Origin of the sequence: Mesorhizobium sp. M0676 (genome assembly GCF_040320535.1) — a bacterium.
Lineage (GTDB): Bacteria > Pseudomonadota > Alphaproteobacteria > Rhizobiales > Rhizobiaceae > Mesorhizobium.
Genome location: NZ_JAMYPU010000030.1, coordinates 1 through 55,838 on the forward strand (window position 1 = coordinate 1; position 55,838 = coordinate 55,838).

Below are 55,838 nucleotides of genomic sequence, written 5' to 3' on the forward strand. Positions count from 1 at the left end.
CCAATCGGAAGTCCCGCACGAAGTCGTCGGGCACACGCTTCTGGCCACCCGCACCGTACATTGCCCCCTCACCGAGGCCTCGGAACTCTGCGGATTGAAATAGCCAATTCAGGAACTCGGCAACCAAGCGTTCCTGGCGTGGGCGAGCAACGATCAACTCAGTGGTGCCAAAGCCAACCCCACCGAGAAGGCGCTGCATCAGGGCTCCCTTGCCGTTCTCGAAGCATGGCGTGATCTTCGCGACAACGACATCGCCGTCCCGAAAGTAGCTATAGCCAGACTGGACGTCGCCAAGTCGACGTGTGGCCTCAAGTCGGACTGAGCCGTCTTCTCCAATCGCTTCCATTGGAAGGAATGAAACTTCTTCGTCTTCGGAGAGACCGCCAAGCTCTGCCTTGCTCGGGTTGAGCCGAAGCACGAAACGAAGCCGCATGTCCTCCCACACAGCAGAGAAGTAGGTGCTATGGTGCGTCATTTTCCGACACCCAACCCCGCGACCTCTGTGATGATCCGCACCGCCTGCCACAAGTCCGTAAGCTTGAAGCAGATCAGATCGGTGTCCTTGAACGCTGGCTCACCAAAGAGATTGTGGTTTGGTTTGCTCATGGCGAACGTCGAATGGTCGTAAGGCTCGCTGATGATGTCGCTCAGGCGGCTGGCCCGGACGCTGTCGGCGCGAACCCACAGGTTCTGGTGCTTGATCCGAGCAGGCTCAAATCCGAGCGGCGCACCGTTGGACGCGACATAGCGCTCGGCATGTGTCGCATGGCCATTGGACGAAACGGAAATGGCCGGATGGCTCGTCAGCAACGCCCTGATCGCCTCTCTCAGTTTCTCGCCGGTCATGCGGACAACTCCCCGATCATCGTCAGGATGCGGTCGGTCACCTGCTTGAGGTCCGCATCGATATCGGCCAGCGGGCGCGGCGGCTCGAAGACGTAGAAGTGCCGGTTGAAGGGGATCTCATAACCGACCTTGGTCTTCTCATGGTCGATCCATGCATCCTCCGCATGAGGCAGGACCTCGCGCCGGAAAAAGTCGTCAACGTCGTCGCAGAGCGGCACGTTCTCGGTGTCCCTAAGGGCACTGTCGGCCTGCGGCTTACCCCTGTTCTTGCCGCGCTCGCCAAGGACGATGCGGCCCTTCTGGTCACGCAGGGGGCGCTCAACGGTTATCGTGCGATAACCGAAGGCCTCGTTCGGGAAGATCAGCGACAGCGGTGCGAGCCTGACCTTGCCACCCTCGGGAGCCGCCGGGGGCTGCTCGCCCTCCAGCACCACCTGCCGCGCCACCTCCTTGCCATCTGCGTCCAGCACGGTCCCGACCTGGGCCGCGTCGAAGCCGCCGAACAGTCTGGTGACCGTGGCTATGTCGTCGTCGCCCATCTCCTTGCGCTTGGAGCCGAGGCTCTTGCGCATCTTGCGCCAGAAGCTCGAAGCATCGACGAGTTGCACCTTGCCCTTGCGGTGGGCTGGCTTGCGGTTGGACAGAACCCAGACATAGGTGGAAATGCCGGTGTTGTAGAACATGTCGGTGGGCAGGGCGACGATGGCCTCGACCAGATCGTTCTCCAGCACATAGCGCCTGATCTCGCTTTCGCCGCTCCCAGCCCCGCCGGTGAACAAGGGCGAGCCGTTCAGCACGATGCCGAACCGGCTTCCGCCATCGACCGCAGGCCGCATTTTAGAGAGGAGGTGCATGAGGAACAGCAGGGACCCGTCGGAGACCCTCGGCAGGCCCGGGCCGAAACGGCCATTAAAGCCTTGCTGCTCCGCCTCGCGGCGAACCTCCTTCTCGACCTTCTTCCATTCGACACCGAAGGGTGGATTGGACAGCATGTAGTCGAACTTCTCGTGCGTGTGGCCATCGTCGGACAGGGTATTGCCGAAGACGATGTTGGCGACATCCTGCCCCTTGATGAGCATGTCGGCCTTGCAGATTGCGTAGGCCTCCGGGTTCAACTCCTGCCCGTACATGACCAGAGAGGCCTTGTCGTTGTGCTCGACGAGATGCTCACCGGCGACCGAGAGCATCCCGCCAGTGCCAGCAGTCGGATCGTAGATCGTGCGCACCACCCCGGGCTTCGACAGGATGTCGTCGTCTTCGACGAATAGCAGGTTGACCATCAGCCGGATAACCTCGCGCGGCGTGAAATGCTCACCGGCGGTCTCGTTGGAGAGTTCGGAGAACTTGCGGATCAGCTCCTCGAAGATCAGGCCCATCTGGTGGTTGTCGACCTTGCCGGGATGGAGGTCGATGCGGGCAAATTTCTCAGTGACCTGGTATAGGAGCCCGGCCTTGGCCAGCCGGTCGACCTGGATGGCGAACTCGAAGCGCTCGAAGATGTCGCGCACGTCCTGCGAAAAGGCCTGAACGTAAGCGAACAGGTTCTGGGCGATATTGTCCTGATCGCCCATCAGCTTGCGCATGTCGAGCTTCGAGGTGTTGTAGAAGGTCTGCCCAGCCTTGCGCAGCAGGAAGGGCTCCGGGTTCATGCCGAGTGCGGTCTTCGCGGCATGTTCAGCCAGCACGGCTTCCTTGGTCGGCTCCAGCACACAATCCAGACGACGCAGCACGGTGAAGGGCAGGATGACCTTGCCGTAGTCGGCCTGCTTGTAATCGCCCCGCAGAAGGTCCGCGACGGACCAGATGAATGCCGAAAGTGCCTGCTGGTTCAACTGTGGTGCCCCCAAATCAGTTCGCCGAGACTAAAGCCGACAGGTGACGAAATGGCAATGCGGCAGGCGTGTTCGCTCACCATCGTGTACTATGGTCCAGCGAAGGTCGCCACATGGGAGGGGCGTTTGATAAAGTTCAGCTTGAGCAGTTCTCGGAAAAAGGACGAGAACCGAGGGATGACCCATGAGGGCACACTGCGGCTTTCCGAGATGGAATGATATGACGGCAGGCTCTCGTTGTCGGCTACTGGATCAAACAACGATACCCAAGCGCTTGATAAACATGACGGGCAAACGGACTTTCACCTTTCTTTGGAGCTCGATGAGGAGACGATTTCCAATATCCTGATTGCGGTCGCCAAGCGGGAGCAGAATGGCTCTGTGAGATTGATGAAGCGATCGCAATAGACGTGAGTGCGTCCAGGCGTCACTGTCATACCATTCAACAAAAAAGGTGGGAGCAAGGACGGCGGGCGTGTTGGCCATCGAGTGACCAACTTCAGGTTATCGTCAGGTAGGCAATCGGAGAGAGGGCTTGCCCGTGCCGATGGAGCAGCCTGACGGTCCTGAAGCCATGGCTCAGGTGAGACAAAAAAGATGATAATCGATGATGACTATCAATCTTGTCTCCCGCCAAGCGAAGCTGGCAGCACGGTCGGTTATCCCATGAACGGCAAAGCCGTCTCATCCATGGGTCTGCCGACATAGCCGCCAGTTGTCTTCTCGATGGAGTCTGGAAGGAGCCCAAGTTACCTCCCGTCTATAGTATAGCGACGACCGTTTTCTTTGACTTAGACCTTGCTAATAGACCTTGCATGGTATGAGACCGTCTGCTTGGACATGGCAGTCAGTCGAACGACCTCGGCCTGCGTCCTCCCCTCGGCCAGCAATGCCCTCACGATATCCTGAGCCTTGGGCTTCCTAACGGAACCCGTTGGCGTCTTCTGCAGCCGGGCGAGAAGCGCCAATCCCTCTGGGGTCACCAAGGTCCTGACCCACCTCTCGTGGTTCTGTCCATAGTGAATGGATATGAGGAGGCCGTCGGCCGTCGCTGCCCTGGTGGCCACTGCGTCATGTCGATACTCCGGTTTGGTAGCGGTCGGGTCGGTCAACATGGGGACCATCCGCCAGGCAAGGCGCCGTTCGGTTAGCCCCGCACGTTCCAGCGTGGGAATGAGCTTGCGGACGGTCGTATCGCTGCCGTGACGTCCCCGAAGGCGGCCGAGCGCGTTCGAGAGTGACAGACAGCCGGTGACGATCTCGCCAGTGATGGGGTTGAGAATTTCTCCGCGAGCAAGGAAGGGCCGACTGATCTCGGCTTTGCAGCGGACGCTCTCGGCGATCACCTCTGTGGCGGTGAATGCCCGACCGCCGCGGGCAGCGGCTGCCGATTTGTGTTGCTCGATCCAATCCTTGAGTCCGGGCGTGGGAAGACTGTGCATGGTCATGCTGGGGAATGCCTTTCGTCGGTATGTGGTAGTGGCTGCGGCGCGTCCCAGCGGGGCCACGAGGGCTCTCGGGAGAGGCACGGATGTTGGGCTGGTATAGGAGAGGCAGTATCACGCCGTGGCGCTACAGGGGGCCGAGGAGAGTCAAGGAAACGCTATGATTTCCTGCCGTCTCGAAAGGTCGAGGGTTCGCCGACAGAGTGGCAGCGGGCGAACCGCTCGGGCATCAGGTTTCGCTGCCCGGCGCCCTTGGCGTCAACTCGAGAATTTTGACGCGCGAACGTTCGGGCAGGAGCTTCGCCTATCTCAATATGACGACCTAATCGCAGGAGCGGGGGGCGTGCAACCACTCCGAAGGAAAGGTAGCCGCACTTAGCTGCTGGAAAGCAGCGAACCCCAAGAGATTCATTGTCGCGGAGGAAGCGTCAAGGTGCTTACTTCCCCCGATATGGGTGGGTAATTAATGGATGGGACCCTGAGGACAGGTGGGGTGCTTCGTTCCCCCAATATGAGGCCCTAATTACCGATGAGCTTTCTTCCCTCTATATGGGGACCTAATCTCAGGGGATGGGTGTATGCTGTATGGGTCCCTAATCATCCGGGCTCGCCGGTGCTGTCGAAAACTATGGTTTGGCTGTAGCCATTCCGCATGGTGACAAGGGCTCGCCTGAGCGTCTTGCTGTCGCTCTCAAGCTCTATGCGTTCAATCAAGTCACCAAGGAGCCCTTGCGCAGACTTCCGGTCCTCTCGGGCCAGCCGCTCCATCTCCTCTTGATCCGCCACGAAGTCGTCTACAGCAGCCTCGGTCTCACGAAGCCTCGCGCTGTTCTCGCGTAGCTTTTCGAGTTCCCGGCGCTTCAATGCGATCTCACGCGAGATGCCATCGGCCTGTGTAGTCAACAGCCGGATGACGTCAGCCGAGGAGGCGTCGGCAACACCAGCTAGGACGTTGGCCCGCTTGGCTTCGAGGGTAGCCAAGATGTCCTCTGTAGCCTTCACGGGGCCGTCGAGGGCCTCGGGTTCCTGCGGTATAGGAACGGCCAAGAAGCCGACGCGGCTGACCATCTCTCGCTCGAAATCGTCGTACCGCCAGGTTGGTGCCCGGCAGTCCGTCCGCTTGGACATCTTGCCTGTGCATGTCAGGTATCCGAAGGACCGACCACCACGTTTGACAGAGGTCACAGCCATTGAGGAGCCGCACCCTGCGCAGTAGACCATGCGGCTGAACAGGTTCGCTGTGTTGCCCACCTGTCGGCTGTGCTGTCGCGCCTTGGTCCGCTGGCGTGAGGCCAGCCATTCGCTCTCGGTGATCAGGGCGGGGAAGTAGCCCGGCACCTCCTCGCCTCGAAGCACAAGCGTCCCATAAGCCGCAGGGTTGCGCAGCGTCTCGCCAACGACCGCCTGAGACCACGTGCCGCCCGAGGGACTTGAGATGCCCTTGGCGTTCAACGTCCGTGTAATGGCCAGTTGCCCGAGACCCTGCTTGGTCAAATCGAACAGGAGCCGGGCGTCATCGGCACGGTCGTTCAACTGTTGGGTCTCATGGTCGATCCAGAAAGGAACCTTGGCTAGCTTGATGCGTCCCGCTCGCGCCTTCTCAGCCTTGCGCTTCCATGCCTCTTGGACGCGGTAAGACAGCTTGGCGCTGTACTCGTGGGCGGCTTGCATCGCCATGAGTGACATCATGAGACCAGCGAAGTTGTCGTCGTATCCCTCGCTGGTGTGGACGCGCTGGTCCGTCAAGGTCACCAGCGTTAGACCGGTGTCCAAGAGATCGAGGAAGTAGCGGATTGCTCTGGTGGGCTTAACGCGGGTGATGCGGTCTATGTTCTCAACAATGAGGACCACATCATTCGGTATCTTCCCAGACCGGACATCGGCAACGAAGGCACCAAGAGATGCCTCTAGGTTTGCGCCTTTGAAGGCCGAGACGCCATCGTCCACCAACTGGCGCTCGCGATCTAACGTTAGGCCGTGCTGGGTGCAGAACTTCTCGGCATTGCTGACCTGCCGGGCGAGGCTATCGCCCTGCGACTGCTTTCCCGAGGACCAGCGAGCGTAAGAGATCGCTTGGCGTCCTTTGAGATTGTGGGGGTGCAGCATGGTGGGCGTCTCCGTTGTGCCTTGGAGACGCCGAGGTACCAGTCTGTAGAGTTACTGTCTAGTCCAGGTCTGGCTCTTGCAGATCAGCCCGCCGAGCACGCAGCCGCTCATTTTGAGCGAGGTGCCCGACAGTGTTGCCTTGCCCGAATAGGTCTTGTCGTTTGCCGGATCGGTGATGTTGCCGGCATATTTGTTGGCCCCGGCCGCCTTGAGCGAACCGATGGTCTTCCCGGCATATTTGCCGGTCTTCAGGGTTATGGAGAATGAACCGCTGCCGCCGATAGCTGCTGTGTCGCCGGCTTGTGTCTTCCAATTGCCTTCGATCGGATCGGCCCAAGCCGCACCAGCCATCATCACGGCGGCCGCCAGGGCCAAGCTCACTTTGCGAAACATATCTGTCCTCCCTGGTTTAGATGGGGCAGCCGCCTCTCTGCCCCTTACGCAAACGTAAGCTAATCCAGCTCCCGGCAAAACAAAAGCGTGCCGCGACGGAAGGTTTCGCAATTTTCATGCAGGGTCGGGAGAGTGCAGCCCGTGGAAATGAAACGATCGAGGCGTTGGCTTTGGTTCGCGTGGTTAGCAGAGTGTTGATCGGCGCCTTGCAAATTTTCGTCAAATCGGTCGAGAAACGGCGGGATTGCTGACTTTGTATCCTTAACGAATTTCCGCGTTTACCTCTTGTTTTAGCTTTGTTTTCTCCAAATTAAGCACGCCATTTAACGACGGATTCAAGGCTCGGCCTCATTCTCGGAAGCATCGAAAGAGCGGCTCCCCAGGGAACACCGGGGGACAGAAGAGGCCCGCTCTCGGGAGCCAGACAGGGGACTAAAATGGCACGTTTTGAAATGCTTGAAGCCGGCTTCGGCGCCATGGGGGCAACTGCCCAGGCCGACATTCTTTTCGAACTGGGCATGATGTATGCGACCGGCCGCGATTGCGAGACCGATGTCGTTGCCGCCCACAAATGGTTCAACATCGCCGCCATCAAGGGCTCGGTCCGCGCCGCGGAACTGCGCTCGGAACTGTCGGCCGCAATGTCCAAGGTCGAGATCGCCAAGGCGCTGCGCGAAGCCCGCGAATGGATGACGATGCACTGAGATCGCGAGCAGATTATCGCAGGCAGATTATCGAAAACAGGGAAGCCCCGGGATCAAGACCGCAAAGACGGTCGGAACCGGTGAAACGACAAGGCCGCGACAAGACGGCCGACCATGAAAGAACAAGAACGCGGCAGGCGGGCACGGTCCAGTCGTGCACAATGGGGACGGCGGGCAGGTTTTCGTGGCGCGGGGGCGCATGGGGACTGCTACGAGCAAAAAGCCACGACCGGCCGGAACAGGCTGGCGTGGCTTTTTGCGTTGATGAGGCCCAATCGAGCGGCGCCGATGCGCCTAGACAGGCCCAATGAAGGATGAAATTGTCCCGCCTTCGGAAAGAAGCGCGGCCAGAGCGGCTGCGCGAGTGTGGGAGGAGTTCTATCACCATGAAAAAAATGGGTATTTTGAGCGCGGCCGTATTTGGCCTGATGATGAGCGCGCCGGTTGCCTTTGCCGATGACATCACCATTTCGGTGGTCGGCCCGATGACCGGACAGCTCGCCACGATCGGCGACCAGTTCAAGCAGGGCGCAACGGCAGCCGCCGACGCGATCAACGCCGCCGGCGGTGTCAACGGCTCGATGATCAAGCTCGACATCGAGGACGACCAGTGCGATCCCAAGCAGGCGGTTTCGGTGGCCAACCGGATCGTTGCCAACAGCGTCAAGTTTATTGACGGCCATGCTTGTTCAGGTTCGAGCATCCCGGCTTCCGCCGTCTACGCCGAGGCCGGCGCGCTGATGATGAGCCCGGCCTCTTCAAATCCCGAGCTGACCGATGCCGCCGCCAAGGCCGGCTGGCCGACGATCATGCGTCTCTATACGCGTGACGACGCGCAGGGCGCCTTCATTGGCCCGTGGATCGCCAAGAAATATGCCGGCAAGAATGTCGTTATCCTGCATGACAAGAGCGCCTACGGTCAGGGCGTTGCCGATGCCGTGAAGGCGACGATGAATGCCGGTGGCCTCAAGGAGATCGACTATGAAGGCATCAATGCCGGCGAGAAGGATTATTCGGCTCTCGTCACCAAGCTGAAGGACCTCAAGGCCGACGTTGTCTATTTCGGCGGCTATCACCCGGAAGCCGGGCTTATCCTGCGTCAGTCGGCCGAGCAGAGCGTCAAGTTCCAGCTGATCATGCCGGACTCGATCGCCTCGCCGGAATTCTGGCAGGTCGCCGGCCCCGCCGGTGAAGGCACCCTGTTCGTCTTCCCGTCGGACCCGCAGGCCAAGCCGGAAGCCAAGGAGGCCATCGCCAAGATCAAGGCGGGCGGCTTCGTGCCGGAAGGCTTTACGCTGTTCTCCTACGCCGTCGTTCAGGCGTTTGCAGAGGGCGTCAAGCGCGCCGGAACGGACGATCCGGTCAAGGTAGCCGAAGCGCTGAAGAACGGCACGCCGTTCAGCACCGTGGTCGGCGACGTGACCTTCGACGAGAAGGGCGATCTGAAGAACGCCAGCTACGACATCAACCAGTGGCACGACGGCAAATACGCACCGATCGCGCAGTAAGCGGCCGCGTACTCATGGCAATGGCCGGGCTTGTCCCGGCCATTTTTCATTCAAGCCTCCAGCCGGCTATGCAGCCTCTTCAACGAAGCGCACCAGCACCGTTCCGTCGGTGACCTGCGCGCCCTCGGTGGCGATCTCGGCGATCACGCCGTCATGGCTGGCCGCGATCGTGTGCTCCATCTTCATCGCTTCCAGGATCAGTAGCGGCTGGCCCTTGATCACCCTTTCGCCCTTTGCCGCGCGCACCAGCTTGACCACGCCCGGCATCGGCGCGCGCAGGCTGCCGGAAGCGGCGGCAGTCTCGTCGGTGCGCGCCAGCGGATCCGGGACGAGGAAACTGTAGCCGACCGCGCCTTCGAACACGGTGACGTGGCCTGGCCAGCGGGCAAGGCGAGGGGCGGCGCGAAGATCATGCGAATTGACGCGGTCATAGGGCGCGTCCAGCGCCACCTCGAAGCGCCCGTCCGGCCGCACTGAAACACGCGCCAGTATATCGTCCTCGCCATGGCGCAGGCGCGTGCGGCGCGCAACGCTGTGGAAATGCGCATAGCCGGCAAGCGACGACCACGGATCGTTCGACGGCGGCAAGGCACCGGCCCCGGCCGCTGCAAGGGCTGCCGCGGCAACGATCCCGCAGCTCGGCGGGGCGACCGCGGTCAGCGCTTCCTGATGCCTGCCGATCAGGCCGGTATCGACATCACCGGCCGAAAAATCGGCGTCCGCGGCAAGTGCCGCGAGAAAGGCGGTGTTGACGGTCGAGCCGGCAATCTCGGTCTGCGACAACGCAGTGCCGAGCGCATCGAGCGCCGCCTGCCTGTCCTTGGCGTGGACGACCAGCTTGGCAATCATCGGATCGTAGAAGGGCGAGATCGCATCGCCGGCCCGCACGCCGGTCTCGATGCGCATGCTGGCGCCTTCGGGCGCGTTGTCGGGAAACGCCAGGTGATGCAGCGTGCCGGTCGCCGGCAGAAACCCTTTCGCCGCGTCCTCGGCATAGATGCGCGCCTCGAAGGCGTGGCCGGAAAGCGTGATTTCGCTCTGCGTGTTCGGCAGCTTTTCGCCGGCGGCTACCCGCAACTGCCACTCGACCAGGTCGGTGCCGGTGACCATTTCGGTGACGGGATGCTCGACCTGCAGGCGGGTGTTCATTTCCATGAACCAGAAGCGGTCGGCCTTCAGCCCTTGCGAGGCATCGACGATGAATTCGATGGTGCCGGCGCCGGAATAGCTGATCGCCTTGGCGGCCTTGACCGCCGCTTCCGTCATCGCCTCGCGCAGCGCCAGCGTCATGCCGGGCGCCGGCGCTTCCTCGATCACCTTTTGGTGGCGGCGCTGCGCCGAGCAGTCGCGCTCGTAGAGATGCACGGCATTGCCAAAATTGTCGCCGAATACCTGGACCTCGATGTGGCGCGGCTTGTCGACATATTTTTCGACCAGCACGCGGTCGTCGCCGAACGCGGCCTTGGCCTCGCGCCGTGCGCCCGACAGCGCCTCGGAGAAATCGTCGGGATGTTCGACCCGGCGCATGCCCTTGCCGCCACCGCCGGCGCGCGCCTTGATCAGAACGGGATAGCCGATCTCACGCGCCTTGGACGCCAGCAGCACGATCTCCTGCGCCTCGCCATGATAGCCCGGCACCACCGGCACGCCGGCCTTTTCCATCAGCCGCTTGGCCGCGTCCTTCAGCCCCATGGCGCGGATCGAGGCGGCCGACGGGCCGATGAAGGTGAGCCCTGCCGCCACCACCTGGTCGACGAAATCGGGGTTTTCCGAGAGGAAGCCATAGCCGGGGTGAATTGCTTCGGCGCCGGTCGCCAGCGCCGCCGCAACAATCCTGTCGCCGCGCAGATAGCTTTCACCGACGGGCGAAGCGCCGATATGCACCGCCTCGTCGGCCATTTCGACATGCAGAGCCTTGGCGTCCGCGTCGGAATAGACGGCAACGGTGCGCACCCCCATCTTCCTGGCCGTGCGTATCACCCGGCAGGCGATCTCGCCGCGATTGGCGATCAGGATCTTGGCGAACATGGAGCCTCCCGGGTTTGTCTCGGGCGGCGCCGGTCTGGCAGGAATGAGCCTATTTCGAAGCCGCGATTTTGCAGCCGCCGCTCGCGGTCTGAACCTTCCACTTTTTCAGGCCAACCTGACAGCTTCGCAACGCCAACTCTTCCGCGGCCTTCTGAGATGGCGCGTTCAGCCGCGCACCGCAGATGATGTAAAGATCGTCGACGCGCGAGTAGAATGTGGTCGCGTAGGCCGAGTGGCCACTCGCCGCGACATAGGCGTTGTACGACTTCGTGCAGGGCTCCTTTGGATTCAGTGACAACGGAGGCCAGAATCGGGTGTCCCCCTTGCTGCCCGCCAGCGATCCAGCCGCCCCGATACCGGGTGCCGTAAATACGAGCAGGCCGGCAAGCATCGATACAGTAATTCGTTTGATGCGTGTCGATTTCATCTTGCGCCGCCCATTTGAAAAATGCCCAAGCCGATGCTTGTCGGCCTACTTCGATGCCGCAACTTCGCAGCCAGCCCCTGTAATGACCTTGTAATGGCTGCGGGCGGACTCGCAGGATTTCATCGCCCGTTCTTCGGCAGCCTTCTGTGACGGTGCATTCAAGCCCGAGCCGCAGATGATGTACAACGAACGGATCCGGGCATAGGGCGTGGTCGCATAGGCCGAATGGCCGCCGGCGGCCACATAGGCGTTGTAAGCCATGGTGCACTGGTCTTTCGGGCTTTTCGGCAAATACGGATAGAAATGGATGTCGCCTTTGCTTCCCGCCAGCGATGCCGCGGCGCCAACGCCGGGTACCGAAAATATAAGCAAGACTGCAAGTACCGACGCAGTCGTTTTTCCCGAATATTTCGGCCTCATCTTTACCCCATCCCCGTTGCCCAATGTGGGATGAACAATAGCGTCTATTCTCCAGTGCCGCCAGCCTGCTCACCGAAAATTGCTTTTGCGTAGGTGGAGGAACCATCTTATCCATGCAGACTAGCATCCTCCAAGGGCAGCAACGGCTTGTCGGTATAGTTGAGCTATTGGCTCGTCGAAGCAGCAGAAAATAACTGTTTCGGGCGTTGAGTTCTGTCCGACGAAGGTACCTGCGATGCCAACGGCGATCTGCGTCGCCTCATTTTTCGGATAGCGGTACATGCCGGTGGAGATCGCCGGAAATGCCACGGTCCGGCAATCCCTGGCGGCGGCGATTTCGAGCGATCGGATATAGCAGGAGGCGAGCAGTCCGGCTTCGCCTTTGCCGCCGCCTTGCCAGACAGGTCCGACCGTGTGGATGATGTAACGTGCCGGCAGCCTGTAGCCCTTGGTAAGCTTTGCTTCGCCGACCTTGCAGCCGTTCAGCATCCGGCATTCGAATTCGAGCTCCGGGCCGGCCGCCCGGTGAATGGCGCCGTCGACGCCGCCGCCGCCCAGCAGCGAGGAATTGGCGGCGTTGACGATGGCATCGACCGCAAGCCTGGTGATGTCGCCGGTGTGGACATGTATCCGTTCGCCGAACTTGCTCATCTCACATCCTGAACACGCCGAACTTCGTTTCCTCGATTCCGGCGTTGAGCGCGGCCGACAGGCTGAGCGCCAGCACCTCGCGCGTTTTCGCCGGGTCGATGATGCCGTCGTCCCACAGCCGCGCCGAGGAGTAGAGCGGGTGGCCCTCATGCTCGTATTTCATCAGGATCGGCTTCTTGAATTTCGCTTCCTCGTCCGCGCTCCACTCACCGCCCTTGCGCTCGATGCCCTCGCGCTTGACCACCGCCAGCACGGTCGCCGCCTGTTCGCCGCCCATCACCGAAATGCGCGCGTTCGGCCACATCCACAGGAACCGCGGCGAGTAGGCGCGTCCGCACATGCCGTAATTGCCGGCGCCGAACGAGCCGCCGATGATCATGGTCACCTTCGGCACGCGAGCGGTGGCGACCGCCATCACCAGCTTGGCGCCGTCCTTGGCGATGCCGCCGGCCTCGTATTTCCGCCCGACCATGAAGCCGGTGATGTTCTGCAGGAAGATCAGCGGGATCTTGCGCTGGCAGCACAGTTCGATGAAATGCGCGCCCTTGACAGCACTTTCGGAAAACAGCACGCCATTATTGGCGATGATGCCGACCGGCATGCCCTGAAGATGGGCAAAGCCGGTGACCAGCGTGGTGCCGTAATTCTGCTTGAACTCGTCGAACTCGGAGCCGTCGACGACGCGCGCGATCACCTCGCGCACATCATAGGGCTGGCGCAAATCCGTCGGCACGATGCCATAGAGTTCACGCGGATCGTGAAGCGGCGGCGCGGGTTCCTGTAAGCTCAGGCTTACGGTCTTGCGCCGGTTGAGGTTCTTGACGATGCGCCGGCAAATCGCGAGCGCATGTTCGTCGTCCAGCGCATAGTGGTCGGCGACACCGGACAGCCTGGTGTGCACGTCGGCGCCGCCAAGCTCCTCGGCGCTGACATCTTCGCCCGTAGCCGCCTTCACCAGAGGCGGGCCGCCGAGAAAAATGGTCGCCTGGTTGCGCACCATGATCGTCTCGTCCGACATTGCCGGCACATAGGCGCCGCCCGCAGTACATGAGCCCATGACGCAGGCGATCTGCGGAATGCCGGCCGCCGACATGTTGGCCTGGTTGTAGAAGATGCGGCCGAAATGCTCGCGGTCGGGAAACACCTCGTCCTGGTTGGGCAGGTTGGCGCCGCCGCTGTCGACCAGATAGACGCAAGGCAGATTGTTTTGCAGCGCGATCTCCTGCGCGCGCAAATGCTTCTTCACCGTGAGCGGATAATAGGTGCCGCCCTTCACCGTGGCGTCGTTGACCACGACCATCACCTCGGTCCCTTCGACACGGCCGACGCCGGCGATGATGCCGGCCGAGGAAATCTCCTCGCCATACATGGACCATGCCGCGAACTGGCCGATCTCGAGGAAAGGCGAGCCGGTGTCGAGCAATTGCGCCAGCCGCTCGCGCGGCAACAGCTTGCCGCGCGAAACATGACGCTCGCGCGCCTCCTCCGAGCCACCGCGCTCGACGGTTGCCGCCTTGTCCGCAATGTCGGCAACCAGCGCCCGCATGCGCTCGGCATTGGCGAGGTAGGTTTCGGAGGAGGGCGAGATCTGGGTTTGGAGTACGGCCACATCGGTTCCTATTGCTCTGCCACGACTTGCAGCTTGCCGTCACGGCGCTCGAAAATGTACTCGGAGAGAAGATCAGGTTCGGTCTTGAAAACCTTGTCGACAAATGAGCGAGCAAACTGAACCGCATTGGGAAGCCGCTTGTCTACAACGACGATGGCATCGCGTTTTGGAATGGCTATGAAAACGCCGTTGGGGAATTGCGGTCCAAGCGTGGCCCAGAATTTTTCGGTCAGGAGGAGAGCGGGTGAGATGGCCTCATCCCCTTCGACGGTGAAGATCGATATCCCGTCGAGGATACGCTCCTGCTTGACCTTCGTAATCTGCTTGTTGATGTTTTCCAGAGCAAGCTGGCGAAGCTGTGCGAGTGAGCGGTCTCCAACATCGTCAAGCCGGACGCTGGCGAGCGAGTCCTCATTGTCGATTTGGTAAAGGATCACGACGTCACCCGCCAAGGTTTCAAACGCCGGTCCTTTGTCGGGCTCTGTGCCATCGCCTTTGAAAGCGTCGAGATGTTCGCGCGGTCGAATGTTGGCAATCAGTAGATCGGCCTGGAAGCCGCTTTCGCTATCGCTGAGCACGAGCGTGGTTAGAAAACGTTCGATTTCGGTTTCCGCCTCTCCCGCCGGCAGGTCGCGAATGCGGCCTAGCAGGTTCGTAACGTCCACCTGAAGATGAATATCCTTGCCGGTAGAACCGACCCTGGTTACGTCAAGACGCGCCGGATCGGCGGGGTTGGGAATTGCTTGCTTGACTCGGCTGTCAGCCTTCAGGCGGGAAATGACTTCAACCCGCAGTGCTGCAACGTCTCGAAATTGCGGCATATCTGAAGAGGCGGCATTCGCGAATCCAGACAATGGGATCAATGCGACGATAGTCCGTGCTAATACTCCAAGGTATTTTGGCAAACCAGGCATTGAAATCGCTCACACCCCTTCCGCCATGATCTCGCGCCCGATCAGCCAGCGTCGAATCTCGCTGGTGCCGGCGCCGATTTCGTAGAGCTTGGCGTCGCGCAACAGCCGGCCGGTCGGATACTCGTTGGTATAGCCGTTGCCGCCAAGCAGCTGGATGGCGTCGAGCGCCATCAGCGTCGCCTTCTCGGCGGCAAACAGCACGCAGCCGGCGGCATCCTTGCGTGTCGTCTGGCCGCGATCGCAGGCAGCCGCGACGGCATAAACGTAAGCGCGCGCGGCGTTCATCGTCGAATACATGTCGGCGAGCTTGCCCTGCACCAGTTGGAACTCGCCGATCGGCTGGCCGAACTGCTTGCGCTCATGCACATAGGGGACGGCAACGTCGAGGCTCGCCGCCATCAGCCCGAGCGGGCCGCCGGCGAGCACGGTGCGCTCGTAGTCGAGGCCCGACATCAGGACCTCGACGCCGCGGCCCTCCTCATGCAGCACATTGTCATAGGGCACCTCGACATTGTCGAACACCAGTTCGCCGGTGTTGGAGCCGCGCATGCCGAGCTTGTCGAGCTTTGGCGATGCCGAGAAGCCGGCCATGGTCTTTTCGACGATGAAGGCGGTGATGCCGTGCGATTTCCGCTCCGGATCGGTCTTGGCGTAGACCACCAGCGTTTCAGCGTCGGGGCCGTTGGTGATCCACATTTTCGAGCCGTTGAGCACATAGCGGTCGTTGCGCTTTTCGGCGCGCAGCTTGAGCGAGACGACGTCGGAGCCGGCGCCCGATTCCGACATGGCCAGCGCACCTGCCCTTTCGCCCGAGCACAATGCCGGCAGGAATTTCTCCTTCTGCGCAGGTGTCGCCCAGCGGTTGATCTGGTTGACGCAGAGGTTCGAATGGGCGCCGTAGGAAAGGCCGACCGAGCCCGAGGCGCGCGAAATCTCTTCCACCGCAATGACATGGGCGAGGTAGCCCATGCCGCTACCGCCGAAATCGGGATCGGCGGTGATTCCAAGCAGGCCGAGCGCGCCGAGTTCTTTCCACAGATGCGCGGGGAACTGGTTGCTGCGGTCGATCTCGGCGGCGATCGGCGCTATTTTCTCCTGGGCAAAGCGGCGCACCAGATCGCGCAGCGCCTCGATGTCCTCGTCATGCCCGAAGCTGAGTGTGTTCGTGTACATGCCGTTCCCTCCTGCCGCATGACCCCGAAATCAACTTTGATTTTCGGAAAGGATCATGCGCGAAATCAAAATGCTACAGCGTCATTTGCGCGTCCGAAGGGACGCGCGGCGCTGTAAGTCTTGCCGTCTATGTTCGCGCCAACCAGGCGCATTGTCATTGAAAGATATGTCGCCGTGACTTCAGCCATCGACAGCCGCTCGCCCGGCCGGAACCAGACGATGACGCCGGTCATCATCTGGATCAGCGCCATGGCAGTGAGCCCGGTGTCATCGACACTGAAGGCGCCGGCCTCCGCGCCGTCGCGCAGGATGGCGCGCAACTCCTTCTCATAGGCGGTGCGCATGCGAAGGATCTGCGTCAGCCGGTCATGTGACAGGCTGCGCAATTCCATGTTCGAGACATGGGTGGAGTGGCGGCGCTCGATGTGGAAAGCGATGTGGTTTTCGACATAGGCGGCAAGCCGCGTTGCCGGATCGGCAGCGTCGGGGCGTGCGGCGTCCCACGCTTCGATCAGCCCTTCCATATGTTCGCGCATCAGCGTGAACAGCAGGTCTTCCTTGGTCGGAAAATAGCGGTAGAGCGCGGCCGCCTGGACGCCGACCTCGGCGGCAAGCTGCCGCATCGACGTCGCCTCATAGCCGAAGCGGGCGATCAGGCTGACCGCTGCCTCGCGGACGGCCGCTTCAGTTTTTTCGCCGTCGGATCCCGTTGTGCGTGCCATGATAGTCTCCCGGTATTTAGTAATAAAACGAACGTTCAATTAATTCAAGCGGCAATAAAGTGGTTCCGTCTAGACAATGATCCGAAAGTCGATGGGCGCGTCGAGGAGTTCGAATTCTTCGATCTCGACCCTCGAAACCGAAGCTCCCCTTGGCCCTTGCCGGAGCCGTTCGATCATTGTGGAAACCGCAGCATCGGCACCGGCAATCGAGGCCGTCACCGTGCCGTCTCGTTCATTGCGTACCCAACCTACGAGGCCAAGCCTTATCGCTTCGCGTCGCGCCCACATCCGGTAGCCGACGCCTTGCACCTTACCATGCATGCGCGCCTGCACCGCCTTTTGCCGGTCGTTATCTCCCATGCTCAAGAACTGGCGCGGGATCGGACGAAAGCAACAGCCTTGAACGGTTGGATTGTTGTTGGATCGACGGAAGCCGGGGGCCCGGCTGGTTCTGTCTTGGCCTTTGGCGGCATTGGCAGGCCGTGTCGCGACGGCAATCGGCCGGGCTAATTTCCCCGCGCAGCGGCGAGCGCGCCGGGCAGTTCCTCGGCAAAGATGTCGAGCTCATGATCGAGGCCGACGCTGACCCTTATGCAACGGTCGAGCCCTGGCGCCATCGGTTTGCGAATGAACACGTCGCGCGACAAAAGATTTTGCAGCACTTTCAGCGCGAAGGCGCCGTCCTTGCCGCAATCGATGGTGACGAAATTGGTCGCCGATGGCAGCGGCTTCAGCCCGTTCGTCTCGGCAATCCCGGCTATACGTGTGCGTCCGGCAGCGACTCGCGCCACCACGCTGTGCAGCCAGTCTTGGTCGGCCAGCGCCTCGACGCCGGCGATCTGCGCCATGCGGCTGACGCCGTAATGGTTGCGGATCTTCTCGAAATCGCGGATCACCTCAGCCTCGGCCACCGCATAGCCGCAGCGAATGCCGGCCAGCCCGTATGCCTTGGAGAAGGTGCGCATGCGGATGACGTTGGGCCGCGCGACATCGATCGGCGGCAGCGCCGAGGCCGGCCCCAATTCGCCATAGGCCTCGTCGAGCACCAGCATGGTGGTTTCCGGCAACGCTTCGACGAAGCGGGTGATATCTCCTGCTTCCCACCAGCTGCCCATCGGATTGTCCGGATTGGAGAGATAGACCAGCGGCGCCTTCTCCTTGATGACTGCCTTGAGCAGGCCGTCCAGGCTTTCCTTGTCGTTCTCGTAAGGCACCGTGACCAGCCGGCCGCCGACGCCGGCAATGTGGAAGTTGAAGGTCGGATAGGCGCCGAGCGAGGTGACCACTGCGTCGCCCGGCGCGACATACATGCGCGCCACCAGGCTGAGCAGCCCGTCTATGCCTTCGCCGACCACGACGTTTTCGGCGCCGACCCCGAGATGGCGGGCGGTGGCCTGCTTCAGATCGTAATTGTCGGGATCGCAATACATCCACTGGTCACGCGCGACGCTCTCCATGCGGGCGATAACGCGCGGTGAAGGCCCGAAACTGCTCTCATTGGCGCCGATGCGGGCGCGAAACGCGCGGCCGCGCTCGCGCTCCTGCGCCTCCGGGCCGACAAACGGCACCGTCGAGGGGAGTGCGCCGACAAGCGGCGTGAGGGCAGGGCGCTGGCGCATGGCAAAGGCTCACGACGAGAAGAGGGGCCTTCTTGCTAGCGTGCCCGATAGGACGGCGCAAGTTCTGGCGCGGCTGGAAATAGCGGCCATGACGCCCGGGATGAAATCGGCGCGGGTGGCCACGCTCTACGACCTGACTGCCGGTAGGCGGCAACCTTTTGAAGGCCAGCACTGCAGCCAATGACTATGGCGACGGATGCTTCAAACTGCAGCCAATGACTATGGCGACGGATGCTTCAAAAAGAAAAACCCGGCGGTTGCCCGCCGGGTTCGATTTTGAGCCAGTCAGAGCCTGTTAGAACGAGCGCTGGAAGCGCAGCAGGCCGCCAATGCTGCTCTTCTTGTCGGCGTTGGTGAAGTTGGAGAAGTTGGCGTCGTCGAACTTGCCTGCGTTGAGGTAGTCGACTTCGGCCGTGACCGTGAAGCCGGGAACAACGTCGTAGGCGATGTTGGCGGCGACGCCGAGATTCTTCCATTCGTCATACGAGACCTGGGCGTTGAACGAGGTCTTCTCGTTGATGGTGTAGGTGCCGCCACCCCAGAATGCCCAGTTGCCGCCCCACTGCTTGTAGAAGCCGCGGCCGCCGGCGTCGATCGCATAGCTCGAGTCCGTCAAATTGTCGTCGGTGCCGTAGCCGCCCATGATGAACAGCGACAGGTTCTGCATCGGGGTGATGTCCAACCGAACCTTGCCGGCGACTTCTTCATAGTTGCTGTCATAAGCGACGACGCCGGTGATGGCGCCCCAGCCCTGCGTGTACTTCACGCCGCCGACGACATGCGGAACGTAGCTGTCGATGGTGTCGAAGCCCGAGCCTTCTTCGAGAGAGACGACGGCCGAGAAGCCGTTGCCCGCATCGAAGTAGTACTGGACGACGTTGGTGTCGAAGTCGCCGTAGGGAACGAGCGTATCCTGAAGGACGTTGCCGGCGTAGCCGATGAACGTGTCGAAGGCCGATTCGTCTTTACCGACGCGCAGACCACCGAGCTGGATCCAGGCGAAGTTCAGCGAAACGTTCTTGTTGCCGGCAGGGTTGGAGTTGAACTCGTCTGCTTCGGTCGTCGGATCGTCTGCCGAGGGGTAGCCGTTGCGGTTGCCGAAGTTGAAGCGGGTCTCGGTGTAGGTCTTCAAGGTGCCGAGTTCGGTTTCCTGGCCGGTCCAGGTCTTCAGCGTGAAACGGGCGTTCTTGTAGAAGGTATCCTGCTCGTCGCCATCCTTATGGTCGAAGGACCTCGCACCGTCGAACGAGCCGACGTCGCCGGCACCGATGTCGTAACGGACATAGCCGCCAATGCGCAGGCAGGTTTCGGTGCCGGGAATGTAGAAGTAGCCGGCGCCGTAGACGTCGCAGATCTTGACGTATTCAGCCGGTTCCGGCTCGGCGACGACGACGGCGTCGGCGGCGCGCGCACCGGAAACTGCGATCAAGGCCGCAGCGGAGCCGAGGAGAAGGCTCTTAATGTTCATTTTCTGACCTCCAGTCAGAATCGAACAAGATAGTGAAGCCGGCGACAGGCGTTTTCGCTGTAATCAGTTGTTATTGTTGAGGTTTATTGAAAAATGGACTTTGCTGCGGGTGATGCGGCCATCACCACAGGCGCTTGTTTGCGAAAGCATGCCCTGAACCGGATTTGAGATAGCGCTCGAATGAAGCTGCCTTGGCCTGGTTCGAAAAGGCCATATAGGTGACGATCCGCCACGGCAGAAACTTGGATGTATGGCTGGATTTCCCCGCATTGTGCTCGACAAGCCGTCGTTTCAGGTCCGTCGTTATGCTGATATAGCGTTCGCCTTCGGCAGCCGCACTCTCCAGGAGATACACATACCACATGAGCTGCTCTCCTTTGCCGGGGCTTCGGAGGGCATCCTCTCCGCCATCCTGCTTCGCGCTGAGGGTTGGGTTTGTCCTGCGAAGCTCGAAGAGCGAAGCAGGACTGCCAATCGAATTTTGCAAGGGATGCTTTGGGCTTACGCTGTGCGGCACGTAGCACGCCACACGGTCCGGCCCTCCTACGCCAAGGCTTCGGAGGGCATCCTCTCCGCCATCCTGCTTCGCGCTGAGGGTTGGGTTTGTCCTGCGAAGCTCGAAGAGCGAAGCAGGACTGCCAATCGAATTTTGCAAGGGATGCTTTGGGCTTACGCTGTGCGGCACGTAGCACGCCACACGGTCCGGCCCTCCTACGCCAAGGCTTCGGAGGGCATCCTCTCCGCCATCCTGCTTCGCGCTGAGGGTTGGGTTTGTCCTGCGAAGCTCGAAGAGCGAAGCAGGATGGCGGAGAGGATGGGATTCGAACCCACGAGAAGCTTTTGACCTCTACTCCCTTAGCAGGGGAGCGCCTTCGACCACTCGGCCACCTCTCCGTTGCGCCGCTGGATAAAGAAAAGCGCGGGCACAATCAACAAGCCGGCGCCATTATCTCTGAAAATTCCGGATTTGGCCGCAGCGCCGCCTTTTGCATGCGGCGAATCTGCGGCCGCTCCCTGGCCGGCGAGTCGGCAGCAGCGCCGCAATTCCGGCCGGCGATCGCCGGATTCGGCCGCAATGCGGCGCGCTGGACAAGGCTTCCGGGCCCTTCGATAGTTAATGAGAGCTTTCTGACTGAGGCCAAATCGTGTCATTTGTGCAACAACGCCGGGGGATAGCACCCGCACAGCCCTTTTGCCGGTACGATCATGGTTGAACGCCGCCGCCTCATGGGTAATGTCAATTTCGAAGGAGCGGCGCGGTGCGCATCTTTTTCGGTAGTGGGGATGGGGCAGGGAACGCTGTCCTTCAGCAAAGAATACCCAGACCCGTTTTTTAACTTTTGACTGGAGGTCAGAAAATGAACATTAAGAGCCTTCTTCTCGGCTCCGCTGCGGCCCTGATCGCAGTTTCCGGTGCGCGCGCCGCCGACGCCGTCGTCGTCGCCGAGCCGGAACCGGCTGAATACGTCAAGATTTGCGACGTTTACGGCTCGGGCTACTTCTACATCCCCGGCACCGAAACCTGCCTGCGCATCGGCGGCTATATCCGCTACGATATCGGCGCCGGCGACGTCGGCTCGTTCGACGGTGCGACGTCTGCCGACGTTGAGGACGGTGGCAGCAACGACACCTGGTTCAAGCACGCCCGTTTCTCGCTGAAGACCTGGACCGGCCAGGAAACCGAGCTCGGCACCTTGAAGACCTACACCGAGACCCGCTTCAACTTCCAGAACAACAACCGTGATTCGGGCTTCGATCCGGACGGAGCCGGCCCCCTCTTTGGCTCGCCCAATGCTGCTGGCAACGGCGACACCGTTTCGCTGAACTTCGCCTGGATCCAGCTCGGTGGCCTGCGCGTCGGTAAGGACGAATCGGCCTTCAACACGTTCATCGGCTACGCCGGCAACGTCATTCAGGATACGCTGGTTCCCTACGGCGATTTCGACACCAACGTCATCCAGTACTATTTCGATGCGGGCAACGGCTTCTCGGCCGTGATCTCGCTCGAAGAAGGCGCGGGCGGCGGTACTCCCGGTTCCTACGGCGTGGGCACGATCGACAGCTACGTTCCGCATGTCGTCGGCGGCTTGAAGTACACGCAGGGCTGGGGCGCCATCACCGGCGTCATCGCTTACGACAGCAACTATGAAGAAGTCTCCGGCAAGGTTCGTTTGGACATCACCCCGATGCAGAACCTGTCGCTCTTCATCATGGGCGGCTACGGCACCGACGACAACCTGACGGATACGGGCTACGCGTTCCCGGCCGGCGGCCGCGGCTTCTACAAGCCGTGGGATGGCAACTGGGCAGTCTGGGGTGGTGGCACCTACACCATCAACGAGAAGACCTCGTTCAACGCTCAGGTTTCGTATGACGAAGGTGAAAACCTCGGCATCGCAGCCAACATCGCCTACGACGTCGTTCCCGGGTTCACGATCACTGCCGAAGTTGACTACGTCAATGCAGGCAAGATCGATGAGGTCGATACCCTTGGCACGAACCACAACTGGACCGGTATTACTGATGGCGACGACGCCATCGGCGGCATGCTCCGCTTCCAGCGCTCGTTCTAAGGTCTGGCTTTAGGCAAGTGAATACCAGCCCGGGCGCATAAACGCCCGGGCTGTTTTTGTTTCGTGACTGGGTCAAGACAAGCAGAAGGAACAGGGGGAATCGGCAGCTGAACAGTCCGTAGGGTGAGTTCGTGGGATCCGCTGATGGTGGATGAATTCACAACTGCGTGATTAAATCTCTTGAAAGGACGCTTCCAAGCGGGTAGGTCTGACTCTATCCACTCGGGGGTGTGGCAATTTATGACCATCGAAGCGATACAAGAGGGCGACCCCTCCGAACATTTCTCAATGTTCTCTTCTCAAAATGCGAAGATAAACTACAGCTACAACAAGATCAGAGAAGTAAAGTCGCACCGGGTCGGAGAGCTTTTTTCAGCGTACCGAGACATACTCTGGGATGATGGGCGACATAAGTACAATGTCAGCTCCTTCATCGGCGAAATAGACGAGATTCTCCTCGGAGAACGGTTCAGCGCCTTCGACCAGAGCACCCTTGACAACCTTATCGGCACCTTGCGCCAGCGCGGCAACAGCAACGCAACCATCAATCGAAAGATGGCTGCCCTCAGCAAACTGCTGCGCAAGGCTTACAAGATGGGGGATATCCACAGCCTACCCGAGTTCCGCCGCCAGAAGGAGCGGGCGGGACGGATTCGTTTCCTCGAAAGGGACGAAGAAGCAAGGCTGTTCGCCGCCATCAGGACCCGCAGCGAGGATGCCTACCGTCTCTCGGTCTTTCTCGTCGACAGCGGTTGCCGCCTTGGCGAAGCGCTCGGACTGATCTGGAACGACATCCAGGAACACCGCGTCTCGTTCTGGATCACCAAATCCGGCCGCAGCCGCACCATCCCGATGACCGAGCGGGTCAAAGAGGTGATCAAACTGCCCCCGTCAGAGGGCCGCCGGCCCAAGGGTCCGTTCACCAAACTCAGCCAGGCACAATTTCGCGCCATCTGGAACGATGCCAAGGCCGAAGTCGGTCTCGGCGCCGACGACCAGGTGGTTCCGCACATCTTGCGTCACACCTGTGCCTCGCGTCTGGTCCAGGGCGGCATCGACATCCGCCGCGTGCAGATGTGGCTCGGCCACCAGACGCTTTCGATGACCATGCGCTATGCGCATCTGGCCACCAACGATCTCGACGGCTGCGTTGTCGTGCTGGAAACGCCCCGCGGCGAGGGGTTATCCGGCGATGGAAAAAGCTCGGCCTTCGCATCGCCGCTGACCACGGCCTCAGTGCCAGCGCCTGCTCAAAAAAGTAAAGCGGCAGCGGCGAAGGCACCCAAGGCGCCCCGGAAAAGCTCGAAAGCCAAATAGTTACCCAAGGCTTTCATATACTGCCTCGGCAACCCCAGGATCATCTTTGATCTTGGGGTTTACTTTTTCTGGGCCGCATTTGGTACTCCATCCAGGAAAGCCGCGATAGCGCCCGGCAGATTGCCTGTCTCCAGGAAGGGCGCATGGCCCTGGCCCTCGACGGTGATCGCTTCCATGCCGGAATGACGCTTTTGCATCTCGTCGAGTGTGTCGGCCGACAGGAGTTTCGAGTTGGCGCCGCGAATGGCAAGCAAAGGTATGGCCGCCAGCGCCTCGAACTGCGGCCACAGATCCGGCAACGGCTTGCTGAGGTCGAGGCCCGCCACCGTCTCGACCAGCTGCGTGTCGAAATCCGGCAGCAGGAGGCTTTCGTCCGTCTCGCGGTAGAGGGCCGACACCATCCGCTCCCAATCCGCTGCGGTCAGAGCGGGAAAATCCGCGCCGTGAGCGACGCGTTGGGCATCGATCGCCTCAGCGCGGCTCTTCGGTTTCGGTGCCGGGTCGAGATAGGTTTGGATATGGGCGAGCCCCGCGGCCTCGATCACCGGTCCGATGTCGTTCAGCACGATGGCTTTCAACGCGGCCGGCCGCAGCGCGCCGAGCACGTGGATGATCAGCCCGCCGCGCGAGGTGCCGATAAAGGCCGCTTCCTCGACGTTCAGAGCGGCCAGTCCGGCGAGGACATCGCCGGCTTCGATGCCGATAGTGTAGTGGCAGATATCAGGATCGTAAGCGGACTGGCCGCGGCCACGGTAGTCGAAGGCGATGACCTTGCGCGGATTGTCGGTTCGCTGCGACAGATAAAGCGCCAGCTCATGGAAATCGCGCGCGTTGCGGGTCAGGCCGGGCAGGCAAACGACCTGCCAGTTTGCCGAATTGGTCTCGCCATAGACGCGGGCGTGAAGCTTGAGCCCGTCCGGCGCGGTGTAGAAAAAGTCGGAGAAGCCGTCGGTGCTCGACATATTAAAAGGACTCCCTGTCCGGATTGTCTCCGTCTGCTACAGGCGAGGGTGGGAGCGGTCAAATCGAGGGTTGTCGGCAAGCTGACACTCTTGGAAATGCCAGACATCTCCCCCACGAGGGGGGAGATTGGCGGTTCAGGCGCTACGCCCTTCCTTCGACGTTGGAGATCGGCGAAATCGGCAATGACAGCTGATCTCCCCACTCGTGGGGGAGATGGCCGGCAAGGGGGGCGCGAAGGATCGCCAACGTCTGCCCGTGGCGACAGCTCTGCGGCCTCAGCCTCTTCCGTTCACCAAATCCCCAACGATATCGTACTTCCCCGAAATGCGCATCTTGTAGACCTCGTAATTCTCCATCACGCGCTGCACGTAACTTCTTGTTTCGGTGTAGGGAATTCGCTCGATCCAGTCGACGACGGCGTCGATGCCCTTGCCGCGCGGGTCGCCGTACTTGGCTACCCATTGGCTGGCGCGGTTAGGGCCGGCATTGTAGCCGGCGAAGGTCAGCACATAGGAGCCGCCGAAGCGGTCGAGCTGCTCGCCAAGGAAGGCAGCCCCCAGCGTCGCATTGTAACCGGCATCGCTGGTCAGCCGATCCTGGGAAAAGCTCAGTCCTGCCTTCTTCGCCAATTGCTTGGCGGTGCCCGGCATCAGCTGCAGCAGGCCGCGCGCGCCGGCGCTGGAGACGGCGCCGACATTGAATTCGCTTTCCTGGCGGGCGATCGCATAGGCCAGCGCCTTGCCCGAGCCGGATATGTCGGCGGTGTCGGGAATGACGCCCAGCGGATGCGACAGCGCGCCGACATCGATGCCGCGCGCGCCGGCGATCTTGCCGATCTTCAGCGCCATGAAATGATTGCCTTGCTTTTCCGCCAGCACCGCAAGCAGCGCCAGCTCGCCGGGGCTGGTCAACTGCCCGGCGAGGTCGCGGTAAAGCGTCTCGGCATAGCGGTCGTAGCCCGCCTCCTGCAGCCGCTTGATGGCGCTGACGGCTTCGCGACCGTCAAAGCTTTGGCGGTCGGCAGTGCTTGGCTCGGGATAGACGATGTTCAGCGTGCGCAAGCCAACCCGTTCCGCCGCCAACTGGCCGTAGAAAGTGGTGCCATAGGCCGCCGCCTTGGTGAAATAATCCTTCGCATTGCCGGGACCGCCGGCTTCCGCCGCGCGGCCAAGCCAGTAATAGGCGCGTGACAGCGACATCGGTCCCTGCGCGAGATCGGCGATGCGGGCAAAATGGGTCGAGGCCATCGCAGGATCGTTGAGGCCGCGCAGCGCATACCAGCCGGCGTGGAATTCCGCCTCGGCGGCGCTCGCGGGACTTTCGGCGGCGTGCGCGGCAACGATCTTGTAAGCGGTCTTCCAGTCGCCCTGATCGACCAGCGCGCGCGACAGCACGCGGCGCTCGACCCACCAGGCATCGGGATCGACCAGCGCGTCGCGGTTCGTTGGCGCTTTCATTACCACCGCGGCGGCGTCCGCAAACTTCCGCTGCTTGCGCAGATATTCGGCTTGCGCGAAGAAATAGCCGGCCGATTGCTGTGCGGCAGGCACTGCTTTCAACAGCTTGGCCGCGTTCTTGTCGCCACGCGAGGCGGCGGCCCAGGCATCGGCCAGCGGTTGCGCGCCGGCAAGGGCTGCGACCCGCAGTGCCGAATTCTCCCGGTCGGCATAAAACATCCGTTCCATGCGGAAACGATGGTCGGCAGCCGGAATGATGGCGCCAAACTCCTTGCTGACGGCCGCCTCGTCCCTGGCTTCCAGCTTCTCGGTGCGCCAGAATGGCGACAGCACGGAAAGCGCAGCCTTGGTGTTGCCAAGAGCTACATAAGAACGGGCAAGGATGACCACGCCTTGAAAGGTCAGCGGCTGGCTGCCGTCAAAGGCTTTCACCACGGTCTGCGGCGAGGGGTTTTCGCGATAAAGCGCGCGCTCGCTGTTCTTGCGCAGAGCGATGGTGCCCGGCCAATTCGGCAACATCTTTGCGGTATCGGCAATCTCGCTGCTCGGCACACGGTCGCCGCCATAGAGCGCGATCGCCCAGGCCAGGATATGGCGGTCCAGCGAACTGGCCGGCAATGTTTCGCGCACCGCTCGTGCCGCGGCGATATCGCCGGTCGCCAACGCGTCGAGACCGCTTTTCAGCACGACGATACTGGGGGAGGGCGCATCGGTCTGCGCTCTGTCTTGCATGTCGGGCATCGGGATCGATGAGGTCGTCTGCTCGTCGACGCTCTCGTTTGCCGCCGTCCCCACTATCAGCAGGGCAACGGCGCCAAGCAATATGAAGCGGAGTGGCCGACCGGCCGGCATGATCCTGATCTTTCCCTGTTGCGGCACTTTAGATGGCAAGCCCAGGTGCCCGAGAGCCTAGACTTAGGTCGTGAAGAGCCCGTAAACAAAGGGTTATCCAGGCCGTTCGAATTGCGCTTGCTGGCACCATCGGCATGCTTGCCGCGCAACAGTGTCGAGACTATGGTGCGCGGCTTCGCTTTCGGCTAGAAGGCGCCCGATGCAGTCGCCCAAAAGCGGGAACCGGTTTTGGGACGACGACATGCATAAACAAACAAGTCCCAAGGAGTTGGACGACATGCTGAGAGGCTCGCTTACTGCGCTCGTGACGCCGTTCGAAAAGAGCGGACGTTTCGACGAGAAAGCCTTTCGCGCTTTCGTCGAATGGCAACTTGGCGAGGGCACGACGGGCCTCGTCCCGGTCGGCACCACCGGCGAGTCGCCGACGCTGTCGCATGACGAGCATCGCCATGTCGTCAAGGTCTGCATCGAGGTGGCCAAGGGCCGCGCTCCGGTCGTCGCCGGCGCCGGCTCCAACAACACCGCGGAAGCGGTCGGTCTGGTGCAATATGCCGAGCAGGCGGGCGCCGATGCCGCTCTGGTCGTCACGCCTTATTACAACAAGCCAACACAGCGCGGCTTGTACGAGCATTTCGCCGCTGTCGCCAGGGCGACCAAGCTGCCGATCATCATCTACAACATCCCGCCGCGCTCGGTGATCGACATGATGCCGGAGACGATGGGCAGGCTGGCGCACGACTTCCAGAACATCGTCGGCGTCAAGGATGCCACCGGCAAGGTCGAGCGCGTGTCCGAACAGCGCGCCACCTGCGGCAAGGATTTCATCCAGCTTTCAGGTGAGGATGCCTCTGCCCTCGGCTTCAACGCTCATGGCGGTGTCGGCTGCATCTCGGTGACGTCGAATGTCGCGCCGCGGCTGTGCGCCGAATTCCAGGAAGCCACACTGTCCGGTGACAGCGCCAAGGCGCTAGAATTGCAGGACCGTCTGCTGCCGCTGCACAAGGCGATCTTCCTCGAGCCCGGCCTGTGCGGCGTCAAATACGCGCTGTCGAAAATTGGCAAGGTCGAGAACGTGGTGCGCTCGCCGCTGGTGACCATCGAGGCGTCGACCGCCGAGAAGATCGACGCGGCGATGAAACACGCCGGCTTGATAAATTAAGGATGAGGCGCCACCTCTCCGCATCATGAACCAGGTCAGAAAAGCCGATCCCAACAACAAGACCGTTGCGGAAAACCGCAAGGCGCGGTTTTCCTATGAGGTGCTCGACACGGTCGAGGCCGGCCTTGTGCTGACCGGCACCGAGGTCAAGTCGTTGCGCCAGGGTCAGGCCAACATCCAGGACAGCTACGCCTCGGTCGAGGGCGGCGAGATCTGGCTGATCAACTCCTATCTGCCGGAATATCTGCAGGCCAACCGCTTCAACCACGAGCCCAGGCGGCGCCGCAAGCTGCTGCTCAACAAGCGCGAGATGGCAAAACTGGCGCAGAGCATCGACCGCGAAGGCATGACGCTGGTGCCGCTGAAAATCTACTTCAACGACCAGGGCCGTGCCAAGCTGCTGCTCGCCGTCGGCCGCGGCAAGAAACTGCACGACAAGCGCGAGAGCGAAAAGCAGCGCGACTGGTCGCGCGAAAAGGGCCGGCTCATGAAGGAACGGGGCTAAGAACCTCGAGCCACAGCCCCAGAAAAGCCACATCGGCTTTCAAGTTTCCAGCGACATACGATGGGGAAAGGCTTGAAGAACCGGATCATTCTCTGGGGTGCGGCCAGTCTGGTCTTCGCCGGCATCGTCGCCGCAGGTGGCATCTTCTATTTCCGGACGTTCTCGCCGGATCGTGACAGCTATCCGGTCAGGGGTATCGACGTTTCCCATCATCAGGGTGAGATCGACTGGCGGCGCGTTGCCGCCGACGATGTCGCCTTCGCGGTCATCAAGGCGACCGAGGGCGGCGACCATGTCGACGATGCCTTCGCCAAAAACCTGCGCGAGGCGCGCGCGGCCGGGCTTGCGGTCGGCGCCTATCACTTCTTCACCTTCTGCCGGCCGGGCGCCGACCAGGCGAAAAATTTCATCGCGGTGGTGCCGCACGACCAGCCGCTGCTGCCACCGGTCGTCGACATCGAATTCGGCGGCAACTGCCCGCAACGCCCGTCGCCGGAGCAGCTGAGCGCGGAACTCCAGGCCTTCCTCGGACCGGTTGAAGCTGCGTTCGGCAAGCCGGCGATCATCTACCTGACCGACGAGGCCGAGGACGCCTATGCCGGGAAAATCGACGTTCGCCCGCTCTGGCGTCGCTCGTTGCTCCTGGAGCCAGGTCGCAACGACTGGATCTACTGGCAGTACCACAATATGGGCCGCGTCGACGGGATCGAGGGCGATGTCGATCTCAACGTCCTGCAGGGTGGGCAGCAAACGCTGGCCGAGCTATTTGCTGCACCCGCATCGCTCTCTTCGCAAAAGCCTCCATCGCCTTGAACGAATCAGCTGGCCTTGAGTTTGGCATCCGCAGTCTTACGCAGGCTTGGGAACAGGCCTGGAAAGAGCCGAAAAAGCCATCCCCGCGGCCATGATCAGTACGGCGGCGAACTGGGCGCCGGTCGGCGTCTCGCCGAGCACCGTCATCGCGATCAGCACGGTTGCGATCGGCACGCATGGCATGAACAGCGATGCCGCCTGCGACCCCAGCTGCCGGACGATATAGGTGTACAGGAACATGGCGGCCGCACCCGCCAAAAACCCTTGAATGACGATCTGGCTGGCAATCTCGGCCACTGATGCCGCGCGGAGGCCGCTTGGGGCAAAGAAATAGAGCAACGGCAGCGGCACGCATGACAGCAGCACCACGGTTACGGTCGCCGCAATCGGATCGACGCGCCAGCGCCGCACGAGAACGGCATAGGCGGCAAACATCGCGCCGGATCCGACGAACAGAAGATCGCCGAAGAGGACATCCTTCATACCGCCACCGGTGTGCGCTGGCGCAATGAACAGGATCAGCCCGGCGATGATGGCGGCGACGCCGATGGTTTGCTGGCGCGAGGCCTTGTCCGTCGTGGCGAGGTGCGACAGCACGAACGAGAAGAACACGATCGAGGCTGGGCAAAGTGCCGCGCCATGCGCGGCGGGTGCGTAGGTGAGGCCCCAGTTGATGATGATAGGGTAGGGCAGTCCGGCCAGTGCCGCCAGCGTCAAGGCACGCCGCCAGCCCAACGCTTTGCTGGCTGACAGGCCGCCGAGCCAGACAACCGGCAGCATGACCAGTCCGGCACCGACAAAGCGCAAGGTCGCGACATCCGTCGCCGTAAGATGCTCCCGCAGGCTGAAGCGGGCTGCGACGAACTGCACGGCGTAAATGCCGATCATGGCGAGGCCCGCAAGAATTGCCGGCTTTGTGTTTCGGTCCTCTGTCACGCGCATTCTTGTCCCGCTCGATTCTGCCAGCGGAGGATTCTTCCTCCAGACGGCTCTCGTTGAAAGCGCAGCCTATTGTTGAGAATGGTGCGACAAAATAGGCTGCTTTCGCGAGCTGGGCGTGAATCTCACACAATAGAGGAGCCATGAACGTGAATCATGAATCCGACCAACTTGATGCCATCGACCGCAGCCTGCTGCGGTTGTTGCAGGAGGATGGGCGTCGCACCACACTCGATCTCGCCGCCCGTGTCGGCCTGTCGCCGACCGGCACCAGCCAGCGCGTGAAGCGCCTTTTCCGTGAGGGTTTCATCACCGCGGTCCGGGCCGTGCTCAATCCGCAAAAGATCGGCCGTGGCACGCTTGTCTTCATCGAAGTCAGGCTCGACCAGGCGGCGCCGCATGTGTTCGACCGTTTCGCCGAAGCGGTAGCAAAGGCCCCCGAAGTGCTGGAGTGCCATATGGTCGTGGGCGGCTTCGACTATCTGGTGAAAGCGCGCATTTCGGAAATGGCCGCCTATCAGGATTTTTTGAAGCGCGTGATCCTGCCGCTGCCCGGTGTCAGGGAAACGCACACCTATGCGTCTATATCGGACGTGAAGCCGGACGCGCTGCTGCCGGTGTGAGACGGGCCGGACCAACGCAAGCCGTTGCCACGCCTCCGCTTCAAGCGGCCTGGGAAACCTCCGGCGCCAGCGTCACATTCGCATCGCCCCAGACCTTCAGCGCGGTGATCACGGGCTCCAGGCTTCGGCCACGAGGCGTCGGGCTGTACTCGACCTTCGGCGGCATCTGCGCATAGACCTTGCGGGCGATGAGCCCAGTCTGGCTCGCTCGGCTATGCGCAGGCGGCAGCACTCCCGACGACGGCGATCACCGCCTTTGAGGCGCTGTTCGACCGCCTCGATGTGAAGAAGCTAGTCATCGGCGCCGCGAACACCATCCTGATCGTCGGCGGCGCCGGCGGCGTCGGGTCGATCGCGGTCCAGCTCGCGCGCCAGCTGACCGATCTGACGGTGATCGCCACCGCATCGCGGCCCGAAACCCGCGACTGGGTCGCAAGAGCGTTTCGGTCCACTGGGAGCCGATGTTCACCCGCTCGCTGTATGAAACGCCCGATATGGCCGCGCAGGGCGAACATCTCAACGAACTGGCGCGCCTTGTCGACGCCGGCACCATCCCCACCAGGCTGGGCGAGACGTTCGGCCCAATCAATGCCGCCAATCTGAAGCGCGCCCATGCGCTGATCGAGACCGGCAAGGCCAAGGGCAAGATCGTGCTCGAGGGATTTTGAGAGGCAGCGTCTAGTTCCGCAGGAACGACGCGATCTCGCTGAATACCTTGACGAACATCGCTTCGGTCAGCACCCCAGTGTTGGTGTTGTAGCGCGAGCAATGATAGCTGGAAAACAGCGTGACGCCGCCGGCCGGCAACCGACCGCCGTGCTTGAACGGATAGGCAGCGACGCGCTGACCGAGCGCCCTGACGGTCGACTGGTGGGCGATCGAGCCCAGCGCCAGCACGGCGCGCAATTTTGGAAAGCGCGCGATCGTCGGCACCAGAAAGCTGCGGCAAGTGGAGATCTCGGCGCCGACCGGCTTGTTCTCCGGCGGCACGCAGCGCACCGCATTGGTGATCGCGGTGCCGATCAGTTCGAGCCCGTCATCCGGCCGCGCCTTGAACTCGCCGCGGGCAAGACCGTGAGCGATCATCGTTGAGTAGAGCAGGTCGCCGGCATAGTCGCCGGTGAACGGTCGCCCGGTGCGGTTGGCGCCGCGCAGGCCGGGCGCCAGCCCGACGATCAGCAGCTCGACGGCGTCCTCGCCATCAGGCGGCAGGAAGGTCGGCACCGGCGCGTTGAACCACGACGGCTCGCGCCGTCGCCAGTCTGAGATGAAATCATGCAGGCGTGGGCAGAGGGGGCAGTCGCGGTCGGGTTCGGGAGCGGCCTCCAAGGCCGCCGCCGTCAATAGTCTTCCTCTTCGACTTCGGCCGGCTCGGGCCTGCGCACCGGCCGTTCGGAGGGATCGCGGCCGACCTCGTTCTTCAGCGAGGTCAAATCGATGAAATGGTCGGCCTGGCGGCGCAGATCGTCCGAGATCATCGGCGGTTGCGAGGCCATGGTCGAGACGATCGAGACCTTGCGGCCGCGCCGCTGCAGCGCTTCGACCAGTGTGCGGAAATCGCCGTCGCCGGAGAAGATGACATAGTGGTCGACGACATCGGCAAGTTCGAGCGCATCGACGGTCAGTTCGATGTCCATATTGCCCTTGATCTTGCGGCGGCCGGTCGAGTCGGTGAACTCCTTGGCCGGCTTGGTCACCACCTTGAAGCCATTATAGTCGAGCCAGTCGATCAAAGGGCGGATCGAAGAGTATTCCTGATCCTCGACCAGAGCGGTGTAGTAATAGGCCCGCAGCAAATAGCCGCGCTTCTGGAAGCTGGACAGCAGTTTGCGGTAGTCTATGTCGAAGCCGAGTGCGCGCGAGGTGGCGTAGAGATTGGCGCCGTCTATGAAAAGAGCGATTTTTTCACGGGGGTCGAACATGGCAATATTCCTTTTTCGAAATAGGTGGCGGACTAATCGAAATGGGTCGTTTTATAACGCTCGGCTCGTAAATAAACCGGCTGACCTTTCGTCAACCGAGATAGCGCCAGTTTTACGGCAATCCAAGGGTGCCGGGGCGCACTGCAAGCAATTGTGATCGGAGCCGTGTCGTCGCCCGGTAGGCGGGCTTCGCCGGCAAGGCATTCAGCGGCGCCAGAAGCTGGCATTCGCCAGCCCATGGGGCCACAGAGCCATAATGCTTGTATTTTGGCGGCGTTCGGGTTATGGACCGCGCCTGTTTTCCATCAAATCCAGGCATGAAAGGGGCAATCAATGGCCCGCGTAACCGTTGAAGACTGCATCGACAAGGTCGACAACCGCTTCGAGCTCGTGCTGCTTGCCGGCCATCGCGCCCGCCAGATCAGCCAGGGCGCGCCGATCACCGTGCCGCGCGACAACGACAAGAACCCGGTCGTAGCGCTGCGCGAGATCGCCGACGAGACGCTGTCGCCCGACGACCTCAAGGAAGATCTGATCCACTCGCTGCAGAAGCATGTCGAGGTTGACGAGCCCGAGGCCGACGGCGAGGCGATCGCCGACCAGACCGGCAACGCAGTTGCAGCTACCGACGCCGACGACGCGGAAGAAAACGTCACCTTCGATCGCATGACCGAGGAAGACCTTTTGGCCGGCATCGAGGGCCTGGTTCCCCCGGAAAAGAGCGACGACTACTAATCGCTGCCCTGGACCTGCCGGGAATATGGTTCCGGCACTTCCGTCCCGTGAGTTTCGTGGCTATCTATGAGATGCGCCGTACATCAGTGCGGCGCATCAATCATTTCAGCACCGTGAGAACCCGCCCATGATGCGTCAGTATGAGCTTGTCGAGCGCGTTGCGCGCTACAAGCCTGACGTCAACGAGGCGTTGCTCAACAAGGCCTATGTCTACGCCATGCAGAAGCATGGCCACCAGAAGCGCGCTTCCGGCGATCCCTATTTCTCGCATCCGCTCGAAGTCGCCGCCATCCTCACCGAAATGCACATGGACGAGGCGACGATCGCCGTCGCCTTGCTGCATGACACGATCGAGGACACCACCGCGACGCGGGCCGAGATCGACGATCTGTTCGGCCCCGAAATGGGCAAGCTGGTCGAAGGCCTGACCAAGCTGAAGAAGCTCGATCTCGTCTCCAAGAAGGCCGAGCAGGCGGAAAACCTGCGCAAGCTGTTGCTGGCCATCTCGGAGGATGTCCGCGTTCTGCTGGTCAAGCTCGCCGACCGTCTGCACAACATGCGCACCCTCGATCACATGCCCGAGGCCAAGCGCCTGCGCATCGCCGAGGAGACGATGGACATCTATGCGCCGCTCGCCGGGCGCATGGGCATGCAAGGCATGCGCGAGGAACTGGAAGAGATCGCCTTCCGCTTCATCAATCCGGAAGCCTATCGCGCCGTCACCGCGCGGCTTGCCGAGATATTCGAGCGCAACAAGGGTGTGCTGACCGACATCGAAAAGGCGCTGTCGGCGCTGTTCGAGAAGCATGCCATCAATGCCGGGGTGAAGAGCCGGCAGAAGAAGCCGTGGTCGGTGTTCCGCAAGATGGAGGCCAAGGCGCTGTCCTTCGAGCAGCTCTCGGACATTTTCGGCTTCCGCGTCGTCGTCGACAGCGTCGAAGACTGCTACCGCGCGCTCGGCGCCATCCACACCACATGGTCGATGGTGCCTGGCCGCTTCAAGGATTACATTTCTACGCCCAAGCAGAACGACTACCGTTCGATCCACACCACCATTGTCGGCCCGTCGCGCCAGCGCGTCGAACTGCAGATCCGCACCCGCGAGATGAACAAGATCGCCGAATATGGCGTCGCCGCCCATTCGATCTACAAGGACACCGGCGGCAAGACGAACGGCGCCGCCCATGCGATCTCGAAGGAGACCAACGCCTATGCCTGGCTGCGGCGCACCATCGAGCAACTGGCAGAAGGCGACAACCCGGAAGACTTCCTCGAAAATACCAAGCTGGAGCTGTTCCAGGACCAGGTATTCTGCTTCACGCCGAAAGGCATGCTGATTGCGCTGCCGCGCGGCGCCACGCCCATCGACTTCGCCTATGCCGTGCACACCGATGTCGGCGACACCTGCGTCGGTGCCAAGGTCAACGGCCGCATCATGCCGCTAATGACGGAACTGAAGAACGGCGACGAGGTCGAGATCATCCGCTCCAAGGCGCAAGTGCCGCCGGCGGCGTGGGAGTCGGTGGTGGTCACCGGCAAGGCGCGCTCAGCCATCCGCCGCGCCACCAAGAACGCCATTCGCAAGCAATATTCAGGTCTTGGTGCCCGCATTCTCGAGCGCGCCTTCGAACGCGCCGGCAAGACCTTCACCAAGGAAAGCCTGAAGCCGGTGCTGCACCGGCTGGCGCGCAAGGACATCGAGGATGTGCTGGCCTCGGTCGGGCGCGGCGAACTTGCCTCGACCGACGTCATGAAGGCCGTCTTCCCAGACTACAAGGACGAGCGCGTCACCGTCAGCGCCCCCAAGCAGCGCGAGGAGGGCTGGTCGAAGATCCGCAACGCCGCCGGCATGCTGTTCCAGATGCCCGGCACACGAGCCGCGCGCAAGGACAAGGACCAGCCGCGCGATGGCGCGGTGCCGATCCGCGGCGTGCGCGGCGACCTGCCGGTGCGTTTCGCGCCGGAAGGGGCCGTGCCTGGCGACCGCATCGTCGGCATCGTCCAGCCGGGCACCGGCATCACCATCTATCCCATCCAGTCGCCGGCGCTGCAGGCCTTCGACGACCAGCCGGAGCGCTGGATCGACGTGCGCTGGGACATTGACGAGCAGACCAAGGAGCGCTTTCCGGCGCGCGTCTCGGTTACCGCCATCAACGCGCCGGGCTCGCTCGCCGACATCGCCCAGGTCGTTGCCTCCAACGACGCCAACATTCATACGCTGTCGATGGTGCGCACCGCGCCCGACTTCACCGAAATGCTGATCGATCTCGAAGTCTGGGATCTGAAGCACCTCAACCGGCTGCTGTCGCAGCTCAAGGATAATTCGAGCGTCAGCGATGCGCGGCGTGTGAATGGGTGAATAGTGAATAGTGAATAGTGAAAGAAGGCGCTCTCACTACCATTCACCATTCACCATTTCACCATTTCACCATTCACCATGGACATGGGGCGAGTTATGAATACCGACGAGGTGCTGGGCATTTTCCGCGAGGCAGGCGCTGTTCTGGAGGGACATTTCATCCTGACGTCGGGTCTGCGCAGCCCGGTCTTCCTGCAGAAGGCGCGCGTCTTCATGCATGCCGACAAGACCGAGCGGCTTTGCAAGGCGCTGGCCGAAAAGATCCGCAAGGCGGTGCCGGGCAAGGTCGACTACGTCGTCGGCCCGGCGATCGGCGGCCTGATCCCGGCCTATGAGACGTCGCGCCATCTCGGTGTGCCAGCAATCTGGGTGGAGCGCGAAGGCGGCGAGTTCAGGCTGCGCCGCTTTGAGATCGCGCCGGGATCGCGCGTCGTCATCGTCGAGGACATCGTCACCACTGGTCTTTCGATCCGCGAAACCATCGACTGCCTGCGCGCGATTGGCGCCGAGGTCGTGGCGGCGGCCTGCATCATCGACCGCTCGGCCGGCAAGACCAATGTCGGCGTGCCGCTGATCGCGCTTGCCGAATATGAGGTGCCGGCCTATCCCGCCGACCGCCTGCCGCCGGAACTTGCCGCCATCCCGGCGATCAAGCCGGGTAGCCGCAACATTTAGGGGACATCACCATGATCGCCGGCATCGATCATTTCGTGCTGACGGTCCGCTCGGTGGAGGACAGCTGCGCCTTCTACCAGCGGGTGCTTGGCCTCAAGCGCCTCGACGAGCCGAACCGGCCGACGGCGTTGCTGTTCGGATCGCAGAAGATCAATCTGCATCAGGCAACGCACACTTTTGAACCGAAAGCCAAGACGCCGATGCCTGGGTCCGGCGATTTCTGCCTGATCGCCGCAAGGCCGCTTGCCGAGATTTGCGCCAGTCTGGAAGCCAATGGCGTTGCCATCGAACTCGGCCCGGTCGAGCGCACCGGCGCCTGCGGTAAGATGATGTCGGTCTATTTCCGCGATCCGGACAGCAATTTGGTCGAAGTCAGCGAATATCGGGAATAGTCTATCCGCCTCGGCGTCGTCTTCGCGCGGACATTGCCGTCGTCAGGGAGCTTTCATCGATATTGTCCTCAGTTTCGCCCCAATGGCGCTCTTGTTACCCGCCTGCGGCAGACCATCGCGGCGGCGTTTCATTGTTCCGCCGCAAGGCAGTCGCTATATCAAAGTCGTTGTTGCCTTTCTGCGCCCTCGAAGCGCAAGATGGAGCGACCGCGCCCGGCCAGGGATGGTTGCAATTTGGGCGTGATGAACCGGGAACTGGAACAGAGTGCTTTTTCGACGCCGAAAGCCTGATGGCATTCTGGAGCGGGTGCGTACCTATCTGTGGCCGCGCCGCTCGTTTTCGCGCTCGTTGCAATATTTCTCCAAGCGCATCCTGCGGCTGAAGGCGACACCGCATGCGGTCGCGGCCGGCGTCGCGGCCGGCGTTTTCGCCTCCTTCTTTCCGCTCGGCTTCCATTTCGCCGTCGCCGCCGTGCTCTGCTGGGTGGTCGCCGGCAATCTGGTGGCCGCCGCCCTCGGCGCGGTATTCTTCGGCAATCCGCTGACTTTCCCGCTGCTGTGGGGAGCGTCCTGGGAAGTCGGCAAGCTGATCCTGCATGAGCGCCTGCCCAAGAACGGACCGCCTGCGCATCTTGGTGAGATGATGCACACGCTGTCGTTTGCAAAGCTGTGGCACCCGGTGCTCGAGCCGATGCTGATCGGCGCTGTGCCGCTCGGCCTGATCTTCGGGCTGATCTTCTACGGCATTACCCGCTGGGGGATGACAGCCTTTCGCGAGCAGCGCAGGAAGCGCATGGCAGAGCGGGCGCATAAGGCCGAGCACCGCGGACGGGAAGTTCCGGCGGAATGATCATCGGCATCGGCAGCGACCTGATCGACATCAGACGCATCGAAAAGTCGCTGGAACGGCATGGTCAGCGCTTCATCCAGCGCATCTACACCGAGGTCGAACAGGTCCGCTCGGAAGGCCGCAAGGGCCGCGCAGCCTCCTATGCCAAGCGCTTCGCCGCCAAGGAGGCCTGCGCCAAGGCGCTTGGCACCGGCCTGGCGCAGGGCGTGTTCTGGCGCGACATGGGGGTCGCCAACCTGCCCAGCGGCGCGCCGACGATGGCGCTGACCGGGGGAGCGGCGGCACGGCTGGCCAAAATCCTGCCACAGGGGCACAGAGCGGCGATCCACCTCACAATCACCGATGATTTCCCGCTTGCTCAAGCCTTTGTGATCATCGAGGCGTTGCCCGCCGAACAAGCGCCACATTGATTGCATCAGACGACCGCTATCTAACGCCGACTTGACGTTGCCCAGCGCGCGCCGAGACTCTATACCATCCAACGCACAATCGAGGACGACATGAGCGTGGCTGAAAAATCCGAGAAGAAATCCGGCGGGCTTGGCGAAATCGTCAGCGTCATCATCCAAGCTTTGCTGCTGGCCATGGTCATCCGCACCTTGCTGTTCCAGCCCTTCTCGATTCCGTCCGGCTCTATGCGGCCGACCTTGCTCGAAGGCGACTATCTGTTCGTCACCAAATGGTCCTATGGCTTCTCGCGTTATTCGCTGCCATTCGGCCCCGACATCTTTTCCGGCCGCATCTGGGGTTCCGATCCGAAGCGCGGCGACGTGGTGGTCTTCAAGTTCCCGCCGGATCCGTCGCTCGACTACATTAAGCGCGTCGTCGGCCTGCCCGGCGACAAGATCCAGATGAAGGACGGCCAATTGTTCATCAACGGCCAGGGCGTGCCTCGTGTGAAAACCGGCCAGATCCAAAATCCTGATATCACGGAAGTGCCTGAGCCGGTCGACGTCTATCGCGAGACCCTGCCCAACGGCGTCAGCTACGACACGCTCGACCTGACACCGAATTCGATCACCGACAACACCCGCGAGTTCGTCGTGCCCCCCGGCAACTATTTCATGATGGGCGACAACCGCGACAACTCCTCCGACAGCCGCCTCAGCGTCGGCTACGTGCCGGCGGAGAACCTTGTCGGCCGCGCCAACATCGTCTTCTTCTCGATCGCCGGGAAGGCGAGCCCGCTCGAGATCTGGAAATGGCCGTCGCTGGTGCGCCTGTCGCGCCTGTTCCATTTCGTGAATTGATGGCTTTGAAGCGCCCGACGGGTGAAACTCTGGCCGATTTGGTGACAGCCAAAACCGGCCATTCCTTCCGGGATGTCCGTTTGCTCGAGACCGCGCTGACCCATTCCAGCGCGGTCAAGGCAAGCAGCAACAACCAGCGCCTTGAATTCCTTGGCGACCGCGTGCTCGGCCTGATCGTTGCCGACCTGCTTTTTGAAAAGTTTCCTGAGGCGCCGGAAGGTGAAATCGCCCCGCGCTTCAATGCCCTGGTCGATGCGCGGACATGCTCCGAGATCGGCATTGAAATGCAGCTCGAAGATCTGGTTCGGGCCGACGCTGCCTTGAAGGCGCGCTCGCGTGGCTCGGGCGGAAACTATCTGGCGGATGCAGTCGAAGCGCTGATCGCGGCGGTCTATATCGATGGCGGCCTCGATGCGGCAAGGCAATTCGTCCTGCGTTACTGGGAGCCGCGCTCGCAAAAGGTGGTGGCCAAGCCGCCCAATCCGAAATCCGACCTGCAGGAATGGATCGCCAAGACCAGCGATGTCAGGCCCGAATACGCGATCGAGAAACGCGAAGGACCTGAACATCAACCGGTTTTCACGGTGTCCGTGAAGGTCGGCGGTTTTGCGCCGGCAAGCGGCACGGGCGGCTCTCGTCGCGCAGCCGAAGAAGCGGCGGCATCGGCGTTTCTTATGCGCGAGGGCATCTGGGCCAACCACGGGAGTGCGGCATGACCGGCAGCGAAGATCTCCCTCCGGCCGCGGAGGCCACGCATTCCGGCTTCGTTGCCCTGATTGGGGCGCCCAATGCCGGCAAGTCGACGCTGGTCAACCAACTGGTCGGCGCCAAGGTGTCGATCGTCACCCACAAGGTGCAGACCACCCGCGCCATCGTGCGCGGCATCGCCACGCATGACAACGCGCAGATCGTCTTTGTCGATACGCCCGGCATCTTCAAGCCGAAGCGCCGGCTCGACACCGCGATGGTGACCACCGCCTGGGGTGGCGCCAAGGACGCCGATATCGTGCTGCTGCTGATCGATGCCGAGCGCGGCATCAGGGGTGACGCCGACGCCATCCTCGAGCGGCTGAAGGACGTCCGCCAGCCGATGGTGCTGATCCTCAACAAGGTCGACCGGGTCAAGCACGAGGCGCTGCTGGCCCTGGCTGCGGCAGCAAACGAAAAGGTGCCGTTCAAGCGCACCTTCATGGTCTCGGCGCTGACCGGCTCCGGCTGCAAGGATTTGCTCGACTATCTCGCGCAAGCTCTGCCGGTCGGCCCCTGGTACTATCCGGAAGACCAGATCTCGGACCTGCCGATGCGCCAGCTGGCCGCCGAGATCACCCGCGAGAAGCTGTATCTGCGGCTGCATCAGGAGTTGCCCTATTCCTCGCATATCGAGACCGAGAAATGGGAAGAGAAACCGGACGGCTCGGTGCGCATCGACCAGACCATCTATGTCGAGCGCGACAGCCAGAAGAAGATCGTGCTCGGCCACAAGGGCGAGACGATCCGTGCCATCGGCCAGTCGGCGCGCATGGAAATAGCTGGCATTCTCGAGCAGAAAGTGCACCTGTTCTTGTTCGTCAAAGTGCGTGAAAACTGGGGCGACGACCCCGAGCGCTACCGCGAGATGGGGCTTGAGTTTCCCCATTGAGCTTCATCGTCTGGAAATGCCGCCCGGCAGTTTGAGACGATGACATGCCTGATCCAAAACCGACCATCGATACCGATCTCGTGCGCCGGTTGATCGCCGCGCAATTTCCGCAATGGCGGCATCTGCCGGTGAGGCCGGTGGCGTTTGGCGGCTGGGACAACCGAACCTTCCACCTCGGCAATGATATGACTGTGCGGCTGCCGAGTGCCGCACCATATGCCTTGCAGGTCGAAAAAGAGCACCGCTGGCTGCCCAGGCTGGCGCCGCTTCTGCCGCTGCCGATCCCGGTTCCACTGGCGATGGGCGAGCCTGGGGAGGACTACCCCTGGCAATGGTCCGTCTACCGCTGGATCGACGGCGAAACAGCCAAGACCGCCGAAATCGCCGATCGCCGACAGTTCGCGGTCGATCTGGCCAAGTTCCTCATTGCGCTCCGGCGGATCGATCCGGCGGGCGGGCCGCCCGCGGGCCAGCACAATTTCTTCCGCGGCGGATCGCTGAGCGTGTATGACAACCAGACAAGGGAAGCACTCCAGGCGCTGGAGGGGCAGATCGACACCCAGGCGGCCACCGCTGTCTGGGATGCGGCCCTTGCCGCCACCTGGCAAGGGTCGCCCGTCTGGTTTCACGGCGATGTCGCCTGGGGCAACCTTCTGGTCCAAAACGGCCGCCTGAGCGCCGTCATCGACTTCGGCACCTCCGGCATCGGCGATCCATCCTGCGACCTGGCGATCGCCTGGACGTTCTTCCAGGGCGAGAGCCGAGAGGCGTTTCGCGCCGCCATCGACGTCGATGAAGCGACCTGGGCGCGCGGCCGCGGCTGGACGCTGTGGAAGGCGCTGATCACGGTTGCCGGACACGACGCCAACCAGGCCGAAGCCGAACGATCGCGCCGCGTCATCGACGACGTCCTGGCCGATCACCGGAAATTCGCGTGATCGGAGCCTTTCGACGATGTGTGGGGATCCAATGTCAGCACAGATCGCACGCGGCGCGCCAAAATCTTGATTTAGCCACGCAACCGGTGACAAGCTCCTGCCATGGAATGGCGCGACGAGGGAATCATACTCGGCACCCGCAAGCATGGCGAAACCAGCGCCATTCTCGAGGTAATGACGCGTGCGCATGGCCGCCATCTCGGCCTGGTGCGCGGCGGGCGCTCGCGCAAGCAGCAGCCGGTGCTGCAGCCCGGCAACCGCGTCGACCTTTTGTGGCGGGCACGCCTCGACGAGCATCTCGGCACCTTCCAGGCCGAGGCGATCGAGATGAATGCCGCCCGGTTGATGGACAGCGCAGTCGCCGTCTACGGCCTGCAGACCATGGTCGCGCATCTCAGGCTCCTGCCGGAGCGCGACGCCCATGGCGGCCTGTATGAGACGCTTGCCGTGATGATCGCCCATCTGGACGATTCGGATGCCGCCGGGGAACTGGTGGCGCGCTTCGAACTGCTCATCCTCGACGAACTCGGCTTCGGCCTCGATCTCAGCCAGTGCGCGGCGACCGGCGCCAGGCAGGATCTGGCCTATGTCTCGCCGAAATCCGGCCGTGCGGTGTCGCGAGCCGCCGGTGCGCCGTGGCGCGACAAGATGCTGGCGCTGCCGGCCTTCCTGCAGCGCGGCTCCGGCTTGCGGGCGGACCACGCGGCACTCGAGGACGCCTTCCATTTGACCGGTTTCTTTTTCACCCGCCATGTCTACGAGCCGCGCGGCATCGAACAGCCCGATGCCCGTGCCGGCTTCCTCGCCGCCTTGCGCAAGCATCATTCGGCCGGCAATGCCGCCACGACGGCAGACGCTGCGCCACAAGGGGGAGGGAGACTCGGTGGGTGCTGACCTCCGCAAACCGTCCAGGTTCACACCAAAAGCTGCATGCGGCAGCATTCCCTCCCCCTTGTGGGGAGGGTTAGGGTGGGGGTACTCGTAGGGCAAGAGCCTCAGCCGGCTTTGCGACGCTCCATGAAATCATCGAGGATGGCGCGCTGACCGCCGAGGATCTTGCGGTTGGCCTCGGCGAAGGAAAACCAGCCGGCCCTGTCGATTTCGGGAAATTCCCTCGTCGCGCCTGACCTTGGCGGCCATTCGATCGTGAACATGTTGCTTTTAACGGCATCGGCATCGAAATCGGCTTCGACGCTCCAGGCGATGACGATCTTGCCGCCGGCTTGCCGATAGCTGCCGACAGGTTCGAAATCGCCATCGATGCTGACTCCGAGTTCTTCCCCAGCCTCGCGCCGGGCGGCGGCCAACTCATCTTCATTGTCCTCGACGAGGCCCTTGGGGATCGACCAAGCGCCTTCATCCTTCCTTGCCCAGAACGGGCCGCCGGGATGGACAAGCAGAAATTCGAGAATGCCGGCCCTTGTCCGGTGGATCAGCAGCCCTGCACTTCGTTTCGGCATTCGATTTCCTCGTAGTTCATCCGAGGATAGCATGGCTCCTGGGCAAGTGGCGGCGGCATGCCATTCCTGGCTATCTCAGATGATGAGTGAGGATAAAGACCGTAGGCCGCTGGAATTTGCCGACGAAACATGCTCGATAACTTCTTTTCGGCCACCATTGCGGTGGCGTGACTTGAATAGCCGTCTGGGGTGGCCGTGTGGCCGCCGCAATTGTCAGTGAAAACTGGCCTGGTTTGGGGGAACCGCCATGTTTGAAAGCCTGATTGGCGCCGTCGTCGTTATCGTGCTTTTTGTCCTCGTCTTGCGCCAGCAGGGCCGCGTCAGTCTGATCGAGCGCGAGCTCGGAGCGCTGCGCAGCCTGGTTCTGTCCGGAGTGCATGCGACACCGCCCGTTGCCAAACCGGCCGAGCAGGCTGCAAGCGCACCGGCGGATGCCGCTCACGCTAGCGCACCAGCTGCCGACATAGCTTCGCCAACAACAGCAGACGCGGCACATGCCCAGGCACCGGCCGCCGAAGCCGATGCGGCCACCAGCGAGGCCGTGCCAGAACTGTCGGCCGCGGCCAAGGCGGCATTCACCGGATCCGCGCCTGCCGCCACGGCGAAGGCAGCCCGCCAGTCCGAGGTCGAAACGGCGCTCGGCACCCGTTGGGCGGTCTGGGTCGGCGGCGTCGCATTGGCTTTGGGCGGCCTGTTCCTGATCCGCTACACCATCGAGGCCGGCATTTTCGGCCCCGAAGTGCGGCTGTCCCTGGCGGCGCTGCTCGGCCTGGTGCTGATCGGCGGCGGCGAGTTCATCCGCCGCACCGGCTTCAAGGTGCCGGTGCAAGGGGCTGCAGGCGCCTATATTCCGGCGATCCTGACGGCTGCCGGCGCCTTCATCCTGTTCGGTACGGTCTATGCCGCGCATGCCATTTACGGTTTCGTCGGGCCGGCCTTCGCCTTCACCGTGCTCGGCGCCATCGGCGTGGCGACCATTGTCGCCGCCCTCGTCCACGGCCAGGCCCTGGCCGGCATCGGTCTCGTCGGCTCGATGGCGACCCCGGCGCTTGTGTCCTCGCAGGCGCCCAACCCATGGGCGCTGTTCGTCTACCTGGCGATCGTGCTTGCCGCCACAGCCGTGATCGCCCGCATTCGCGACTGGAAATTCCTGATTGCGGCCGCCTTCTTCGGCACCGGCGCCTGGACCATCGCCTACATGATGAGTACGCTCGTCGCCGACCTTGCCGTCATCCGGTTCGCCGACCTTGCCGTCGTCCTGTTCATCGACGCGGTGACGCTGGCGGTGCTTGCCTTTGTTTGGCTGGGCAGTCGTGGCGGCGAAGCGGAACCTGCAAAGGCGGGCTTCGACTGGCCCTCGATCGTGCCTGGCGTTTTCGTTGCGTTTTCAGCGCTAGGCCTGTCCGTCGACACGACGCTGGTCGCCGCCGGTGGCGCCTTGCCGGGCGCCTTCGTCCTCGTCGCCCTTGTCGCTACCGCACTCTACCGGCCGCGCGCGCTGCCGCTGCTGCATGCCGCCGGCGTGGTGAGCGTGATGATCCATCTCGGCATCATTCCGCCCACCACCATCGGCTCCGACATGACCCAGGGGAATATCGGCTTTGACGGCATGCCGGTGGCGGCCGGAAATCCGTTGACGCTGCGCATCGGCATTGGCCTCGGCCTGGTCTTCATCGGCGCCGGCTTCTGGGCCGCACGCCGCTTCGCCGCCTCAGCACGGGTCCGCGCGGCATGCTGGGCGGCATGGGGCGTCGCTGCGCCGCTGCTTATTCTGCTGACGCTGTGGCTTGCCTACGGCAATCTCGACCGCGACCTTGTCTACGCAGCGATAGCTGCCCTTCTGGTTGTTGTCTTCGCTGCCGGTGGCGAATGGATCGCGCGCGCCGAACAGCCGCCGCTCAAGGGCGACATCGCCGTCTCCTTCGCGCTTTGCGGCTCGGCTCTGGCCGGCCTGCTGATGCTGCACATGGCCTTCGGATCCGGCTGGACGACCATTCTTGCCGGCGTTGCCGCCATCGTGCCGGCGCTGGCGACGCGGTGGCGCAGCTATCCGGTGCTTGGCTGGATTTCGGTCGGCGCGGTCGTTGCCGTGCTGGGCCGCGTCGCCTTCGATCCGACGATCGTCGGCGCCGAGTTCCTGACGACGACGCCGGTGTTCAACTGGCTGCTGCCGGGATACGGCGTACCGGCGCTGGCCTTCGGCTTTGCCGCCTGGCAACTCGCGCGTACCACCCCCGCACTACCAACAACTGGCAATGGCCGGCCGCGCCTTGCGATGGAGGCGGGTGCAGCCCTGTTTGCGCTGCTCACCGTCGCCATGCTGGTGCGCCACGCCATGCATGGCGGCGTCATCGACACCGGCCCGGTGACGCTCGCCGAACAGGCGATCTATACGCTGATCGCCATCGGTGCCGGCGCGATACTGGTGGCCATCGACATGCGCTCGCCAAGCTCTGTGCTGCGCTACGGCTCGATGGCCGCCGGCGTGCTCTCGGTCGCCTTCATCGTCCTCCAGCATTTCCTGGTGCTCAATCCGCTGTTCACCGACGAATCGACCGGCCAGATCCCGGTGTTCAACCTCTTGTTCCTGGCTTACCTGTTGCCGGCCATAGCCGCCGGCGGGCTGGCGCTCTATGCCAGGGACAAGCGGCCGCCATGGTATGCGCAGATGCTGGCGGTAGTGGCGGCATTGCTTGTCTTCGCCTACGCCACACTGTCGGTCAGGCGCGTGTTCAAGGGCGAGTTCATCGGCCTGTGGAGCGGCCTCGGGCAGCTTGAGACCTACACCTATTCGGCGCTCTGGCTGATCATCGGCGTCGTGCTGCTGACCGCCGGCGTCTGGCTGAAGTCGCAGGTGCTGCGCATTGCCTCGGCGGCGCTGATCGCGATTGCCGTGGTAAAAGTCTTCCTGTTCGACATGTCGGAACTGGAAGGCGTGCTCAGGGCGCTGTCCTTCATCGGTCTTGGCGCCGTGCTGATCGGCATCGGCCTGTTCTACCAGCGGCTGCTGACGCGGGCGGCGAGGGAGGCCAACGCTGCAACTTGAAGTGATATACGAGATGGAATATATGAATATCCAACGGAGGATATTCGATGCCGCTCTATATCCGCGACGACGAAGTGGATGCGCTGGCCAGCAGATTGCAACGCGAGACGAACGCTCCGAGCAAAACGGAGGCGGTGCGGGTCGCGCTCGTGCACGAACTTGAGCGCAATCGGGCGAAGGTGCCGCTGCGCGATCGGATCGCCAGTCTTCAGGACAGGGCCAGGAAGCTTGGCCTGCCCAATCCCGATTTCGATATGAAGAAGTTCACCGACGAGATGTGGCAAGACTGATGTTTGTCGACGCGTCGGTGATCGTCGCCATTCTCAACCAGGAACCTGGGTGGGAGGAATTGCTGAAGCAGCTATCCGGTTTTTCCGGGCAGGTCTGGGTTTCTCCGTTGGTTCACTTCGAAGCAACACAGGCATTGGCACGGGCCGGCGCCGGCCCGCGCAGACCCAGCGCTGAAGCCCTTCTCCATGCCCGCGATCTGATCGATGAGTTCATTGTGGAGATCATGGCAACATCGGCTCTCGGGCCATTGACGCGAGTGCCCGCTACGGCAAAGCCGTTGGCCACAAGGCGGATCTGAATCTCGGGGACTGTTTTGCTTACGCCTGCGCGAAAAGCCGCGATCTTCCACTGCTGTACAAAGGCCATGATTTCGCACTGACCGATTTAGGATAATTCGGCCCTTTTGTTGATTGCGGGGAATAATTTAGCCGATCAACTCGTTATCTCACTGCTTGGGTGACCGGGGCGGCAGACCGCTTCGCGCTGGCCGCTTGCGCCGCGCCGGGAAGGCGCGTTCAATCGGGTTAAACAAGGGCGACCTAAGAACCAGCGGTCATGGACGAAAAGAAGGCAGCAATCCTTGGCGAAATACCGCGCCTGCGCCGCTACGCACGCTCGCTTCTGCGCGACCGCGAATCCGCTGACGATCTCGTCCAGGATTGCCTCGAACGAGCGCTCTTGCGGCTTGAAAGCTGGCAGACGGGAGAAAGCCCCCGGAGGTGGCTGTTTACGATCATGCATCATTTGTTCATCGATCAGATGCGCAAGGTGAACCGGCGCGGTGAGGCGGCGATCCTACCGCTTGACGCAAACGAGGCGCAGGCAGTCCCCGCCGAGCAGGCGGAGAACGCCGCCTCGCGCGAGATCATCGACGCATTGCAGGCGATCAGCCCCGACCGTCGCGCCGCTCTCGTCATGGTCGCCATCGAAGGATTTTCCTATGCCGAAGCCGCCAACATTCTCGGCGTGCCCGCCGGCACGCTGATGTCGCGCATAGCGCGCGGACGCGAGGAGCTGCGCAGCCTGCTCGATGACACGGCGCGCCGCCGCTCGATAAGGATCGTCGAGAAATGACCCGCAGCGATTTTTCCGAACGCGATATCCACATGGCTCTCGACGGCGAGCTGCCGGGCGACGAGCGCGCCGCCTACGACGCCTGGATCGACGCCAATCCCGAAATGAAGGCCAAAAGCGCCCGCTACACCGCCGACCGCGCCGCGTTGCGCGCCGCCTTTGCCGGTGTGCTCGACGAGCCCGTGCCGGTGCTGTTCAAGCAGATCGTTAGCGGTGAAGGCGCGACCAAAGCGGCGGCGCGGCAGTCGCGCTGGTGGCTTGCGGCCGCGGCGGCCGCAGTGCTCGTCATCGGCGGTCTTGGCGGCTATTTTGCCGGCATGGACGGCATCGGCAGGGAAGATGGCGCCGATGACCAACTGGCCGAAGAGGCGATCGCCGCCCATGTCATCTATGCCGCCGAACAGCGCCATGCGGTGGAAGTGCCGGCAAGCGACAAGGATCACCTGCAGACCTGGCTGTCCAACCGCGTCGGCCTGAAACTGGTGGCGCCGGATCTGGTGGCGGAAGGCTTCCAGCTGGTTGGCGGCCGGCTGCTGCCCGCCGGCCAGGGCAAGGCAGCGATGCTGCTTTACGAGGACGCCAAGGGTCAGCGCATCTCCTTGTTCGTTACCGCTGATTCCTCAGCCAAGTCCAAGGGCACCTACATGGCGGACGCCGACGGCCCCGAGGCGGTCTACTGGCTGGACAAGGGCTATGCCTGCGCCGTCGTCGGCTCGCTGCCGCGAGAGCAGCTGGCCGCGGTCGCCAAGCGCGCCTACGGTCAGCTTCTGGCGGGTATCGCCAGTTAAGCGCATTCCGTTTCGGGAATGCGCCTGGGTAGAAAGTGTCACAATTCGGCCCTATTCGAAGTGCGATAGCGCTTGATGGATATCAGCGTTTCGGCTGATGTTTGCGACGTTTTTGACCGCGGCCTTTTCCTCCACCCAATCGAGGTTTTCCAAACCCGCATGCCTGCCGAGATTCGCAAGGCCCGCGCGTCCGACGTCGATGACCTCGCCGCCATCGAGAAGGCGGTTTTTTCCAGTGACCGCATTTCCCGGCGCTCCTTCCGCCTGTTGATCGAACGCGAGACAGCCGAGATGCTGGTCGCCGAAAGCGATGGCCGTGTCGCCGGCTACGCCATCGTGCTGTTTCGCAAGGGCAGCGGCGTCGCCCGGCTCTATTCGCTTGCCACCAGCCCGTTTTTCAGCGGCCGCGGCATTGGCCGCATGCTGCTTGCAGCGGCCGAAGAAGCTGCCTTCGAGCACGACCGCATGATGTTGCGCCTCGAAGTGCGCGAGGACAATCTTCGCGCCATCGGCATCTATGAGCAGAGCGGCTACCGCAAGATCGGTCGCGAGCCCCACTATTACGAGGATGGCGCCACCGCGCTGCGCTACGAAAAGACCTTGCGCGGCGATATTCCGGTCGCCACCAAAGTCCCGTTCTACCAGCAGACCTGCGAGTTCACCTGCGGTCCATGCTGCCTGATGATGGCGATGGCCAATTTCGATTCGGGCTTCGTGCCCGATCCGGTCATGGAAATCCGCCTATGGCGCGAGGCAACGACCGTGTTCATGATGTCCGGCCCCGGCGGCTGCGAGCCCTTCGGCCTTGCGGTTTCCGGCTACGAAAGCGGGCTTGCGGCGGAAATCTTCGTGTCCTTCTATGGCGCGCTGTTCTTGCAATCGGTGCGCAGCGACGACAAGCGCCGGGTGATGGAACTTGCCCAGGTGGACTTTCGCCGCCGCGCGGAACTATACGGCATCCCGGTGAATTACCGTCCATTCACCATCGACGATATACGCGGCGCCCTGGCTCAGGGAAAACTGGTGCTGGTGCTGATCAGCGGCTTCCTGATGTTCGGCAAGAAGGTGCCGCATTGGGTGCTGGCTATCGGCGACGATGGCGACCACATCCTGATCCACGATCCCTGGGTCGAGGACGAAAGACAGGAGACCATCCTCGATGCCGCCAACATTCCCGTGCCGCACGGCATCTTCATGAACATGGCGCAATTCGGCCGCGACGGACTGCGTGCTGCCATCACTCTTGGGAAACGCTGATAACAATGACCTGGGTCATCCTCACCGGCCGTCAGAACGATCTCGACCCGGCGGCGACGCCGCACAAGATCATCACCAACCGTGACTATCTTGCGCATCCGGCGCTGTTTCGCGGCCAGCAGCCGAAGGTCATCAACCTGTCGAACAATTACGCCTACCAGAGCCGCGGCTATTATGCCTCTCTGCTCGCCGGTTCGCGCGGCCACAAGGTCATCCCGACGGTCGAGACGATGATCGACCTGTCCGAGCGCAAGCTCTACGAGCACGCGCTGCCGGAACTGGAGCTGGCGCTCAACAAATGCCGCAAGGATCTCGGAGGCGTTTTCCCGCAAAAAATCTGCATCTTCTTCGGCATCGGACCGTCGAAGGTCTGGGACCGCTTCGCCAAGCTTTTGTTCGACTGGTTCCGCGCTCCGGCGCTTGAGGTTCACATCAAGGACAGCGCCGAATGGGCTTCGATCCGCAAGATCGGATTCCTGCCGCTGGCCAGGATGGCCGAGGAGGAAGAAGCCTTATTCGTGCAGGCGCTCGAGACGTACACCAACCGCGAGTGGCGCGACACCAAGGGCCGCACCCCGGCACGCTACACCTTCGCCACGCTGGTCGATCCGCATGAGGAACTGCCGCCGTCGGAGATTTCCTCGCTGCGTTACTGGGCCAAGATCGCCGAAAAGATGGGCGTCGAAATCGAGCCGATCACCAGGAAGGACTTGGCCAAGCTCGCCAATTACGACGCGCTGTTCATCCGCGAGACCACCTCGATCTCAAACCACACCTACCGCTTCGCGCGCCGCGCCCAGCAGGAAGGCATGCCGGTGATCGACGACCCGCTGTCGATGATCCGCTGCACCAACAAGGTCTATCTCAACGAACTGATGGCCTACAACAAGGTGCCGGTGCCGCCGACGGTGATGATAGCCGGCACCTCGGACCTCGAACTGGCGGCGCAGACGCTGGGCTTTCCGCTGGTGCTGAAGATCCCGGATTCATCGTTCTCGCGCGGCGTCAAGAAATGCGGCAACTTCGAAGAACTGAAGACGCTCGCCACCGAGTGGCTGGAGGATTCCGATCTTCTGATCGCGCAGAAATTCATCCCGACCGAATATGACTGGCGCGTCGGCGTGCTCGGCGGGCAGCCGCTGTTTGCCGTGCATTATTTGATGGCGAAAAAACACTGGCAGATCGTCAACCACAAGGCCAGCGGCAAGCCCGACCAGGGCGGCATCAAGACCTTCACGCTGAAAGAGACGCCGCCGCATGTCGTCGACACCGCGGTGAAGGCGGCGCGCTGCATCGGCGACGGGCTTTACGGCGTCGATCTCAAGGAAACCAAGGATGGCGTCTTCGTCATCGAGGTCAACGACAACCCGAACCTCGACCATGGCTGGGAGGATTCCGGCGAAAAGGACGAAGTCTGGGTGCGGCTGACGCAATGGTTCCTGGAGCGGCTGGACCGTCCCGGGCGTTAGTTTGCCGCCCCGGGCGGTAATTCAACCGAGGGGGAAAAATGCAGTTCATCGTCATCGAGGATTTCGCCGGCTGCGACCGCAAGGAGATCTACCGCCGTTTCGGCGAGCGCGGCAGATTGAAGCCGGACGCGCTTGTCGTGTACCACTCCTGGATCGCGGCTGATATGAGCCGCTGCTTCCTGCTGGTCGAGGCCGATGACGTCACGCTGCTGCAGCGCTGGGTCATCGAATGGTCTGACCTGGTGGAGTTCGAGATCATTCCCGTGGCGACGAACAAGGACATGACAGCGGCGCTGGCTGCGCATCTCTGACGCTGCTGACCATCATAGGAGCACCGGCGAACCCACCGACCGCCGGCATTCCTCAATCAGCCAATTGCGAAACGCCGCCACCAGGTCGCGCCTTGCACTGCGTTCCGGGATCGTCAGGCAATATGGCTGACGCAGCGCGATCGATAGGGCATTAGCCCGGACCAAACGGCCCTCTTCCAGCGCCCCGGCGCAATAAATGCCTTGCGCCAGCGCCACGCCCAGCCCTGAAATGGCAAGGTCGAGCGCTGCCCGCGACGAGTTCGCCGACAGGCCGCGCTGCACTGTGCGGCCGGGCTCTATGCCCGCCGCCTCGAACCATGTGCGCCAAGACGGAAACGACGCGCCGGTCGGTCCCCAGTCGGTGTGAATCAGTGGCAGGCCGGCGAGGCTGTCGGTTTTGGCGGTGAGTTCTGGCGCGCAGACGGGGTAGACGGCGTCCCTGACGATCTCCTCGCTCGGGTGTTCACGATAGTGCGGGCCGAAGGACAGCCGGATGTCGATCAGTTCGCGGTCGAACGGCACCGGATCGTCATCGCCGCGCAGGGATATGTCGACGGCGCCGTGGCTGGCGACAAAGCCGGCGAGGCGTTCGGAAAGCCAGCCCATCGCCATGGACGGCGGCACCGATACGACAAGCCGCGGGCGGAAGGCATCGCTGCCACGCGCGATGCTGCCGATCTCCCGAAAAGCCAGGGTCAGCCGGGGCAGCATCTCGACGCCGGCTTCCGTCAGCACCACGCGGCGGTTGACGCGATGGAACAGTTTTCGACCCATCTGCTCCTCGACGGTGCGAATGAGCTGGCTGACCGCAGCCGCCGAGATCGAGAGCTCATCCGCCGCTGCGGCGAAACTCCCCGAGCGCGCCGCCGCCTCGAAGGCTTGAAGTCCTCTCAGGGAAGGAAGCGCGGTCATTGGGTGATCCGATAGGTAAGGTCAGCTTATCTGTGTCGCAGAAATCCTCGTCTTTCGAAAGCTTTCTTATTCGAGTAGCTTGGCGCCATGACCGTATCGGCCCAGTTTGAACCCAGAGACCATCGCGACGTCATCGCGTTCCTGACCAATGAGCAGCGCAGCCGCCTGACCGGCAAGTCGGACGGGCCGGGTCTGGTCCAACTCGCCTTCCATCTCGGCGCGATTGTGGCTATCGGCGGGCTGATTGCGGCCAAGGTGTCGTACTGGCCGCTGTTGATGTTGCCGCAAGGCATTCTTATCGTCTTCCTGTTCACGCTGCTGCATGAGACGGTGCACAGGACGGCGTTCGAGACGCAGTGGCTCAACGATGCCGCCGCAAGGGTCTGCAGCCTGGCGATCGCGCTGCCCGCCGACTGGTTTCGCTATTTCCACTTCGCCCATCACCGTTTCACCCAGGATCCCGAGAACGATCCGGAACTCGCCTTCCCGAAACCGGAGACGATGCGGCAATACATCGTCCACGTCTCGGGCCTGCCGGTGTGGTGGGGGCATTTGCAGACACTCTACACCAACGCGATTGGCGGCTGCCACGACAGCTACGTGCCGCCGAAAGGCCTGCCCAAGGTGCGCACTGAAGCCCGCGCCATGATCGCTTTCTATGTCGTGGTCGCCGCGCTAGCCCTGTGGTTCGAGGCAAGTGTACTGCTCTATGTCTGGATCGTGCCGGCGCTGCTCGGCCAGCCCTTCCTCAGGCTCTATCTGCTGGCCGAGCATGGCCGCTGCCCGCTTGTCGCCAACATGCTGGAAAACACCCGCACCACGCTGACCAACTGGCTGGTGCGCAAAGTCGCCTGGAACATGCCGTATCACGCCGAGCACCACGCCAATCCCGGCGTGCCCTTCCATCAGCTGCCGGCCTTCCACCAGCTGATCGAGCGCCATCTCAAAGTCGTCGAACCCGGCTATGTCAGCTTCCACGAGAAATACGTCGAGACCTTGCGCTGAGGCGCTCGGCCGTCAGCGTAGCGTCTGCTCAACGAGCGTGACGAAATAGCGGAGCACGGTGGGGACGATGGCGTCGTTGAAGACATAGCGATCGCCGTGCAGCCCTTCGCCCAGTCTGACCGCTCCTGCGCCGACCCAGGCATAGCAGCCGCCGGCTTCGCGGACCATGTAGGCAAAATCCTCGCAGCCGAGGCTCGGGTTGAATGCGGTCTCGACCTGCTCGCGGCCGACAACCGCGGTTGCCGCCTGGACGGCCCGGTCAGTGGCAGCCGACGTGTTGACCAGCGGCGGGTAGCCTTTCTTGTAGGCGAGCTTGGCGGTGAGTGCATGCGCCGAGGCAATGCCTTGCGCGATGTCGCCGATCAGCCTTTCGCAATGGTCCGACAAAGTGGGCTCGAAGAAGCGGCAGGTTCCCTGCAGCCAGACCTTGCCCGGCACGATGTTGCCGACATTGCCGCCATGGATCTGGGTGATCGAAACGACCAGCGCCATTTGCGGGTCGACCGAACGGCTGACGATGCGCTGCACGGCTTGAACGAAGGCGCCGGCCGCGAGCACGGGATCGTCGCCTAGCTGCGGCATGGCGGCATGCGCGCCGGTCCCTTCGAAGGTCAGTTCGAAAGTGTCGACGGCCGCCATCATCGACCCGGCACGGGCCGCGATCTTTCCGAGCGGCAGCCCCGGCCAGTTGTGGACGGCGTAGACGGCTTCCACGGGGAAGCGCTCGAACAGTCCGTCCTCGATCATCCGCATGGCGCCGCCTTCATTTTCTTCCGCCGGCTGGAAGATGAAACAGACGGTGCCGTCGAAGGCTCTGTTGTCGGCGAGCAGCTTGGCGGCGCCGAGCAGCATCGCGATGTGCCCGTCGTGGCCGCAGGCATGCATCACGCCGTCTTTCTTCGACGCATATGGCAATCCTGTCTTCTCCAGCACGGGCAAGGCATCGAGTTCGGCCCGAAGCCCGATGGCGCGCACGCCTGGTCGTCCTCTGAGGACGCCAACCACGCCGGTGCCGCCTTTGCCTTCATGAACCTCGTCGAGCCCGAAGGTGCGCAGCTTGTCGGCGACGAAGCGCGCGGTGTCATACTCTTGGAAACCGAGTTCGGGGTTGGCGTGGATGTGATGCCGCCATTCCACCACCTGCGGGGTGAGGGCGGCGATGGGGTCGTTGTGCAGCATTGCGCTCTCCTTGCCGGCTATCGTAAATTCGGCCTTGTCGATGCCAGCACGTAAAGGATTTGCGCCGGCAGCGTCTTGAACAGGATTGACCGTGTCTGGAATTCAACAGCCTCAGGAGACGACGCAGTTCTGGCGTCATCCGCGCTTTCGCGATCTTGGCATGCTCAAGGCGCGCTTCACGCGGCATCGCTACCAGCTGCACACGCACCCGACCTATGTCGTCGCCCTGATCACGCAAGGGTGCGAGCGGGTCCGCATCGGCAACGAGACTGTCCTCGCGCCGTCGGGCACGGTTCTGCTCGTCAATCCGGAGATATGGCATGACGGCGAGGCGGGTGCCGACCAGGGTTGGGCTTACCGCACCTTCTATCCGTCGGCCTCGCTCATGGGTGCGATCGCGGACGAACTCGGGCAGGATCGCCCGCCGTTGTTTTCGCAAGCGATCGTCGATGATGCCGATCTCGTCCAGGCAGTAGGCGTCGCGCACTTGGCTTCGACATCGGGTGATGCCACGAGCGCCGAAACATCCATGCTGATCGCCTTGCGCAAGCTCGTCCTGCGCCATGGCGATTGGGGCGGCCGGCGGCGCGAGGCGGTCGAAAGCTTCGGATCGAAAAGCCGGCTCCGGGTCTATGAACAGGTCATCGAAGACCATCTGAACTCGGACCTCGATTTGCAGCGGCTCGCTGAAGCCGCAGGCGTGACGCGCTTTCAAGTTATCCGCGATTTCAGGAAAGTGCTGGGTCTCACCCCTGCTGCCTTCATCCGTGACCGCAGGCTGCGCCGTGCCGATCTGCTGATCCGGCAAGGTTCAGATCTCGCCGGTGCCGCCTTTGCGGCCGGCTTCTCCGACCAAAGCCATCTCTCGCGCACCTTCCGCGCCGCGCATGGAATGACGCCGGGGATGTTCAGGCGCGCCGGGACGCTGCCCTCGTCTTGAGAAGTCGAGCCATGTCGGCGGCCTTTGACGGCATGCCGATCAGAAAGCCCTGCGCCTCGACGCAGCCAGCCTTGCGCAATATGTCGAGCTGCGCTTCGGTCTCGACGCCTTCGGCGGTGACGGTGATGCCAAGTTCGGCACCAAGCCCGATGATCGTGCGCACGATCGCCGCCGTGTCCTTGTTGTCGATATCGTGGATGAAGGAGCGGTCGATCTTGATCTTGTCGACGGGAAAACGCCTGAGATAGCCGAGCGACGAATAGCCGGTGCCGAAATCGTC

Annotated in this window: 55 protein-coding genes, 1 tRNA gene and 3 pseudogenes (1 of these 59 running past the window's edge); 30 read left to right on the forward strand and 29 right to left on the reverse strand. The window is 62.3% G+C overall.

Going from position 1 to position 55,838, the window contains the following annotated elements:
* The 6 genes from NKI35_RS25705 to NKI35_RS25730 all read right to left on the reverse strand — a co-directional run.
* Window positions 1–475: restriction endonuclease subunit S (locus tag NKI35_RS25705; protein WP_502897173.1), on the reverse strand; the 475-nt coding region annotated here is incomplete at its 3' end.
* Window positions 472–846 carry a hypothetical protein gene (locus NKI35_RS25710; protein WP_352443854.1) on the reverse strand — a complete coding sequence of 125 codons (375 nt, stop codon included), beginning with the start codon at window positions 844–846 and terminating at the stop codon, window positions 472–474. The genes NKI35_RS25705 and NKI35_RS25710, both read right to left, overlap by 4 nt.
* A complete protein-coding gene (locus tag NKI35_RS25715; RefSeq protein WP_352741769.1) occupies window positions 843–2,678 on the reverse strand; it encodes a type I restriction-modification system subunit M in 1,836 nt (611 codons plus the stop codon). Before NKI35_RS25715 ends, NKI35_RS25710 begins: the two co-directional genes overlap by 4 nt.
* A 791-nt stretch (window positions 2,679–3,469) precedes the next feature.
* Window positions 3,470–4,126 carry a hypothetical protein gene (locus NKI35_RS25720; protein ID WP_352443852.1) on the reverse strand — a complete coding sequence of 219 codons (657 nt, stop codon included), beginning with the start codon at window positions 4,124–4,126 and terminating at the stop codon, window positions 3,470–3,472.
* A 594-nt stretch (window positions 4,127–4,720) separates the two neighbouring features.
* Window positions 4,721–6,229 carry a recombinase family protein gene (locus NKI35_RS25725; RefSeq protein ID WP_352443851.1) on the reverse strand — a complete coding sequence of 503 codons (1,509 nt, stop codon included), beginning with the start codon at window positions 6,227–6,229 and terminating at the stop codon, window positions 4,721–4,723.
* Between the two features lie 51 nt (window positions 6,230–6,280).
* On the reverse strand, window positions 6,281–6,622 hold the full coding sequence (locus tag NKI35_RS25730) for a DUF2147 domain-containing protein (RefSeq protein ID WP_352741770.1): 342 nt from the start codon (window positions 6,620–6,622) through the stop codon (window positions 6,281–6,283).
* Window positions 6,623–7,059: 437 nt separating this feature from the next.
* On the opposite strand from NKI35_RS25730, the gene NKI35_RS25735 reads away from it, so the two are divergent.
* Window positions 7,060–7,326: an SEL1-like repeat protein gene (locus NKI35_RS25735; protein WP_006199745.1), complete on the forward strand. Its 267-nt coding sequence runs from the start codon at window positions 7,060–7,062 to the stop codon at window positions 7,324–7,326.
* Between the two features lie 386 nt (window positions 7,327–7,712).
* Window positions 7,713–8,834, forward strand: coding sequence for an ABC transporter substrate-binding protein (locus NKI35_RS25740; protein WP_023670204.1), 1,122 nt, complete (start codon window positions 7,713–7,715; stop codon window positions 8,832–8,834).
* Window positions 8,835–8,900: 66 nt separating this feature from the next.
* Here the strand turns inward: NKI35_RS25740 and NKI35_RS25745 are convergent, their stop codons facing one another.
* From NKI35_RS25745 to NKI35_RS25805, 13 genes are all read right to left on the reverse strand, one after another.
* Entirely contained in the window at window positions 8,901–10,862 is a 1,962-nt protein-coding gene (locus tag NKI35_RS25745; RefSeq protein WP_352741771.1) for an acetyl/propionyl/methylcrotonyl-CoA carboxylase subunit alpha, read from the reverse strand.
* A gap of 49 nt (window positions 10,863–10,911) precedes the next feature.
* On the reverse strand, window positions 10,912–11,289 hold the full coding sequence (locus tag NKI35_RS25750; protein WP_023684512.1) for a hypothetical protein: 378 nt from the start codon (window positions 11,287–11,289) through the stop codon (window positions 10,912–10,914).
* 45 nt (window positions 11,290–11,334) lie between these two features.
* The gene (locus tag NKI35_RS25755) at window positions 11,335–11,709 is read right to left on the reverse strand and encodes a hypothetical protein (RefSeq protein ID WP_352514210.1); all 375 of its coding nucleotides are present in this window, start codon (window positions 11,707–11,709) and stop codon (window positions 11,335–11,337) included.
* A gap of 120 nt (window positions 11,710–11,829) precedes the next feature.
* A complete protein-coding gene (locus tag NKI35_RS25760) occupies window positions 11,830–12,360 on the reverse strand; it encodes an O-acetyl-ADP-ribose deacetylase (protein ID WP_352741772.1) in 531 nt (176 codons plus the stop codon).
* Window position 12,361: 1 nt separating this feature from the next.
* The gene (locus tag NKI35_RS25765) at window positions 12,362–13,969 is read right to left on the reverse strand and encodes a carboxyl transferase domain-containing protein (protein WP_352741773.1); all 1,608 of its coding nucleotides are present in this window, start codon (window positions 13,967–13,969) and stop codon (window positions 12,362–12,364) included.
* Between the two features lie 8 nt (window positions 13,970–13,977).
* Window positions 13,978–14,883, reverse strand: coding sequence for a hypothetical protein (locus tag NKI35_RS25770; RefSeq protein ID WP_352741774.1), 906 nt, complete (start codon window positions 14,881–14,883; stop codon window positions 13,978–13,980).
* A gap of 9 nt (window positions 14,884–14,892) precedes the next feature.
* Window positions 14,893–16,056 (reverse strand): isovaleryl-CoA dehydrogenase, encoded by a 1,164-nt coding sequence (locus tag NKI35_RS25775; RefSeq protein WP_023735526.1) that lies wholly within the window; start codon window positions 16,054–16,056, stop codon window positions 14,893–14,895.
* A gap of 65 nt (window positions 16,057–16,121) precedes the next feature.
* A complete protein-coding gene (locus NKI35_RS25780; RefSeq protein ID WP_023735525.1) occupies window positions 16,122–16,778 on the reverse strand; it encodes a TetR/AcrR family transcriptional regulator in 657 nt (218 codons plus the stop codon).
* A gap of 69 nt (window positions 16,779–16,847) precedes the next feature.
* Complete coding sequence (locus NKI35_RS25785; RefSeq protein WP_023732008.1) at window positions 16,848–17,138, reverse strand: acylphosphatase; 291 nt, start codon at window positions 17,136–17,138, stop codon at window positions 16,848–16,850.
* 146 nt (window positions 17,139–17,284) lie between these two features.
* A complete protein-coding gene (locus tag NKI35_RS25790; RefSeq protein WP_352741775.1) occupies window positions 17,285–18,397 on the reverse strand; it encodes a pyridoxal phosphate-dependent aminotransferase in 1,113 nt (370 codons plus the stop codon).
* A gap of 295 nt (window positions 18,398–18,692) precedes the next feature.
* Window positions 18,693–19,865 carry a porin gene (locus NKI35_RS25795; RefSeq protein ID WP_023684506.1) on the reverse strand — a complete coding sequence of 391 codons (1,173 nt, stop codon included), beginning with the start codon at window positions 19,863–19,865 and terminating at the stop codon, window positions 18,693–18,695.
* 121 nt (window positions 19,866–19,986) lie between these two features.
* Window positions 19,987–20,229: a GIY-YIG nuclease family protein gene (locus NKI35_RS25800; protein WP_352521909.1), complete on the reverse strand. Its 243-nt coding sequence runs from the start codon at window positions 20,227–20,229 to the stop codon at window positions 19,987–19,989.
* 439 nt (window positions 20,230–20,668) lie between these two features.
* A tRNA-Ser gene (locus NKI35_RS25805) sits at window positions 20,669–20,759 on the reverse strand.
* Window positions 20,760–21,223: 464 nt separating this feature from the next.
* Here NKI35_RS25805 and NKI35_RS25810 point away from each other — a divergent pair.
* Window positions 21,224–22,438 (forward strand): porin, encoded by a 1,215-nt coding sequence (locus tag NKI35_RS25810; protein WP_023731410.1) that lies wholly within the window; start codon window positions 21,224–21,226, stop codon window positions 22,436–22,438.
* A 240-nt stretch (window positions 22,439–22,678) separates the two neighbouring features.
* Window positions 22,679–23,755 (forward strand): tyrosine-type recombinase/integrase, encoded by a 1,077-nt coding sequence (locus NKI35_RS25815; protein WP_352741776.1) that lies wholly within the window; start codon window positions 22,679–22,681, stop codon window positions 23,753–23,755.
* Between the two features lie 59 nt (window positions 23,756–23,814).
* Here NKI35_RS25815 and NKI35_RS25820 read toward each other — a convergent pair whose 3' ends face one another.
* Window positions 23,815–24,717, reverse strand: coding sequence for an alpha/beta fold hydrolase (locus NKI35_RS25820; protein WP_352741777.1), 903 nt, complete (start codon window positions 24,715–24,717; stop codon window positions 23,815–23,817).
* A gap of 276 nt (window positions 24,718–24,993) precedes the next feature.
* Window positions 24,994–27,027 carry a lytic transglycosylase domain-containing protein gene (locus NKI35_RS25825; protein ID WP_352741778.1) on the reverse strand — a complete coding sequence of 678 codons (2,034 nt, stop codon included), beginning with the start codon at window positions 27,025–27,027 and terminating at the stop codon, window positions 24,994–24,996.
* Window positions 27,028–27,304: 277 nt separating this feature from the next.
* On the opposite strand from NKI35_RS25825, the gene dapA reads away from it, so the two are divergent.
* From dapA to NKI35_RS25840, 3 genes are all read left to right on the forward strand, one after another.
* Window positions 27,305–28,186 (forward strand): 4-hydroxy-tetrahydrodipicolinate synthase, encoded by an 882-nt coding sequence (gene dapA, locus NKI35_RS25830; protein WP_023732000.1) that lies wholly within the window; start codon window positions 27,305–27,307, stop codon window positions 28,184–28,186.
* A gap of 25 nt (window positions 28,187–28,211) precedes the next feature.
* A complete protein-coding gene (smpB, locus tag NKI35_RS25835; RefSeq protein ID WP_023687280.1) occupies window positions 28,212–28,691 on the forward strand; it encodes an SsrA-binding protein SmpB in 480 nt (159 codons plus the stop codon).
* A 72-nt stretch (window positions 28,692–28,763) separates the two neighbouring features.
* The gene (locus NKI35_RS25840) at window positions 28,764–29,504 is read left to right on the forward strand and encodes a glycoside hydrolase family 25 protein (RefSeq protein WP_023716220.1); all 741 of its coding nucleotides are present in this window, start codon (window positions 28,764–28,766) and stop codon (window positions 29,502–29,504) included.
* Window positions 29,505–29,540: 36 nt separating this feature from the next.
* Here NKI35_RS25840 and NKI35_RS25845 read toward each other — a convergent pair whose 3' ends face one another.
* Window positions 29,541–30,446, reverse strand: a complete 906-nt coding sequence (locus tag NKI35_RS25845; RefSeq protein WP_352741779.1) for a DMT family transporter — start codon at window positions 30,444–30,446, stop codon at window positions 29,541–29,543.
* A 140-nt stretch (window positions 30,447–30,586) separates the two neighbouring features.
* Between NKI35_RS25845 and NKI35_RS25850 the strand changes: the two genes are divergently transcribed.
* Complete coding sequence (locus NKI35_RS25850) at window positions 30,587–31,066, forward strand: Lrp/AsnC family transcriptional regulator (RefSeq protein WP_031246857.1); 480 nt, start codon at window positions 30,587–30,589, stop codon at window positions 31,064–31,066.
* Window positions 31,067–31,106: 40 nt separating this feature from the next.
* Here NKI35_RS25850 and NKI35_RS25855 read toward each other — a convergent pair.
* A pseudogene (locus NKI35_RS25855) lies at window positions 31,107–31,262 on the reverse strand (winged helix-turn-helix transcriptional regulator); the annotation flags it as partial.
* A gap of 8 nt (window positions 31,263–31,270) precedes the next feature.
* Here NKI35_RS25855 and NKI35_RS25860 point away from each other — a divergent pair.
* A pseudogene (locus NKI35_RS25860) lies at window positions 31,271–31,734 on the forward strand (zinc-binding dehydrogenase); the annotation flags it as partial.
* 10 nt (window positions 31,735–31,744) lie between these two features.
* Here NKI35_RS25860 and NKI35_RS25865 read toward each other — a convergent pair.
* Together NKI35_RS25865 and NKI35_RS25870 are read right to left on the reverse strand one after the other, a co-directional pair.
* Window positions 31,745–32,410, reverse strand: a complete 666-nt coding sequence (locus NKI35_RS25865) for a uracil-DNA glycosylase (protein ID WP_023705399.1) — start codon at window positions 32,408–32,410, stop codon at window positions 31,745–31,747.
* On the reverse strand, window positions 32,407–32,988 hold the full coding sequence (locus tag NKI35_RS25870) for a LabA-like NYN domain-containing protein (protein WP_023670234.1): 582 nt from the start codon (window positions 32,986–32,988) through the stop codon (window positions 32,407–32,409). The genes NKI35_RS25865 and NKI35_RS25870 overlap by 4 nt, the downstream gene beginning before the upstream one ends.
* Window positions 32,989–33,321: 333 nt before the next feature.
* On the opposite strand from NKI35_RS25870, the gene rpoZ reads away from it, so the two are divergent.
* The 11 genes from rpoZ to recO all read left to right on the forward strand — a co-directional run bounded on the left by rpoZ (window position 33,322) and on the right by recO (window position 42,720).
* Entirely contained in the window at window positions 33,322–33,723 is a 402-nt protein-coding gene (gene rpoZ / locus NKI35_RS25875; RefSeq protein ID WP_023670235.1) for a DNA-directed RNA polymerase subunit omega, read from the forward strand.
* A gap of 127 nt (window positions 33,724–33,850) precedes the next feature.
* Window positions 33,851–36,082, forward strand: a complete 2,232-nt coding sequence (locus tag NKI35_RS25880; RefSeq protein WP_023670236.1) for a RelA/SpoT family protein — start codon at window positions 33,851–33,853, stop codon at window positions 36,080–36,082.
* 96 nt (window positions 36,083–36,178) lie between these two features.
* On the forward strand, window positions 36,179–36,757 hold the full coding sequence (gene pyrE / locus NKI35_RS25885) for an orotate phosphoribosyltransferase (protein ID WP_023670237.1): 579 nt from the start codon (window positions 36,179–36,181) through the stop codon (window positions 36,755–36,757).
* 11 nt (window positions 36,758–36,768) lie between these two features.
* Window positions 36,769–37,149, forward strand: coding sequence for a VOC family protein (locus NKI35_RS25890; protein WP_352741780.1), 381 nt, complete (start codon window positions 36,769–36,771; stop codon window positions 37,147–37,149).
* A gap of 265 nt (window positions 37,150–37,414) precedes the next feature.
* Complete coding sequence (locus tag NKI35_RS25895; protein ID WP_023709783.1) at window positions 37,415–37,999, forward strand: DUF2062 domain-containing protein; 585 nt, start codon at window positions 37,415–37,417, stop codon at window positions 37,997–37,999.
* Complete coding sequence (gene acpS, locus NKI35_RS25900) at window positions 37,996–38,409, forward strand: holo-ACP synthase (RefSeq protein ID WP_023670240.1); 414 nt, start codon at window positions 37,996–37,998, stop codon at window positions 38,407–38,409. Before NKI35_RS25895 ends, acpS begins: the two co-directional genes overlap by 4 nt.
* Before the next feature lie 90 nt (window positions 38,410–38,499).
* Window positions 38,500–39,249, forward strand: coding sequence for a signal peptidase I (lepB, locus tag NKI35_RS25905; protein ID WP_023670241.1), 750 nt, complete (start codon window positions 38,500–38,502; stop codon window positions 39,247–39,249).
* Entirely contained in the window at window positions 39,249–39,965 is a 717-nt protein-coding gene (rnc, locus tag NKI35_RS25910) for a ribonuclease III (protein ID WP_352741781.1), read from the forward strand. The genes lepB and rnc overlap by 1 nt, the downstream gene beginning before the upstream one ends.
* Entirely contained in the window at window positions 39,962–40,888 is a 927-nt protein-coding gene (gene era / locus NKI35_RS25915; protein WP_023670243.1) for a GTPase Era, read from the forward strand. The genes rnc and era overlap by 4 nt, the downstream gene beginning before the upstream one ends.
* A 44-nt stretch (window positions 40,889–40,932) precedes the next feature.
* On the forward strand, window positions 40,933–41,826 hold the full coding sequence (locus NKI35_RS25920) for an aminoglycoside phosphotransferase family protein (RefSeq protein ID WP_352741782.1): 894 nt from the start codon (window positions 40,933–40,935) through the stop codon (window positions 41,824–41,826).
* A 102-nt stretch (window positions 41,827–41,928) separates the two neighbouring features.
* Window positions 41,929–42,720, forward strand: a complete 792-nt coding sequence (gene recO / locus NKI35_RS25925) for a DNA repair protein RecO (RefSeq protein WP_352741783.1) — start codon at window positions 41,929–41,931, stop codon at window positions 42,718–42,720.
* 101 nt (window positions 42,721–42,821) lie between these two features.
* Here recO and NKI35_RS25930 read toward each other — a convergent pair whose 3' ends face one another.
* Window positions 42,822–43,286 (reverse strand): NUDIX hydrolase, encoded by a 465-nt coding sequence (locus NKI35_RS25930; protein WP_352741784.1) that lies wholly within the window; start codon window positions 43,284–43,286, stop codon window positions 42,822–42,824.
* A 247-nt stretch (window positions 43,287–43,533) separates the two neighbouring features.
* On the opposite strand from NKI35_RS25930, the gene NKI35_RS25935 reads away from it, so the two are divergent.
* The 8 genes and pseudogenes from NKI35_RS25935 (at window position 43,534) to NKI35_RS25970 (ending at window position 51,522) form a co-directional block, all read left to right on the forward strand.
* Complete coding sequence (locus tag NKI35_RS25935) at window positions 43,534–46,332, forward strand: DUF2339 domain-containing protein (RefSeq protein WP_352741785.1); 2,799 nt, start codon at window positions 43,534–43,536, stop codon at window positions 46,330–46,332.
* Between the two features lie 47 nt (window positions 46,333–46,379).
* Window positions 46,380–46,622, forward strand: coding sequence for a type II toxin-antitoxin system VapB family antitoxin (locus NKI35_RS25940; RefSeq protein WP_023705392.1), 243 nt, complete (start codon window positions 46,380–46,382; stop codon window positions 46,620–46,622).
* Window positions 46,622–47,016 (forward strand): annotated as a pseudogene (locus NKI35_RS25945) (type II toxin-antitoxin system VapC family toxin). The gene NKI35_RS25940 and the pseudogene NKI35_RS25945 overlap by 1 nt, the downstream one beginning before the upstream one ends.
* A 162-nt stretch (window positions 47,017–47,178) precedes the next feature.
* The gene (locus NKI35_RS25950) at window positions 47,179–47,697 is read left to right on the forward strand and encodes an RNA polymerase sigma factor (RefSeq protein WP_023670250.1); all 519 of its coding nucleotides are present in this window, start codon (window positions 47,179–47,181) and stop codon (window positions 47,695–47,697) included.
* Entirely contained in the window at window positions 47,694–48,485 is a 792-nt protein-coding gene (locus NKI35_RS25955) for an anti-sigma factor family protein (RefSeq protein WP_352741786.1), read from the forward strand. Before NKI35_RS25950 ends, NKI35_RS25955 begins: the two co-directional genes overlap by 4 nt.
* Window positions 48,486–48,644: 159 nt before the next feature.
* Entirely contained in the window at window positions 48,645–49,742 is a 1,098-nt protein-coding gene (locus tag NKI35_RS25960; RefSeq protein WP_023692865.1) for a peptidase C39 family protein, read from the forward strand.
* A gap of 5 nt (window positions 49,743–49,747) precedes the next feature.
* Window positions 49,748–51,211 (forward strand): RimK family ATP-grasp domain-containing protein, encoded by a 1,464-nt coding sequence (locus NKI35_RS25965; protein ID WP_023692866.1) that lies wholly within the window; start codon window positions 49,748–49,750, stop codon window positions 51,209–51,211.
* A 38-nt stretch (window positions 51,212–51,249) separates the two neighbouring features.
* The gene (locus NKI35_RS25970) at window positions 51,250–51,522 is read left to right on the forward strand and encodes a DUF3303 domain-containing protein (protein WP_023687293.1); all 273 of its coding nucleotides are present in this window, start codon (window positions 51,250–51,252) and stop codon (window positions 51,520–51,522) included.
* Between the two features lie 12 nt (window positions 51,523–51,534).
* On the opposite strand, the gene NKI35_RS25975 is transcribed toward NKI35_RS25970, so the two are convergent.
* Window positions 51,535–52,434 (reverse strand): LysR substrate-binding domain-containing protein, encoded by a 900-nt coding sequence (locus tag NKI35_RS25975; RefSeq protein WP_023753089.1) that lies wholly within the window; start codon window positions 52,432–52,434, stop codon window positions 51,535–51,537.
* Between the two features lie 87 nt (window positions 52,435–52,521).
* Here NKI35_RS25975 and NKI35_RS25980 point away from each other — a divergent pair, with 87 nt between their 5' ends.
* Window positions 52,522–53,439, forward strand: a complete 918-nt coding sequence (locus NKI35_RS25980; RefSeq protein ID WP_023743772.1) for a fatty acid desaturase family protein — start codon at window positions 52,522–52,524, stop codon at window positions 53,437–53,439.
* Between the two features lie 12 nt (window positions 53,440–53,451).
* Here NKI35_RS25980 and NKI35_RS25985 read toward each other — a convergent pair whose 3' ends face one another.
* On the reverse strand, window positions 53,452–54,618 hold the full coding sequence (locus tag NKI35_RS25985; RefSeq protein ID WP_023805692.1) for an amidohydrolase: 1,167 nt from the start codon (window positions 54,616–54,618) through the stop codon (window positions 53,452–53,454).
* Between the two features lie 91 nt (window positions 54,619–54,709).
* Here NKI35_RS25985 and NKI35_RS25990 point away from each other — a divergent pair, with 91 nt between their 5' ends.
* Window positions 54,710–55,558: an AraC family transcriptional regulator gene (locus tag NKI35_RS25990; RefSeq protein WP_352512313.1), complete on the forward strand. Its 849-nt coding sequence runs from the start codon at window positions 54,710–54,712 to the stop codon at window positions 55,556–55,558.
* Here the strand turns inward: NKI35_RS25990 and NKI35_RS25995 are convergent.
* Window positions 55,527–55,838 carry the final stretch of a putative bifunctional diguanylate cyclase/phosphodiesterase gene (locus NKI35_RS25995; RefSeq protein ID WP_352741787.1) on the reverse strand. The gene runs 1,821 nt beyond the window's last position, so 312 of the gene's 2,133 nt are visible here — the last part of the coding sequence; the start codon falls outside the window, past its right edge — the gene reads right to left on this strand; its stop codon occupies window positions 55,527–55,529. The two genes, NKI35_RS25990 and NKI35_RS25995, sit on opposite strands and share 32 nt — an antisense overlap.

Bases quoted from the DNA above. Each gene is read 5' to 3' on its own strand.
- NKI35_RS25975 (WP_023753089.1), bottom strand. From the start codon at position 52,434: ATGACCGCGCTTCCTTCCCTGAGAGGACTTCAAGCCTTCGAGGCGGCG.
- NKI35_RS25920 (WP_352741782.1), top strand. From the start codon at position 40,933: ATGCCTGATCCAAAACCGACCATCGATACCGATCTCGTGCGCCGGTTG.
- NKI35_RS25710 (WP_352443854.1), bottom strand. From the start codon at position 846: ATGACCGGCGAGAAACTGAGAGAGGCGATCAGGGCGTTGCTGACGAGC.
- NKI35_RS25820 (WP_352741777.1), bottom strand. From the start codon at position 24,717: ATGTCGAGCACCGACGGCTTCTCCGACTTTTTCTACACCGCGCCGGAC.
- NKI35_RS25985 (WP_023805692.1), bottom strand. From the start codon at position 54,618: ATGCTGCACAACGACCCCATCGCCGCCCTCACCCCGCAGGTGGTGGAA.
- NKI35_RS25935 (WP_352741785.1), top strand. From the start codon at position 43,534: ATGTTTGAAAGCCTGATTGGCGCCGTCGTCGTTATCGTGCTTTTTGTC.
- NKI35_RS25720 (WP_352443852.1), bottom strand. From the start codon at position 4,126: ATGACCATGCACAGTCTTCCCACGCCCGGACTCAAGGATTGGATCGAG.
- NKI35_RS25735 (WP_006199745.1), top strand. From the start codon at position 7,060: ATGGCACGTTTTGAAATGCTTGAAGCCGGCTTCGGCGCCATGGGGGCA.
- NKI35_RS25725 (WP_352443851.1), bottom strand. From the start codon at position 6,229: ATGCTGCACCCCCACAATCTCAAAGGACGCCAAGCGATCTCTTACGCT.
- NKI35_RS25880 (WP_023670236.1), top strand. From the start codon at position 33,851: ATGATGCGTCAGTATGAGCTTGTCGAGCGCGTTGCGCGCTACAAGCCT.
- rpoZ (WP_023670235.1), top strand. From the start codon at position 33,322: ATGGCCCGCGTAACCGTTGAAGACTGCATCGACAAGGTCGACAACCGC.
- NKI35_RS25890 (WP_352741780.1), top strand. From the start codon at position 36,769: ATGATCGCCGGCATCGATCATTTCGTGCTGACGGTCCGCTCGGTGGAG.
- NKI35_RS25950 (WP_023670250.1), top strand. From the start codon at position 47,179: ATGGACGAAAAGAAGGCAGCAATCCTTGGCGAAATACCGCGCCTGCGC.
- NKI35_RS25740 (WP_023670204.1), top strand. From the start codon at position 7,713: ATGAAAAAAATGGGTATTTTGAGCGCGGCCGTATTTGGCCTGATGATG.
- NKI35_RS25870 (WP_023670234.1), bottom strand. From the start codon at position 32,988: ATGTTCGACCCCCGTGAAAAAATCGCTCTTTTCATAGACGGCGCCAAT.
- rnc (WP_352741781.1), top strand. From the start codon at position 39,249: ATGGCTTTGAAGCGCCCGACGGGTGAAACTCTGGCCGATTTGGTGACA.
- acpS (WP_023670240.1), top strand. From the start codon at position 37,996: ATGATCATCGGCATCGGCAGCGACCTGATCGACATCAGACGCATCGAA.
- NKI35_RS25825 (WP_352741778.1), bottom strand. From the start codon at position 27,027: ATGCCGGCCGGTCGGCCACTCCGCTTCATATTGCTTGGCGCCGTTGCC.
- NKI35_RS25730 (WP_352741770.1), bottom strand. From the start codon at position 6,622: ATGTTTCGCAAAGTGAGCTTGGCCCTGGCGGCCGCCGTGATGATGGCT.
- NKI35_RS25940 (WP_023705392.1), top strand. From the start codon at position 46,380: ATGCCGCTCTATATCCGCGACGACGAAGTGGATGCGCTGGCCAGCAGA.
- smpB (WP_023687280.1), top strand. From the start codon at position 28,212: ATGAACCAGGTCAGAAAAGCCGATCCCAACAACAAGACCGTTGCGGAA.
- NKI35_RS25815 (WP_352741776.1), top strand. From the start codon at position 22,679: ATGACCATCGAAGCGATACAAGAGGGCGACCCCTCCGAACATTTCTCA.
- era (WP_023670243.1), top strand. From the start codon at position 39,962: ATGACCGGCAGCGAAGATCTCCCTCCGGCCGCGGAGGCCACGCATTCC.
- NKI35_RS25780 (WP_023735525.1), bottom strand. From the start codon at position 16,778: ATGGCACGCACAACGGGATCCGACGGCGAAAAAACTGAAGCGGCCGTC.
- NKI35_RS25770 (WP_352741774.1), bottom strand. From the start codon at position 14,883: ATGCCTGGTTTGCCAAAATACCTTGGAGTATTAGCACGGACTATCGTC.
- NKI35_RS25760 (WP_352741772.1), bottom strand. From the start codon at position 12,360: ATGAGCAAGTTCGGCGAACGGATACATGTCCACACCGGCGACATCACC.
- NKI35_RS25750 (WP_023684512.1), bottom strand. From the start codon at position 11,289: ATGAAATCGACACGCATCAAACGAATTACTGTATCGATGCTTGCCGGC.
- NKI35_RS25965 (WP_023692866.1), top strand. From the start codon at position 49,748: ATGACCTGGGTCATCCTCACCGGCCGTCAGAACGATCTCGACCCGGCG.
- NKI35_RS25980 (WP_023743772.1), top strand. From the start codon at position 52,522: ATGACCGTATCGGCCCAGTTTGAACCCAGAGACCATCGCGACGTCATC.
- NKI35_RS25960 (WP_023692865.1), top strand. From the start codon at position 48,645: ATGCCTGCCGAGATTCGCAAGGCCCGCGCGTCCGACGTCGATGACCTC.
- NKI35_RS25845 (WP_352741779.1), bottom strand. From the start codon at position 30,446: ATGCGCGTGACAGAGGACCGAAACACAAAGCCGGCAATTCTTGCGGGC.
- dapA (WP_023732000.1), top strand. From the start codon at position 27,305: ATGCTGAGAGGCTCGCTTACTGCGCTCGTGACGCCGTTCGAAAAGAGC.
- lepB (WP_023670241.1), top strand. From the start codon at position 38,500: ATGAGCGTGGCTGAAAAATCCGAGAAGAAATCCGGCGGGCTTGGCGAA.
- NKI35_RS25755 (WP_352514210.1), bottom strand. From the start codon at position 11,709: ATGAGGCCGAAATATTCGGGAAAAACGACTGCGTCGGTACTTGCAGTC.
- NKI35_RS25800 (WP_352521909.1), bottom strand. From the start codon at position 20,229: ATGTGGTATGTGTATCTCCTGGAGAGTGCGGCTGCCGAAGGCGAACGC.
- NKI35_RS25795 (WP_023684506.1), bottom strand. From the start codon at position 19,865: ATGAACATTAAGAGCCTTCTCCTCGGCTCCGCTGCGGCCTTGATCGCA.
- NKI35_RS25775 (WP_023735526.1), bottom strand. From the start codon at position 16,056: ATGTACACGAACACACTCAGCTTCGGGCATGACGAGGACATCGAGGCG.
- NKI35_RS25930 (WP_352741784.1), bottom strand. From the start codon at position 43,286: ATGCCGAAACGAAGTGCAGGGCTGCTGATCCACCGGACAAGGGCCGGC.
- NKI35_RS25850 (WP_031246857.1), top strand. From the start codon at position 30,587: ATGAACGTGAATCATGAATCCGACCAACTTGATGCCATCGACCGCAGC.
- recO (WP_352741783.1), top strand. From the start codon at position 41,929: ATGGAATGGCGCGACGAGGGAATCATACTCGGCACCCGCAAGCATGGC.
- pyrE (WP_023670237.1), top strand. From the start codon at position 36,179: ATGAATACCGACGAGGTGCTGGGCATTTTCCGCGAGGCAGGCGCTGTT.
- NKI35_RS25785 (WP_023732008.1), bottom strand. From the start codon at position 17,138: ATGGGAGATAACGACCGGCAAAAGGCGGTGCAGGCGCGCATGCATGGT.
- NKI35_RS25810 (WP_023731410.1), top strand. From the start codon at position 21,224: ATGAACATTAAGAGCCTTCTTCTCGGCTCCGCTGCGGCCCTGATCGCA.
- NKI35_RS25745 (WP_352741771.1), bottom strand. From the start codon at position 10,862: ATGTTCGCCAAGATCCTGATCGCCAATCGCGGCGAGATCGCCTGCCGG.
- NKI35_RS25790 (WP_352741775.1), bottom strand. From the start codon at position 18,397: ATGCGCCAGCGCCCTGCCCTCACGCCGCTTGTCGGCGCACTCCCCTCG.
- NKI35_RS25955 (WP_352741786.1), top strand. From the start codon at position 47,694: ATGACCCGCAGCGATTTTTCCGAACGCGATATCCACATGGCTCTCGAC.
- NKI35_RS25970 (WP_023687293.1), top strand. From the start codon at position 51,250: ATGCAGTTCATCGTCATCGAGGATTTCGCCGGCTGCGACCGCAAGGAG.